We start from the raw sequence: 57,671 nt of genomic DNA, 5'->3' as shown, positions 1-57,671 counted from the left end.
GCAAGGGAATCGGATCGCTCCATCTCAGCCAGATACGTTTTCCACGGCACTTCCTGATAATCGCGCTCTACAAAGGACCAGCGTGTCTCATACAGAATTCCTGTTTCGTCCGGCACTACATACTTTTCCATCTCTTCGAGCTGATCGCGGCTCTTTGGAATCTCATCCAGTACCACCGATTTTCCCATATACATACAGAATCTTGCCGGAAATGCGCCCGCCAGACAGGTCCGCAGTCCTGCCAGTTCCTCCTGCGTTCCCATCGCACTTCCGTGATTTCGCAACACAACTGCCCATTCCAGATCACTGACATGTACCACGGTTTCCAGTTGCATTTCTGTTGTTTCCACATATTCCGTCAGAACATTTGTAATCACAAAATTATATAAGCTGATCTCTTTTTTATAATGCTCCTTATCCGGAATCTCCAGTACACGCAGCAGAATCAGACGGAAGGTCTCATCCGGAGTACAATACCCTCTCTTTTTTGCCCTTTCAATCCAATACTCCTCCTGCAGACACTGAACCAGAAGATCCTCCCAGAATTGCTTTTCATTCTCTCCTTTTTTCTCCTGTTTCTTCTGTTTTTGATGTTTTTCCTGCACAATCCCGACAATTCTGCGCAGCGCTGTTTCCAGATCCACATTGGAAATCGGTTTTAACAGATATTCCCTTGATGACAGCTTCAGCGCCATCTGCGCATACGCGAAATTTGCATAGCTGCTCAGGAAGGTACATTCAATATCCAGCTTTTTGTACCGGATCCATTCCAGAAGCTCCAGCCCGTTGCCCTGCGGCATATCAATATCACACAGCAACATTTCAATCGGATACTCTTCCAGCAGCTTCTGCGCCTGGCGGATGTTGTTTGCCGTAAATACCATATCAATTCCAATTCCGCTCCAGTTGACGGTTTCTTCCAGCTTTTCCACCAGAAGCTTATCATCATCTACAATCAGAATACTAATCCCCATAGGTAAGCCTCCAATATATTTTTCTTCTTTTTCCTACAGAAAAAAGCCAGCCGACAGACTCTTATTTTTCTGTCAGCTGGCCTGTTTAAAAACCATTATAACCTGTTTATTCTTTTCCGTCAAAGCAATAGGTACACATTTTGCATTTCGGCAGTCCGATCGACTCTACCAGATCGTCCAGACGGTGATATCTGAGGCTGGTGAAATTCTGACGGCGGCAGATTTCCTGGCACATGGACTCGTAGCGGTCGCTGGTCGGATCTGCATACTCTTCCAGTACTTTCTCTGCGTTTTCTCCCTCTTTTTCCAGAATAATCCGTCTGGTGATCAGATCCAGCTCGGATTTGGAGCGGGAGAAATTCAGGAATTTGCAGCCATACAACAGCGGCGGGCACGCCGGGCGGACATGAACTTCTTTTGCACCACTCTGATATAAAAATTCCGTTGTCTCACGGAGCTGCGTACCGCGCACGATGGAGTCGTCGATCAGCAGCAGTTTTTTCTGATCGATCAGTGCCTGCACCGGGATCAGCTTCATTCGGGCAATCAGATTTCTCTGTTCCTGATTTGTCGGCATAAAGGAGCGTGGCCAGGTCGGGGTATATTTGATGAATGGTCTTGCAAACGGAACTTTGGACTCATTCGCATAGCCGATTGCATGGGCAATTCCGGAATCCGGCACGCCTGCAATGAGATCCGGGTGGACATTGCTTCCCGCATCACGTTTGGCAAGCATGGCACCGCAGTGATACCGCATCTCCTCTACATTGATCCCCTCATAGGACGCAGTCGGGTAACCATAGTAAACCCACAGGAAGGAACAGATCTTCATCTCCTCCTGCGGCGGCACGAGCATCTCGACGCTCTCCGGCGTAATAAAGTCAATCTCACCCGGTCCGAGTTCATGGTAATCCGTGTAACCCAGGTTCAGATATGCAAAATTTTCAAAGGATGCACAGTACGCTCCCTCTTTCTTGCCAATAACAAGCGGGGTGCGGCCTTTTTTATCGCGCGCAGCGTAGATGCCGTCTTTTGTCAAAAGCAGCAGGGTCATGGAACCGTCAACAACATCCTGCAGATGGCGGATGCCCTCCGGAATTGTCTTTTCACTGCAGATCAGAGATGCCGCAAGTTCGGTCGCATTGATCTGACCGGTGCTCATCTCCTGGAAATGGGTGCGGCCGTTGCCGTAAACCTCTTTTAAAAGCTGATCCATGTTGTTGATTTTTCCAACCGTGGTAATCGCAAAGCTTCCAAGGTGTGACTGGATCAAAAGCGGCTGCGGTTCATAGTCGGAAATGCAGCCAATGCCGAGGTTTCCCTCCATTTCTTCCACATCACGCTCAAATTTTGTACGGAACGGTGAATTTTCAATGTTGTGGATAGCACGTGAAAAGCCATTTGCTCCGTATGTCGCCATACCGCCTCTTCTTGTTCCGAGATGTGAGTGATAGTCTACTCCATAAAACAGTTCCAGTGTACAGTCTTTTCTTGATGCAACTCCAAAAAAGCCTCCCATTTCTTGTCTACCTCTCTTTGTGTATTTTTTCTCCCTTGTGTTCTCTTAAATATGAATGCCCCGGCAAACCGGGATGCCCGGTTACTGTTCACCGATGCGGGAACCGCAACCAGTCTTCTTTTAGTGTACCACGATCTTCTCCGTACTGTAAAGTACAACTAATAAATTTGATATAAAAAATAATCTACATTAATAAATAAATTTACAGCTTTTTCCACAAAGATTTTACTGTAAAATCAAAAAAAGAAAGTATTGATTCTTTTTATCGGTTATGATACTTTAAAACTGCTTATGAATCTTGGTTTTGCGTTAAACGCAAGAAAACGATTCATTCTTATTTTATCTTTTCTTAAGAGGAGGTTTTTACCATGGTTTCACTTTTGTTACCAGTCATTTATCTGGCATTCATCAGTCTCGGACTGCCGGATTCTCTGCTCGGCTCAGCGTGGCCGGTCATGTATCAGGAGCTTGGAACTTCTGTTTCTTCTGCCGGCATCATTTCTATGATTATTGCCGCCGGAACAATCGTATCCAGTTTGAACAGCGACCGTCTGAATACCCGCTTCGGCACCGGAAAAATCACGGCAGTAAGCGTTCTCACAACAGCAGTGGCGCTGTTTGGATTCTCCGTCAGCCACTCTTTTCTCGCCCTCTGCCTCTGGGGTATCCCCTATGGCCTCGGCGCCGGAAGCGTGGACGCAGCCCTGAACAACTACGTTGCCCTGCACTATAAAGCCCGCCATATGAGCTGGCTGCACTGTATGTGGGGCGTCGGATGCAGCACCGGTCCGGTCGTCATGGGATATGCCATCAATCATTCCACCTGGAACAACGGCTACCGTACCATCGCATTGTTTCAGATTGTGCTGACTCTGATTTTATTTTTCAGTCTTCCGCTCTGGCAGAAGCCATCTGCTGATGCTTCTGCAGATGAGACCTCCGTTCCGGAACAGAGAAGTTTTTCCCGCCTGATCCGCGTTCCCGGTGTCAAAGAGGTTCTGACCTGCTTCTTCTGCTACTGCGCGGTAGAATCTACTGCCGGCATGTGGGCTGCAAGCTACTGTACTTTGTTCCGCGGCATCGATGCAAAGCGTGCGGCAAGCTGGGCAAGCCTGTTCTACATTGGCATCACGATCGGACGGTTCTTCTGCGGTTTCATCACAATGAAATTAAATGACCAGAAAATGATCCGGCTCGGACAGGCTGTGATCGCAGTCGGCACGATTCTGATGCTGCTGCCGCTTGGCGATTCCCTTCTGTTTATCGGCCTGATCCTGATCGGACTTGGCTGTGCGCCGATTTATCCTTCCATCATTCACGAGACACCGGCAAACTTCGGTGCCGACTTAAGCCAGGGAATCATCGGCATCCAGATGGCCTTTGCTTACGTCGGAACCTGCCTGATGCCGCCGGTTTTCGGTGTTCTCGGCCAGCATATTTCCTTCGGACTGTATCCGGTATTCCTGATGGCCATTTTGATTCTGATGGTTGTAATGGCAGAGCGGATGCACCGCGTAACGGCGGAAAAGAGAAATTCTTATAAAGCCAACTATTAATCCAATTATTCTGCAGCAGAATGGTCCCCTTGGATCAAACTCTGATATACTGCGTACAAAAAAGTACATCTGATCAGGTTACTCCCTGATCAGATGTACTTTTTGTAAATTTCGGAAATTTTTTCAAGCACGCTCCGCTTCAAACTCTTTCACCACATCCTCCAGCAGGTTTCTGATCTGCAGGTGCTGCAGACATACTTTCTCACATTTTCCGCATTTCACGCAGTCTGATGCCTTTCTGCCCGGTGCAGTATATACAAGATTGTGATAAGAAATACTGATACATCACGCCAATTTTCCTGTTTCATTCCTCAATCATGCCAAAGACATCTTCAATCTCTCCCATATACAGATAATGGAGATCGCCATCTTTATATAAAGTATCGCGCGTAAATTCCGGCAGATCTTCTTTCTCCATTCTGACCGCATAGATTTTTTTGCAGACAAAGGTCAGCTCTGCCTCTTCAAATCCAACCGCATTTCCCAGCATCTTCGGTGTCAGACTGGTCAGACTGATCTTATCCGGCACATCATTTCCCGATTTTGATCCCAGGATTCCAAGATCCTTCCGATATTTCTCTGGAAAAAAGCAGACCGTAAACTCGTCTTCCTTCTGCAGAATCTGATGCGTCCGGCGGCTTTCACGGATAAATACGGTAATGATCTGCTTTCCTTTCTTTGGCGGTCCCCAGATCGTCCCCATCGTACCCCACCCGATCGTCATCGTATTATACTCCCTTGGCGTACCCGCAGTACACAAACCCCAGCGGTCATCAAAAATAGAAAACACATCATACTTTGCGGTTTTAAAATTCTCCATCGTAATGTTCATACTACATTCCCCTTTCGCTGATTTGCTTTGTTATCCTTAGCATACCGTACGGTAGTAACTACCGGGCAAGAACTTTTTTTTCGAAGCCTTGAATTTTTATAAAAACAGGGAATTTTTTTATTTTAGAAATAAGAATTGTATGTTATACTAATGAACGTTGCCACTCCCAGACAGGCAGAGAAGGGAGGGTTGACAGTGCAAGAACTATTCATTTCATTTTTTCTTTCCGTTATGGCAAGTATAGTAGCCTACTATATCTGCAAATGGCTGGACGGTAAGAAATAACTGGCAGCCAGCCTAAGGTTTAAGCCGCCTTGCCCAAAAGGCACAGAAAGCCCCACGAGTTGCAGCTCGTGGGGCTTTTGTTGACTTTGCAAGCCATTCATTTCATTGCCTATCGGCATTATAGCATATGAAAATTTAAAATGCAATATTCTTAAGTTTTAAAAATAAGATTTCTTTTTCATCTATTTTTCCACAACGCAAAAACCGGAATGCTTACACATTCCGGTTTCCAGTAGAGCGCGAGACGGGATTCGAACCCGCGACCCCAACCTTGGCAAGGTTGTACTCCACCCCTGAGCCACTCGCGCATTTATTAATTTTTATCTTGCTAAGTGCTCGCTGCACCTTACAAATGATACTATACAGGAACTCCCCTCATTTGTCAATACCTATTTTCAATTTTTTTCAAAAAAAATCAAAAGTATCTACGATTCCCTCAATTTTCGCTCTCCATCAGACACCCGCACAGCTGTCTTCCCCCCACAAATTCACACCGAACCACCCTCCTGACGAATCCAGACTCCTTTCCATCCGTCCTCCCAACCTCACATACTCACGCCGATCCGCCTCCTAGCGGATCCAGACCTCTATCCACCCCACATGCTCACGCCGATCCGCCTCCTGGCGGATCCAGACCTCTATCCACCCCACATGCTCACGCCGATCCGCCTCCTGGCGGATCCAGACGCTTTACCCCCGTCCCCACCGTCAGACCTCGCGTGGCTTCGTGCCTGCGGTGCAGCGGGCATAGAAAAAGAGGGCAAGAACTGTGAGCGCAGAAGGGGCCCGGAAAAATGGGATGACCTCTGGTGCACAACACCAGAGGTCAAAACGCACTGAGTCGGGAAACCATCAGGTTTCCTGACGAATTGCGTTGATTCCCATTTTTCCGGGCCCCTTCCGCGCCACAAGTTCCGCCCTCTTTTTCTCGCCCGCTGCACCGCAGGTACGAAGCCGCACGAGGTCGTCCGCGGTCGTCCGTATTCACCTCTACGCCTTCAGAATCGCGCTCAGCACATACTGATTATTTGAGAAGTTTTTCTGCGAAATATCCCCGAGTCTGATCAGGTCGACATCCAGCCACAGCTCCTCCGCTGCCACCATCATATTTGCAAACATAATCCCAAAATTCACCTCATCCCACTTCCGAAGCTTCTCCACACTGTGCTTCTTCGAGAAAATATGAATCCTGTTATCATAAACCACAAATCTCCACGGCTGGCTGTTCATACTGGATGGCGACAGTCTCGCCGCCTCCAGCATCTGCGTCATCCACTGCCGCGGCACCTCTTTGAACACGCAAAGATCCTCCAGTGGCAGTCTCTTTGCCTCACTTTGCCGTCTCGTATGCGAACCATGACTCTTACCAAAAGCGACGATCCCCACCAGCCGCTTTCCGTTCTTCTCAAGCTCCGCCTTTTTCACACGATTACTTCCGATAAAACAGGTTCCCAGTCCGATACTGCACAGATACAGCACCATCTGCTCCATAATATAGCCCACATTCATCAGGTATCGCTCTGACTCCTCCGAATAAAAAGCCATATAATACGGCGCCTTCACACTGAACATACTGAGCATTCTCTCCTGCCCTTTCCGGTTGTCCAGAATCGCCATATCCACACCGATGCCGGAAAACAACGCCGGCATTTCCTTGTAATGCTCCCAAATCTTATCTAATGTCTGCGGCGGAAGCGTGTCGAAACAATAATTTCTTACTGATTTTCTAACAAAAATAGCCTCATATAAATTCATACTCTCACCCTTTATTCATCTGCTATCCGTCTGTTTTTTCAAAAAACCGGCTGCGGCTGCCCTGTTTTTAAGGTCAAAACCGCCTTCCGAAAATATTTTGCTTAATTTCCTTTCTTCGACAGAAATATGGAAATTCTCCCTCTTAATCGCAATTTTTTTTCATATCCCAGTTTTCTATTTTTATTCCGTAATAATATTGTAACATATTCAAAAACTTTTTCAAGGGAAAAGCGCGCCAAACTTTGTATATTTTTCACACATATTTCCATTGTTTTTTATGCACTTTTAACTTTTACTCTTCTTGTGCCGTAAGCTTCTCCAGTTCCTCCACATAAGAAGCAAAGACATCCAGTGCCTCTTCCACCGGCTCCGGCTTTGTCATATCGACGCCGCAGATTTTTAAAAGGTCGATCGGATCCATCGAGCAGCCACCGCTTAAGAACTGTTTGTACTTTTCCACAATGCCCGGTTCCCCAGCCAGGATTTTGCTGCTGATCGCAATCGCAGCGGAAAAACCCGTTGCATACTGATACACGTAGAACGGCGTGTAAAAATGCGGAATTCTCGCCCACTCCAGCGCAATCTGCGGATCTGAAATCATATCCGGTCCGAAATATTCCTTATTGATCGACAGGTACAGCTCGGAAATGCCATCTGCGGTCAGTGTGCCGTCCTCTGCCATTTTCTCATGAATCCGTTTTTCGAATTCTGCAAACATAGTCTGACGGAATACCGTTCCCTTAAACTGGTCCAGGAAATAATTCAGCAGGAAAATTTTCTCCTCTTTTTCCTTCGCATGCTCAAGCAGATAGCGGATCAGCAGAGCCTCATTGCAGGTTGATGCCACTTCGGCAACAAAAAGACGGTACTCTGCATACGTATACGGTTGTGTATGGTTGGAATACCAGGTATGCAGCGAATGACCCATTTCGTGCGCCAGGGTAAAGACAGAGTCAATGTTTCCGTCAAAGCTCATCAGCACATACGGATGAGAATCGTAAGATCCCCAGGAATAAGCGCCGCTGCGTTTTCCTTCATTTTCGTAGACATCAACCCAATGCTCTGAAAATCCTTTTTCCAGCAGTGCCACATAGTCCTCACCAAGCACAGCAAGTGCTTTCTTTACAATCTCGGTCGCCTGCTCATACGTATACTTCTGTTCGTACTTTTTCGTCAGAGAAACGTATACATCATACATATGAAGCTCTTCTACCCCAAGAAGCTTCTTGCGCAATGCCACGTAACGATACATGGCCGGCATTTTTGCATGAATTGCCTCAAGCAGCTTGTCATAAACCGAGACCGGTATATTTCCGCCATCCAGCGACGCTGCCAGAGCAGACGGATACTTCCGCACATCTGCGAAAAACGCTGCCTGCTTCAGATTTGCGCCAAATGTTGCGGCAAGCATGTTTTTGTGTTTTTCATATTCGGCATAATATTTTTCAAACGCCTCTTTTCTCACACGGCGGTCCTTCGACTGTAAAAATCCGATAAACGTACCATGGCTTAACGGAACCTGATTTCCTTTGGCATCCGTGACCGGTGAAAATCTGAGGTCTGCATTTGAAAAAGCTGAGAAAATCTGATCCGGGCTGGCTGCCATCTCTCCGGCTTTTGCAAGAACAGCCTCCATTTCCGGTGAAAGAATATGCTCCTTTTTTCGGAAATTTTCTTTTAATACGCGGTCATACAGACGGAGTGGTTCATACGTCTCTTCAAATTTCGCAACCGTTTCCTCATCGAGCTCCAGAATTTCCGGTTCCACAAAGGAAGCTGCGTCTGCGAGAACCGCCATCATGCTGTCCATCTTTCCTGCATATCCCTGATATTTCTGATTTCCCATGTCCTGATGGTATTTCTGACTTGCATATACATACAGGCTGGAAAATACACGACTGATTTCGTCCAGATCCGAAAGGACACGGTACAGTGCTTCTGCACTTTCTTTCATGGTTCCCTGTCTGGAACGGAATGTCTCAATTTTTTTCTCGATTTTCCGCTCTGTTTCTTCAAATGCCGCATCGCTGGCAAACAGGCTGGAAAGATCCCAGCAGTACGCCGGATCCATCTCTTCTCTTTTTTTCAGTTTAATTTCTGCCATAATTCTCCCTTTCATCCGTCCTTTCAGGCGGAACGATTCTGCGGTCTTTCTTCTAATTTTATTGTGCCGCACTTATGGTTAGTTTACCACAGTTTTCCCTCGAAATCTAAAATTTTTTCTTAAAATTCTTGACAAATCCCTAAAGCGATTGTATGATTGTATTATCAAATTAATACAGTAGTACAAAAGGAGTGAACGCCATTATGCCATGGAACCTCGATTCCGCGCGGCCGATCTATCTGCAGATCATCGAGCGGGTCCAGATGGACATTGTTACCGGACAATATCAGCCGGGTGACAAGCTTCCGTCCGTCCGCGATCTCGCGCAGGAGGCCGCCGTCAACCCCAACACAATGCAGAAAGCCCTCTCCGAACTGGAACGCAGCGGACTCATTTATTCCCAGCGAACCAGCGGACGCTTTATCACAGAAGATAAGGAGTTAATTCATCAGATGAAACAAGAACTTGCCGCCGCAGAAGTATCTGCTTTTGTTGCCCATATGAAACAGCTCGGCATTACACCGGAGGAAATCCTGCAGTTACTCGCAAAAACCATGGAGGAGGAAGAAAATCATGCCTGAACTTGTAACGTGTAAAGATCTTACGAAGCGCTTTGGAAATCATACCGCACTCGATCACATCAATATTTCCCTGGACTCTGGAAAAATCATCGGACTGCTCGGTCCGAACGGAAGCGGAAAAACAACCCTGCTAAAACTGCTGAATGGTCTGCTTACGCCAAGTGAAGGGGAAATCTGTATCGACAACAACCATCCCGGTATTGAGACAAAAAAAATTGTTTCATATCTGCCGGATAAAATGTATCTCGGCAGCTGGATGCGCGTCTCGGATCTTTTGACCTATTACAGCGATTTCTTCGACGATTTTGATACTTCCCGCGCCAACGCCATGCTGGAATCTTTAAAAATCAGTCCGAAGGATCGCTTAAAAACCATGTCAAAGGGAACAAAGGAAAAGGTACAGCTTATTCTTACCATGAGCCGCCGCGCAAAGCTGTACTGTCTCGATGAACCGATTGCAGGCGTTGACCCGGCTGCGCGCGATTATATTTTATCGACGATTTTAAACAATTACGACCCGGACGCATCCATCCTCATTTCAACCCATCTCATCTCAGATGTCGAAAATATTCTGGATGAAGTCATTTTCATTCAGGAGGGCCAGTTAAAACTGCACGCCTCGGTTGAGGATATCCGGATGCAGGAGGGTGAATCGATTGATTCTTATTTCAGGGAGGTATTCAAATGTTAAAAAAATGTCTGAAACATGAGTGGAAAGCATGCTGGAAAAACATGGCGCTGCTGAACGGTGCTGCCATTTTCATGGGCGCTCTCGGAGGCTTCGGATTCCTCTTTTCCCAGATTTCTGAGCTGCCGGATCTGCTGATCGTCCTCTATCTGTTTGCGTACGTTTTGATTGTGATCGCCGCATCCGTCATGACACAGGTGCTGATGATCCAGCGCTACTATAAAAATCTTTTTACCGACGAAGGGTATCTGACCAACGTCCTTCCGGTATCGGCAACGGATCATATTCTCTCCAAAATGCTGGTTTTCGGCGCATGGAGCATCTTAAACGCACTTTCCGTTCTCGCTTCCTTCGCTTTTTTGCTTCTGCCGTACGCAATCCGGTATTTTACCGCAAACACCCTGCTTTTTTACAACAAGGCCATGACCTTTTCCGATTTTCTGTCCTATCTCTGGGCACAGATTACCGGTGTTGCCGATGCTGCTTTTTCCCTGATCGGCATCACGAACCACATCGGTATGGCACTGTTTTCCATCGTTGGCTTCTTCGCTTCGCTGTTCTTTGGCATTCTTCTGTTCTATGCCGCCATCAGCATCGGAAGCCTGGTATCCAGCCACAAAATTCTGACGGCTGTCCTCTCTTACATCGGCATGACTACCGTGATCCAGATCTTCGGCGGAATCAGCATCGTCCGTGTTTTCCAGGACTCCACACCGACTGCTGTGGTTACCACATCCTCGGTTTCCACACTTATCATCACCGTGGTGCTCTGCGTTGTTCTGTTCCTGATCTGCCGCTATATCTTAAGCAGACGGCTGAATCTTTCATAAAAATTGCATTAAAAAACGCCGCCGCGGACGAACCGAATCGTCTGCGGCGGCGTTTTGTATGCATGTTCTGCACTTATGCCAGATGCCAGATATCCTCGTTGTACTGTGCAATGGTACGGTCGGAGGAGAAGAAGCCTGCTTTTGCGATGTTGATCAGGCACTTCTTGTTCCATGCATCTTTGTTCTCGTAGTCTTTGTATACTCTTTCTTTTGTCTTGATATACTCTTTCAGGTCGAGCAGCGTCATGAACCAGTCTTTGTTCAAGATCTCTTTGTAGAGTCTCTCCAGGCAAACCTTGTCGCCGATAGCAAGAAGCTCATCGCTGACGATGAAATCAACCAGCTTTGCAATCTCCGGATCTTCGTCATAGATGTCTTTTGAGCAGTAAGCAGCATCTGCGTACAGGTCGATGACATCCTGCGGTTTCTTTCCGAAGATGTAGATGTTCTCTTTTCCGACAAGATCGCCAATCTCAACGTTTGCACCGTCTTCTGTTCCAAGCGTCAGGGCACCGTTCAGCATGAATTTCATGTTTCCGGTTCCGGAAGCCTCTTTGGATGCCAGGGAGATCTGCTCGGAGATATCTGCTGCCGGGATCACCTTTGCAGCTTTTGATACGTTGTAGTTCTCAAGCATAATCACTTTGAAGTACGGGCTTACCTCAGGATCGTTATCAATCAGCTCCTGCAGGCACAGGATCAGATGGATGATATCTTTTGCGATGATATAAGCCGGTGCAGCCTTTGCACCGAATACCATGGTGATCGGGGTTTTCGGCTTGTTGCCGCTCTTGATATCCATGTATTTGTAAATAGCGTACAGGGCGTTCATCTGCTGGCGTTTGTACTCATGAAGACGTTTTACCTGTACATCGATGATGGAATTTTCATCCAGCGCGATATTCTGTGTCTCATACAGGAACTGTTTGAGATCCAGTTTGCGGTTGTGTTTGATCTCCTCAAGTTTTGCAAGAACCTTCTTGTTGTCTTTGTATTTGAGCAGTTTTTCCAGCTCGTCGGCATCTTTTTTGAATCCCGGTCCGATCAGGCTCTCGATATACTGTGCCAGTTCACGGTTGCAGTGCAGCAGCCAGCGGCGGAAAGTGATTCCGTTTGTCTTGTTGTTGAATTTCTCCGGATAAATATCGTAGAACGGTTTCAGCTCGGAGTTTTTCAGGATCTCGGTGTGCAGTGCTGCAACGCCGTTAACAGAAAATCCGTAGTGGATATCCATGTGTGCCATGTGGACGCGCTGATCCTTGTCGATGATCGCTACTTTCTCATCTTTGTATTTCTTCTTTGCCTGTGCGTCCAGCTCGTGGATAATCGGCATCAGGTGCGGAACAACCTCCTCGAGGTAATCGATCGGCCATTTTTCCAGTGCCTCTGCCAGGATGGTGTGGTTGGTGTAAGCACAGGTCTTGCTTACAACATCGATGGCTTCCTGCATGGTAAAGCCTCTCTCCTGCAGCAGACGGATCAGCTCCGGAATGACCATGGACGGATGAGTATCGTTGATCTGGATCACAACGTGATCATACAGCTTATGCAGATCGTAGCCCTTCTGCTCGCACTCCATCAGGATGAACTGTGCGCCGTTGCTGACCATGAAATACTGCTGGTAGATACGAAGCAGCTGTCCGGCACGGTCGCTGTCATCCGGGTAGAGGAACAGTGTCAGGTTTTTCTGGATCTGATGCTTGTCAAAGTTGATGCTGTCTGATGGAACGATACTCTCGTCTACCGTATCTACATCGAACAGATGCAGACGGTTACAGCCATTGTTGTAACCCGGTACGTCGATATCATACAGGGTAGAATGCATTGTGAAGTTTTTATACGGAACTGCAAAGGATACCGGCTGTCTGACGAGCCAGCTCTCATTTGTGATCCATGGATTTTTCACTTCTTTCTGTTTGTGGTCGACCAGAAGCTGGCGGAACAGACCGAAGTGATAATTAAGGCCGATACCGTCTCCCGGCAGGCCAAGCGTTGCGATAGAATCAAGGAAGCATGCTGCCAGACGGCCGAGACCTCCGTTTCCAAGGGACGGCTCCATTTCCATCTCCTCGATCTCGGTCAGCTCTCTTCCGTGAGCTGCAAGTGCTTTTTCAACTTCCTCGTACATGCCAAGGTTAATCAGGTTATTGGACAGCAGTTTTCCGATCAGAAACTCTGCTGAAATATAATACAGCTTCTTACTTCCGGTGTTTCTTTTGCGACCTGCCATCTCCTGTTTGGTGATAACCATCAGGGCTTCAAAGATTTCGCTCTTTGTGCAGTTGTCCAGATCTCTTCCAAAACGCTCTTTTAAGATTGCCTGAATTCTTTCTTCCATTTTTTTCTCCTCGTATTGCTGTGGATAAATTCCCACAGTGTCATTTAGTTGCGCTGCCATTCCAGATTTCCTGCAATTGGCAGCTTTCGCAGTTCCATTCAAAGCTTTTCCCTGAATGGGACGGTTCACTTCTGAATCACTTTTGGGGGCAGCGAAACAGCAAATATTTTACTGCTGCGCGATCCGCGACTTTGTGGATTCCCTTACGACGAGTTCCCCATCGTATACTTTGCTGCAGGGTTCTTCTTTTCCTGAAATTAAGGAAAACAGCATCTTCGCCGTCTCTGCGGCAAGCTGCTCCACCGGCTGGCGGATCGTTGTGATACTGGGTATATAATACTCTCCCGCATCAATTCCGTCAAATCCGGCGACGGAAATGTCATCCGGCACGGTAAGCCCTGCCTCTTTTAAGGCACGGCACGCACCGATTGCCAGCGTATCCGCGGTGGCATACAGTGCGGAAAACTCCGTCTTTTTTTCCAGAATTTCTTTTGTTATCTTGTACCCTGTGGCGAAAGAGTACGTATCGTCCTTCGTCATATGAAATACCAGATCAGGGTCATAAGGTATCCCATGATCCAGTAAAGCCTGGCGGTACGCATTCAGACGGAGGCGTCCGATACTGATGTCGTCCTCGCAGGCGGTAATGATGGCAATGCGCCGGTGCCCAATGCTGCAGAGATAATCTACCATCTTGTAGCTTTCCCTGTAGTCATCGACCGATACGCTCGCGCACGGTTTTCCTCCGTCTGAAACCGCCCCGATTGTACTGATTACATACGGAACCGGGATCTGCGCCATTTTCTCATGCGGATGCGTAAAGTTTCCGCCCAGGAAAATGATGCCGCGCAGCCGTTTTTCTTTGACGATCTCGATCGCGGAGTCTACCTCATTTGCCTTTTCCTCTACTCGCTCAATAATGCAGGCGTATTTCTTTTTTCGCACAACCTCTTCAATCACACTGATCATGTTGTTGAAGAACATGTTGTCCATGCCTTTTACCAGAATGGCAATCGCTTTGGCATTCGACCGCTTCAGGTTTCTGGCACTGTTGTTCGGTACGTAATTCGATTCAGCAATCACCTTTAAAATCATCTCTTTTGTTTCCGGATTGATGTCCGGATGATTGTTCATCGCTCTCGATACGGTACTCACGCCTACCTTACATTTGCGGGCAATGTCCCTGATTGTTACCTGTTCCATATTCTGCAGGCCTCTCCTTTAAACTCTGTACCTGTTCTGCCGGAATCTCTTCCGGCTTGTTTTCCCGGCCTGTTTTGCTTTCTCTCCGGCGCGTATTTTTATTTTGCAATACGTGCTGTAATCTGTGTCAGCCGATGAATTCTCTTTGCCATTTCCGGTGTAAACTGTCCCGGAAGCAGGCGCCATTTCCAGTTATTTCCAAGTGTGGACGGATAGTTGATTCTTGCCTCCGTTCCAAGACCTAAAAATTCCTGCATCGGAGTGACAGCCAGATTTGCCACGCTCTCCATTGACATGCGAATGAAATCCCACGGGAGTTCCTCGTCGGTACTCTTTGCATTTCCCATATACTCTTTGGAGAATTCGCGGTCTTCCTCACTCATGACATAATACCATCCAAGAATGGTATCATTGTCGTGCGTTCCGGTGTAGACAACACAGTTTTTCTCGTAATTGTGTGGCAGATAATCGCTCTCCTCACGGGAGTCAAAAGCAAACTGCAGCACCTTCATACCCGGATAGCCGGATTCTTTCACCATTTCGATCACGCTCTCGGTAAGATATCCCAGGTCTTCTGCGATGACATCCACATCGCCGAGCTTTTCTTTGACGGTGTTGAATAGATCCATGCCCGGTCCTTTTTCCCAGTGGCCGCGCTCTGCCGTCTGATCACCGAATGGGATGGAATAATATTCATCAAATCCGCGGAAATGGTCGATGCGGACAGTATCGTACAGTTTAAACACGTGAGCCAGACGTAACAGCCACCATGCATAACCTGTGCTCTTATGGTAATCCCATCTGTATAACGGGTTGCCCCAGAGCTGTCCGGTTGCGGAGAACGCATCCGGCGGGCATCCGGCAACTGCTTTTGGCTGGTTGTCCTCATCAAACTGGAACAGAACCGGATTTGCCCAGGTGTCGGCGCTGTCAAATGCAACATAAATCGGAATATCACCGATAATACGGATACCCTTTTCATTTGCGTAAGCTTTCAGTGCTTTCCACTGTTTCAGGAACATAAACTGCTGGAATTTGTAAAATGCAATCTCCTCGGCAAGTTCTTCCCGTTTCTGATTCAGTGCTGCTTCTTCTCTGTCCTTTAATTCTGCCGGCCACTCACTCCAGCTGATTCCGCCGAGTGCATCCTTAATCGCCATATACAGCGCATAATCTTCCAGCCAGTAACCATTTTCCGATACAAATGCATCATATACGTCATCTGCCGCAAATCTTTCAAATGCTTTTCTGAGTACTTTGAAACGGGACAGATAAATCTTTTCGTAATCAATATACTCTGCATTGTCACCGAAATCGCACGCATCACACTCTTCTTCTGTCAGAAGTCCCTCTTTTACCAGGGTCTCCAGATCAATAAAATATGGATTTCCTGCAAAAGTAGAGAACGACTGGTACGGCGAATCTCCATATCCCGTCGGTCCAAGTGGAAGAATCTGCCAGTAGCTCTGGCCGGCCTCCTCCAGGCGATCCACAAATTCATATGCTTCTTTCGAAAAACATCCGATTCCATATCGGGACGGCAGCGAAGCTACCGGAAGTAAAATACCACTTGCTCTCATTTTTTAACCCTTTCTCCTTGTCGTTTTTTCTATCCATCCGACCCCACAAATACATAATTCCTGTTCACGGATACGCAGCAAATTTTAACTTATGCAACCCCTATAGCCAGCTCATTTTGTTTCGTAAAAACAGGGCTGTCGGTATCTCGTCTGTATTTCCGGAAACGGTGTCGGTAACGTTTCCGGAACTCGTTATATTTACAATACCATACTCTGCATCAAAAAACAACCCCCAACCCCCTTATCATATTTACCAAATATTGAATACTCTGTTTATTCAAAACAACGAATTTGCATTTTTGTAACGATGCAAAGCCATACATAAAAAGACAGCATGCGGGGACGGAACCGCTTTGGTCACTTAAAAATCATGAATTTTTCAAGCCTCCCATATAGGTTCTGTCCCCGCATGCTGTCTTTTGCGGTATCTGTTTTTCACTTAAAACTCCAGAATAATCTTTGTTCCGGTTCCAAGTGTACTCTCAATTTTAATCTTCGCATCATGAAGAATCGCTCCATGCTTCACAATGGAAAGTCCAAGTCCCGTACCTCCCGTTTCACGGGAATGACTCTTATCTACACGATAGAACCGTTCAAAGATCCGCTCCTGATCTTCCTTTGCAATTCCGATTCCGGTATCTGCCACAGATACCACTGCCCGTCCGTTTCTTCCGCGGGAAACCGTCACTTCGACCTCACCGTCCCTGCGGTTGTACTTGATCGCATTGTCGCAGAGATTGTAGATCATCTCATAAAGAACCTGCCGTGCACCTTTGATCCGGCAGCTCTCTCCTCTCAGTGTCATCTTCACCTGCTGCTCCTTTGCCCGTATGGAAAGATGTCCCTCGACATCACGGCAGATCTGCATCAGATCCACTTCCTCCATCGGGATTGACTGGTCGTTTTCGTCCAGTCTGGACAGCTTGATAATATCCTCGACAAGAGAGCTTAACCGGCTCGCCTCACTGTGGATTCTGCCCGCAAATTTGGGAATATCCTCCGGTTTTACCATGTTATTTTCGATGATCTCCGCATATCCGGAAATCGACATCAGCGGTGTTTTCAGCTCATGTGACACATTGGCAGAAAACTCACGGCGCATCACCTCGGCTTTCTGTTTTTCCGTCACATCCAGCACCAGGATGACCGCACCGGATACAACACGGTCCACACGCACCGGATTTGCAAGAAGCTGATAGACTCTTCCATTTATCTCCAGCATCCGTTCCTCGGAACTGCCCTCCAGCGCATGATCCAGTGCCTCCTTCAGCTGCTCGTTGCGGCTGACTGTCACGATATTGTGGTTAATGCACTCCTCCGCTGTCACATCAAACAGATTCTGTGCCGAACGGTTGATGGAAAGTACGACCGACTGGTTTGTCACGATCAGACCATCCTTCATATATTCCGTGATGGCAAGATACTCCTCCTGATTATGGCGGAGCTCCTCCATCTGCTGCTGAATCTGCTTCTGCTGCTGATGAATTCTTCCAAGCAGCGGACTCAATTCCTCATACGCTTTGTTGTCCAGCGGATGATTCAGATCAATCTCATTGATCGGCTTTACAAGCGCCTTTGTCATATGGCTGACCATCAGCAGCTCCACGACAAGGACTGCCGCAATCAGTACAACCACCAGCCATATATTCCGCAGCATCACACCGAACACACTGTCTGTTGTCAGGGAAACACGGATGATTTTTCCATTGTCCAGGCGCAATGCCGTATAATATGTTTTGCTCCGCAGGGTCTCGGAATAACGGGAAATATTGCTTTCCCCGGTCTTTTCCGCCTCAATCACCTCCGGCCGCCCGGAATGGTTTCCCATCATGTTCTCATCCTCGACCGAATCAAACAGAACGGTTCCGTCCGTGTCAATCAGGGTAACCCGGCTTGCCGTAATCTTGCCGGCCGGTTTATCCAGACTGTCATCACCCATCTTGTCCAGAAAATACCTGTAATACTCACATTCATTTCTCACCGAAACACGAAGCTGCTCCGCCGTATTGTTGTACATTGCCCAGCTCATGGTGAAAAAAGTCAGGATAATCGCAGCGATAATCAACGCTCCCGCATGTTGAAAGACTTTTTTACGCATCTTACTTTCTCAGCCTCCTATCCGGTATCCCACGCCGCGGACCGTCTCGATCAGCTCGCCGCATTCGCCCAGCTTCTGGCGGAGTGTACGCACATGAACGTCTACCGTACGGGTTTCTCCGTCAAAATCATAGCCCCAGACATGGCCGAGCAGACGGTCTCTCGTAAGGACAATTCCTTTATTTTCCATTAAAAATTTCAGCAGTTCAAACTCTTTTAAGGTCAGGGTAACCTTCTCCCCCTTGGCCAGAACCTGGTGCTGCTTTACCTGAATCTGCAGATCCCCGGTCTCCAGCACATCGTTTTCCTTCTCTTCTTTTCCGGCGCGACGCAGCACGGCACGTACCCTTGCGATAAATTCCATCATACCAAACGGCTTGGTAATATAGTCATCTGCTCCGCAGTCCAGACCCATGACCTTATCATATTCAGCGCCCTTTGCCGTTACCATAATGACCGGAATTTCTTTTGTTACTTCCGATGCTTTGAGGCGTGAAAGAATTTCAAGCCCATCCTCTCCCGGAAGCATGATATCCAGAAGGATCAGGTCCGGAAGCTGTTCTGCAATAGCTGCATTCAGCTCTTTTCCGCTTTCCAGGCCTCTTGCGGTAAAACCACTCGATTCCAGTGTGTATACGATCAGTTCCCGTATATTTCTTTCATCTTCCACGCAGTAGATCATCTGTTATTCCCCTTTATGGTGACCGTTAATGGAGTACACAACCCATTCCGCAATGTTTGTTGCATGGTCACCGATTCTTTCATAATATTTTGCAATCATCAGATAGTCCAGAGACTGGACATCTGTGGTAATTCCCTTTCGCATACCCTGCAGAATTTCATCCTTTACCTCGTCAAAAAGATCATCCACGATATCATCGGAATCGATAACCTCCCGTGCAAGCTTCAGATCCTGCTTAACGTATGCATCGATGCATTTTGTTACCATAGAAGCTGTTGCTTTCGCCATATCCTTCAGACGGATGCTTGCATCCGGCACATCAAGACTCGTTACTTTTACGATATCCGCAATATCTGCTGCCTGGTCTCCGATCCGCTCCATATCGGTAATCATTTTTAATGCCGCAGATACCTGACGCAGATCACGTGCTACCGGCTGCTGCTGTAAAATGATGCGGAAGCAGAGATCCTCGATCTCCCGTTCTTTCGCATCGACAACCTGGTCTTTTTTGATAATCTCTTCTGCCGCTCTCTGGTTTCCCTCCAGCAGAACCTCATACGTCCGTCCGATTGCCTGCTCGCAGAGTGCGCCAAGCTCAATCAGCTCCGTGTGCAGAATTTCCATCTGCTGCTCAAATCTTTCCCTCATATCAGCCAAACCTCCCTGTAATGTAATCCTCTGTCCGTTTATCCTTCGGCATGGAGAAGATCTGTTCGGTCTCTCCGTATTCTACTACCTCGCCTAACAGGAAAAATGCGGTTTTGTCGGAAATTCTGGCTGCCTGCTGCATATTGTGGGTTACCATGACAATAGTATAATCTTTTTTCAATTCTACCGCAAGATCTTCGATTTTGGAAGTAGAAATCGGATCCAGTGCTGAGGTTGGTTCGTCCATCAGAAGAACCTCCGGCTGTACGGCAAGAGCACGCGCAATGCAAAGACGCTGCTGTTGTCCGCCGGACATGCCAAGTGCGCTTTTCTTCAAACGGTCCTTCACCTCATCCCAGATTGCCGCCTGTCGAAGAGACTGCTCCACAATATCATCCAGCTTCGCTTTGGAACGGACACCATGGGTTCTGGGGCCATAGGCAATATTGTCGTAAATGCTCATCGGGAACGGATTTGGTTTCTGGAATACCATGCCGACCCGTTTTCGGAGTCCGTTGACATCCATTTTTCCGCCGTAGATGTTTTCTCCGTCCAACAGCATTTCACCGGTGATCCGGCAGCCCGGAACGAGATCATTCATTCTGTTGATGGATTTTAACAGGGTCGATTTACCACAGCCGGAAGGTCCGATAAAAGCCGTCACTTCATTGGCATCAATGCTCAAGTTGATATTTTTTAATGCATGAAAGTCTCCGTAATAAAGATCCATATTGGATACATCTATTTTGCTCATGTTTTTTCCTCGTCTCTCTTTTATTTCTTTGCAATTTTCTTCGCAATCATTCCGGAACAGCCGTTGATCAGAAGGACAATCAGCATCAGGATGACGCCGGTTGCATACATCTGATTCATATAAAGGCCTTCACTGGAAAGTGCATACATATGAACGGCAAGGGTACGGCCGGAATCCATAAGGCCTGCCACCTTTGCAATCGTTCCTGCTGTGAAAAGAAGCGCTGCCGTCTCTCCTACGACACGGCCTGTCGCAAGAATGACACCGGAAAGAATGCCGGGTACGGCAGATGGAAGAACAATTTTAAAAATCGTACGAAGCTTTCCGGCTCCCAGTCCAAAGCTTGCTTCCCGATAGGAATCCGGAACCGATTTTAAGGCTTCTTCTGCTGTTCGCATAATCAGCGGAAGAATCATGATGGCAAGGGTACAGGCACCGGACATCATCGAGTATCCCATTTTCAGGGTTTTCGTAAAAAACAGCATACCGAACAAACCGTAAACAATCGACGGAATACCGGAAAGGGTCTCTGCCGTAATCCGGATCAGCCCAACCAGTTTTCCGCGTTTGTTGGCATATTCAACCAGATAAATCGCCGAGAAAATGCCGAGGGGCGCAGCAAGCAGAAGGGAAAGTACCGTCATCGTAACAGTGTTGATGATCGCCGGAAGCATCGTAACATTCTCTGTATTATAGGTCCAGGCAAACTGCTCCAGTGTCAGGTTTTTCACGCCACGAATCAGAATGAATCCAACCAGGAAAACCAGAACGGCAAGTGCAAGAATGGCTGCTCCCCAGGTAATTCCGGTCAGCACGGAGGAAAAAACACTTTTGTGATACGTAACCTTTGTTCTTTCTTTTTCTTTTGTATTTATTTTTACAGCTTCCATTGTATTTACAGCTCCATTTCCTTTAATCACCATAATGTACCCTCCGGTTCAGCATAGACACCGATAAATTGATCAGCAGGATAAAGACAAACAGCACAACACCCGTTGCAATCAGCGCTTCCCGGTGAAGTCCGGATGCATATCCCATCTCCAGTACAATATTGGCTGTCATGGTACGAAGGCCTTCTGTGATTCCTTTTGGCATACGAGGCTGGTTTCCGGCAATCATAATCACTGCCATCGTCTCTCCGATGGCACGTCCGATGCCAAGCACGATACCTGCCAGGATTCCGGATTTTGCCGCCGGAACAACTGCAAAGAAAACGCTCTGGGAATGCGTTGCACCAAGGCCAAGGCTTGCTTCATAGTAGGATTCCGGAACACTTGTAATGGCGGATTCTGTTACACCGACCACGGTCGGAAGAATCATAACGGCCAGAAGAATAGATGCCGTCAGCATTGTGTTTCCGTTTTTGCCGGTCAGCTGTGCCATCAACGGGACGATCACAACCAGTCCGAAAAATCCATATACGATAGACGGAATACCGGCCATCAGGTTAATACCTGATTTGCAGATGCCGTAAAACTTTTTCGGACAGTAACGAGAAAGAAACACCGAAGTAAGAATGGCAACCGGCACACCCATCAGGATTGCAAGACCGGTCACGCAGATACTGCCGACAATCATCGGCAGGATGCCGAAAATGTTGTTTCCCGGTTTCCACATGGTACCGGTCAAAAATTTCAGCGGTCCGATTTTAAAAATGGCAGGAACGCCATTCATAAACAGGAAAATGCAGATCAGTGCAACAGCCAGCACGGAGCAGCATGCTGCAATCAGAAATACAATTTTCATGATTGTTTCTCTTAGTTTCATAAGATAAATCCTTTCCTTTCATTGTTTCGCGGAGCGTGTTTGAAAAAGACTTTCGTTTTTTTCTTACGAACTGCTTTTTCAAGCACGTTCCGAAAGACAGCTTCTTTTTCTGAACATTTTCGGATACGGAAGTAAGAGCGATTTTCCATTGTTCGCCCTTACTTCTTTTTCCATTGCTTTATACATTCTTTATTTTACATCTGCCCAGTCGGTTGTGTCGCCAACATAGATGCTCTTTACCTGATCGCTGGTCAGCCCATCGGTCGGGTTCTCTTTGTTTACGATGACAGCAATACCGTCGGTTGCGATTACGGTTGCGGTAAGCCCTGAGGATTTCTCCTCATCCTTTAAGTCACGGGATGCCATACCGATGTCGCAGAGACCGTCGCTTGCGGAAGTGATACCTGTTGTGGAGTCGCTCTGCTGTACTTCGATGTTAGCGTTTGAATTTACTTTTGTATAAGCCTCTTTTAATTTTTCCATCAGTGGTGTTACAGAGGAAGATCCTGCTACCACAACCTTTTCACCGCTGCAGCTTCCTTCGTAGGCTTTGGTATCTTTGATTGCAATATATCCGTCATCTGAAACAACCTGCTGTCCGTCGGTGCTTAAGATGTAGTCCATGAAATCCTGCGCATCTGCGGAAAGACCGTCTTTTGTTACAATGTTGAACGGACGGCTTACTTTATAGGAACCGTTTTCTACGTTCTCTGCGCTTGCCTCTGCTCCGTCGATTTTCAGTGCTTTGACTTCATCATTTAAGGATCCAAGGGAGATATAACCGATTGCGTACTGGTTACCTGCCACTGTGCTCATCATAACGGAAGTATTGTTGGTGATCTGTGCATCAACGGTGGTATTATCCACTTTCTCACCTGCATCGTTTTTCTCTTCTACACCGAACAGCTCGATGAATGCACCTCTGGTACCGGAACCATCCTCACGGGAGATCACGCTGATCTGTCCGGAAAAATCTCCGCCTGCTGCGGTGCTGTCACCGTCTGTGCTGCCATCTGCCTCTGTTGCAGAAGCCTCTTTTGTAGTGTCTGCTGTGGAAGAACTGCTGCTATCGCTGCTTCCACATCCTGCAAGCATTCCTGCAGCCATCATTGCGGTTAAGGTGATTGCAATTACTTTTCTCTTCATAATATTCTTTTCTCCTCTTTTCACACGGGATTTTTGTGATTTCTATTTTGTAAAATCGCAATCCCGACGTTTTTTACATTTCGTTTTTACAGGTTTCATCATAACAACGGCGTGTAAAATGCAAAATCTCAGAGATGTTAAGTTTATGTAAAACATGAGTTTTTTCTTTTTTACATTCCATTTTTCCGGTCGTAAACCGCTCCGTCACATCTCTCGCAAGTGGCACATTTTTTCCGCGCAGTGCAATCCTGCCCAAAGGATCTTTTTCTCCGCAGGAAATTCCAACAAGATTTCCCATAGAAAAAAAGGCTCCCCGGAATACTCTTTTTTCAGAGTATTCCGGGGAGCCTTTTTCTAAAGCATATGCAAAAGCGGATATTCGCAATCCTCTTATTCCGTCACCGGCACGTCAAGCTTTTCGGACGCTTCTTTTAACAGGTCAATGATCGGCAGATGCTGCGGGCATACACTCTCACACTGACCGCACTGCACGCAGTCTTCTGCTTTTCCCGATGTTTCCAGCAGCTTTTTATAATAATTTTTCGCGCGGTCTTCTTCTCCATACAGGCGGATGGTATTCAATGCCTTGAACACATCCGGAATCGCGATTCCCATCGGACATCCGTCGCAGCAGTAACGACAGGCGGTACATGGAACCGCCGGACTCTTTTTCAGCGCTTCCTGTGCTTTGGCGATCACTGCTTTTTCTTCCTCGTTTAACAGTACAAAATTTCGGAAGGTTTTGATATTATCCTCCATCTGTTCCTCGTTTGACATACCGGAGAGCACGGTTGCAACACCCGGGAGGGAAGCCGCAAAGCGGAGTGCCCAGGACGCAATCGATGCATCCGGATGAACGCGTTTCATCTCTGCTTCAATCTCTTTGCCTGCTGATGCAAGGGAACCGCCCTTTACCGGCTCCATAACAAGGAACGGCATATCGTATTTCCGAAGCACCTCATACAGACGTCCGGACTGGATCAGCGGATTGTCCCAGTCAGCATAGTTCATCTGGATCTGGACAATTTCAACCTCCGGATGCTCGGAGAGAATCTTGTCAAGCAGCTCCGGCGTTCCGTGGAAGGAGAAACCAAAGTGTTTGATCAGTCCCTCTTCTTTTTTCTTCTTGGCCCAGTTGAAACAGTCGTATTTCACATAGCCTTCATAGTTTGCGCCGTCTTCTACGCTATGCAGCAGGTAATAATCAAAGTAGCCTGCTCCGGTGCGCGCGAGCTGATCGTTGAAAATGCGGTCACGGCCTTCGATGCCCTCGTCCATCATCCACTGCGGAAGTTTGGTTGTCAGAGTAAAGCTTTCTCTCGGATGACGCTCTACCAGCGCTTTTTTCACGATGCTCTCCGATTTTCCGCCGCAGTACATATAGGCGGTGTCAAAATAGTTCATTCCGGAGGCAAGGTACGCATCGACCATTTTACAGATCTGCTCCAAATCCAGTTCTCCGTCCTTCTCCGGAAGGCGCATCATGCCAAATCCTAATTTCGGCATTTTTGTTACATCTACACTCATGTTAAAATATCCCCTTTCTTTTCCGCAGAAAACCTTCGTTTCCTCAGTATTGTTGAAAAAATTGTAGCATTAAAGTATACTTGAAAGTCAATAGTTTTTTTTATTTTTGTCAAAATTTTTCTTTGACTTTTTCCGTTTCCGGTGGTATTCTGATAAAAAATTATGATTACAAAAGGAGTAGCACTATGATCTGGAAAAACCAGTTTCTTCACCTCACAAATGGCGATGTTTCAGCTGTTTATGGGGATAGTGCGCTCTTTTTTAAGTAAACTTCACATCTTGTATTCTTAAAATCACACAGAAAATGCACGTATCTCCCCATCAGAATTTTACTATATTTTGACAAGGAGATTTTTTTATGTCTGAGAAAAATACCAGAAAACAAATACGAACTTTATATCTTATGACCACGGTCGGCTATTTTCAGATTGCGGCGGCTTCGTGGGTTGCACTGCTCGCACTCCGTGGATTTTCGCTGCTGCAGATCGGGATGCTCGAAAGTATTTTCCATATCGTGAGCCTCTGCTTTGAACTCCCCTCCGGCGTTGTCGCCGATGTTTTCGGGCGACGGAAAACGCTGATTGCAAGTCAGGTGGCCGCCCTGATTTCCGGTACGCTGATGATTTTTTCCACCGGCTTTGCCACAACGGCGCTTGCGCTTGGATGCAGTGCGCTCAGCTATAACCTTGCATCCGGCACACGGGAGGCACTTGCGTATGACAGTCTGAAGCAGAACGGGGACGAAGGATTTTATGCCCGTTTTTCTTCTACCGAAATGATGCTGTACCGTATCACCAATTCCACCGCAACGCTCTGCGCAGGCCTTGCCCTGTGGCTGGGATACCGGCGCGCGTATGCGATTGATCTCTTCTTCGGGCTGATTGCGCTTGGCATTTCATTCCGCCTTACGGAAGTAAAAACGGACGCAACACCAGTTCATTATCCTGTTGGACAGGAAATCTTTTCGGTTGTGCAGGAAAGCTGGCAGTTTCTTGTCCGTGAGAAAAAAGCAAGAAATATTATGCTGGTGAACGCACTCATCGGTGCCGTTTCTACGCTGGTTCTCTTCTTTTTACAGGCGAAGCTGCCACTCACCGGCATGAACAGCGCGCTGCTTGGACCTGCCCTCTTCGTGATGGGACTCGGCGCGGCACTGGGATCGCGGATGACGGCATACTTTCACAAATACCGCTACCGCGCGATTCTGCTGTTTGGCACGATCGGTGTACTTTTCGCCTTTCTTATGAGCTTTACCGGACTGCCGGCCCTTATGGTCTTCGGCGGATTTATCGGATCCTTTTCCGATGATTTTCTTGAAGTCCGGACCGATATTCTGCTCAATGACATGATCCCGTCCAGGCAGCGGGCGACGCTGATGTCGGTGAACTCGTTTGTCTTTTCTATGATTATGATCGTCCTTTCCACCGTATTTGGATGGATCATGTGATCGTCAAAAATTTACTTTCATTGAAAAACGCTCATCAGTTTTTTTGCTGATGAGCGTTTTTTTCAAAAAATGATCAAACACCGCCGCTCCCTGCCGGAACGCCGTCCGGGGTCTGCGGAGGTGTGCTTCCCCCCTCCACATTCTCCACCACTTTTTCTTTCTTCAACCACTTCCAGACATCGCCATATACGTGGTACTTCTCTTTCTCGTTCAGTATTTCATGCCGCATTCCCGGATACAGCTTTCCTCTGACATTGCGGTACCCGATCAGCCGCATATGGTCGATGGATTTTTTAAAGCGCCGCACATTCACATAACACGGATCATCCCCGCCGGACAAAAACAGCACCGGCAGCTTCCGGTTTGTGCAATGCCATCCATGAAATCCATACGTCTCCTTCAGCAGATCATTCAGCGCAAAAAAAGCATCATCCGAAAACGTAAAGCCACAGAGCGGATTTTCTTCATACTCCCGCACCACCTCCGGGTCCGAACAGCACCAGGCGAACCGGCTCTTCTCATCCGCAAACCGCGCCGCAAACGATCCAAACGACATCGCCTCCAGAAGATTGCTCCGATGCCCATCCCCGAGCACCGCCGCTTCCGCGTGTCCTACAGCCGCCCCCAGCGGCCGCAGATAATTTTTGCTCGGCGAACCGCACACAATCAGCGCATCCAGCTCCTGGTCGTGTTCCTTCGCGTATGCGCGCACAACCAGGGATCCCATACTGTGTCCCATCAGAACAAACGGAAGATCCGGGTACTTCTTCTTTGCCCACTTCGTGACAAGAAACAGATCCTCCACAAGTCCTGCGCCGCCTGCGCCGTACATAAATCCGAGGTCCTGCTCCGACTTCACACTCTTTCCGTGCCCGCGGTGATCATGAATCACACACACTACACCGTGTTCCGCCATAAACTCCATAAACGGCAGATACCGCTCCTTGTATTCGCTCATTCCATGGCTGAGCTGCAGAAGCGCCGTCCGCTGTACGCCCTCCTCCGGCTCCACCACAAGCCCGTCAAGCATCAGTCCATCCACCTTCGACTGAATCGTAAAACCTCTTTGCATTGCACCTTCCCCTTTCTTCCAGAACGATGCCGAACTGCCCGAAATTCTAAACCTCCGTGTCCTCCGAAATTTCCGGCGGAACCGCAAACGACAATGTAATCCGATCGTAGCACTCCTCGCACAGATCAAACTCATGCTTTTCCAGGTCCTTCCCGGAAAAGTACCCCCACGTCGTGTCGACCGAGCAGATCCCCTCCAGCAGCATTCCATTCTGTATTTTCATGCTTTTTCCGCAGCAGTTACACACCGCCGCTTCCAGCTCATTTGTGTTTTTGTTGTATTTCCGCATTTTTCTTCCTCCCGTGTATCAAAAAACGTTTCTTTCTTCGTTCCTGACACAAAACAGAAATCAGATTCTCCTGTGTCCTGTCGATTGTAACACATCTTTCCCGCCATTCCTACTGGGAATGAAAGGAAAGTCCTGTGCGTTAAATGCGTATACAATAACAATTTCTCTCTACCTCTTCGGAACCGATTCATCCGTCCGGCTCATCAGCACCGCATCCTCCTTTGGAAGATCGTAGTACCCCTTCCTGAGGCCGTCCTGCACAAAGCCAAGACTCTCATACAGATTCCGCGCCGGCGTATTGCCGATGCGCACATCCAGATGAATCACGCGCACCTTTCTCTCCTGCATCCGACGGAACAGCTCTTCCATCAGTGCACGGCCGATGCCGCGTCTTCTCGCTTTTTCTGCCACGCAGACATTTGTGATCTCACTCTCATCAAAGGAAATCAGGATTCCGAGATATCCTAAAATTTCACCGTCCTCCTCTGCTACAAGAAACAGTGCGTCGTCACGGATCAGAAATGTAAAAAATCCGGTTTCTGTCCACGGAATCGAAAAGTTGGCCTCCTCAATCGGCATCACCTGCTCCAGATCATCGATCTGCATTTCACGGATTGTGATCATTCGCTTTTTTCTCCGTTCTCCTGTTTTTTCACCACATCGGCATGCTTCACAGATTCCCGCTCCGCTCTTTCACGCTCCGCCTGCGATTTTCTCAGGTATTCCGGCTCGTGCTCTTCTGCCGTCTGAATCTTACCTTCTTTGTAATAAACCTCAGCCAGTGCTCCGACGGCTGCCGCTCTCTGGCGGTTGACGTGTGCCGGTGCAAAGGAAAACGGAATCGTCAGCAGTGCCTCTAATTTTTCCCGGTAAACCGCAACGCCGTCCCCGAGGAAAATCACTTCGTGGTCGAGGCAGTTCAGGCCCTCCGCCAGTGCCTCAATGCTCATCGTATCCTGTTCCCAGACCGTATCGAGACGATGATCCGTGTAGCAGTAAACTCCGGTATAGACCTGGTTTCTTCTCGCATCCATGATCGGGCAGACAAATTTGTTAGTATCCCAGATATTGTACGCGATTGCCGCCGTCGTTGGAATGGAAATCAGTGGTTTTTCAAGTGCCAGACCAAGTCCCTTGGCTGTTGCAGAACCGATGCGAAGACCGGTAAACGAGCCCGGACCTCCGGCAACTGCAATCGCATCGATCGTCGAAAGATCCAGCTCTGTCATGTTCGAGATTTCATCCAGCATCGGAAGCAGAGTCTGGGAATGTGTTTTTTTATAATTTACGGTGTATTCCGCAAGCAGTGTGTCATTTTCAACAACAGCCACCGAAGCCACCAGGCCGGAGCTGTCCAGTGCAAGTATTTTCATAATTTTTTGTTTCCTTTCCGATATTTCCTTCCTGTGCAACTCATTTTGGCAGTCTGCCGGAAACAGGAATCTTTACGATTTCCTTTTGTTTTTCCACCACATTCAGGATTTTTTCTTTTATTCCACCGTAATTTTCCGGTAATCAAACCCTTTTTCGAGGTCTTTTTCTATCGTAATCGAAATCGCACCCTCCGGGATCAGCTCTTCAATCAGTTCTGCCCATTCGATCAGGCAGACACCCTCACCGAAAAAGTAATCATCGTATCCGATTTCTTCCATTTCTTCTATATCACCGATCCGGTAAACATCGAAATGATAAAATGGCAGGCGCCCTTCGGTATATTCCTGAATAATGGTAAATGTAGGACTGTTGACTGCCTCTGTGATGCCAAGTCCTTTTGCAAAGCCCTGCGTCAGAACGGTTTTTCCAACACCAAGGTCTCCGTTTAATGTATAAATCTGGCCCGGCTTCGCCGCTTTTCCCAGCTTTTCGCCAAGGGCAAGCGTCTCCGACGCAGAATTTGTTTCTATGATCATATGCTTTCTTCTCCTCTTTTTCTGCCTATCATTTTAACACAAACAAAAAGGTAATACAACCGCAGAACGAAACCGCTTTTCCTTGTGCTTTTCCTTGCTTTTTCTATCTGTTTTCGCTATACTATGTATCAGAGTTTCGCGGCCCAAAAACGTCCCACTCCTGTTTTTTCGGCCCGGAAAACGCGGTAAAACACGCTCTGCGCTTTTGTCCGCGTAAATCAAAAAGGAAAGAGATCAAAACTGTTATGCTGACTGTAATGAAATTTGGCGGAAGCTCCGTCGCAGATCTTGCGCACATCCGCAATGTAGCACAGCGCTGCATCGAAAAACAGCAGGCCGGAAGCCAGGTCGTTGTCGTTCTCTCCGCGATGGGAAAAACGACGGACGGACTGATTGCAACCGCAAAACAGATTACGGAAAAACCGTCCCGCCGCGAGATGGATATGCTTCTTGCCACCGGTGAACAGGTTTCCGTTTCCCTGATGGCCATAACCATGATTCAGATGGGCGTCAGTGCTGTTTCTTTAAATGCCTGGCAGGTACCGATGCACACGACCTCCGATTATCAGAACGCGCGCTTCAAACGGATCGACACCGAGCGCATCCGTAAAGAGCTGGATGACAACAAAATTGTCATTGTCACCGGCTTCCAGGGGATCAACAAATACGATGATATCACAACGCTCGGACGCGGCGGCTCCGATACGACTGCGGTTGCCCTCGCTGCAGAGCTGCACGCGGATGTCTGTGAAATCTACACGGATGTAGACGGCGTCTACACCGCAGATCCGCGGATTGTACCGAATGCGCGCAAAATGGAAGAGGTAACTTACGATGAAATGCTGGAGATGGCTTCGCTCGGCGCAAAAGTCCTTCACAGCAGATGCGTGGAAATCGCAAAAAAATACGGCGTGGAACTTCTGGTCTGCTCCAGTCTGAACCGGAATTCCGGAACGATGGTAAGGGAGAAAACCAAAATGGAAAAAATGTTAATCAGCGGCGTGGCTGCCGACAAAAATGTGGCAAAAATCCGTGTTGCAGGCCTTGGCAACGATCCGGAGAGCACGTTCCGCCTCTTAAATTTACTGGATCGGAACAATCTGAACATCGATGTCATGATCCAGTCACTCGGAAAGGACGGCACAAAGTCCGTTTCCTTTACCGTTGCAAAGCCGGATATGCTGCGCACGATCGATGTGCTGAACGACAATAAGGATTCGCTCGGCATCAAAAAGCTGGATTATGATGAGAACGTGGCAAAGATTTCCGTCATCGGAGCCGGTGTCCGCTCCCATTCGGGCGTGGCTGCCAAAATGTTCGGCGCGCTCGCCAATGCAGGAATCAATACCGAGATGATTACCACCTCAGAAATCCGCATCACTGCCCTGATCGACGAAGCATACGCAGATCAGGCAATGCGTGCGATCCATGAGACATTCCTGGAGCATGTCTGAAAAAGGGGGGACCCCTTTGATACCAGATTGCTACGTGCTTTGCACTCCGGCAATCATCAAAAACATTCGTAATCCGCTCATTTTTCTTCGAAAAATGGCTGCTTACGTCTTATCAAAAAATCGTTTAAAAATCAGGAGGAAAACAATGATGTCTAACCCAATCGTTACAATTACTATGGAAAACGGCGATGTGATGAAAGCAGAGCTTTACCCGGAAATCGCGCCGAACACCGTAAACAACTTCATCAGTCTGGTAAAAAAAGGCTTCTATGACGGCCTGATCTTCCACCGTGTCATCCCGGGATTCATGATCCAGGGCGGAGATCCGGCAGGCACAGGCGCCGGCGGCCCGGATTACTGCATCAAGGGTGAGTTCTCCCAGAACGGATTTGAGAACAACCTCGCACACACCCCAGGCGTTCTCTCCATGGCACGTACCATGTTCCCGGACAGCGCAGGAAGCCAGTTCTTCATCATGCACAAAGCTGCTCCGCATCTGGACGGCGCATACGCTGCTTTCGGAAAAGTAACAGAAGGCCTGGAAGTCGTAGATAAAATCGCATCTGTCAACACCGACTACAGCGACAAACCGCTGCAGCCGCAGAGAATGGCTACCGTTACCGTTGAGACCTTCGGCGTCGAGTATCCGGAACCGGAGAAATGCTAAGGATGAACGATGAACTGATGTTAGTTGAACCGTCGGAGGAATACTTCGCCGAGCTCGCCGCCTACCGGAACGATTTTCTGGAAAACAGCGATTCCATGGACGGCTGCGGACCGCTTCGCCGGTTTGATGATATGAAGGCGTATCTTGAAGATACCATGCGGTATACCAGAGAGGAGACTCTGCCGGAGGGCATGGTTCTCGCAACACAGTTTCTGTGCATCCGCAAATCAGACAACCGCCTTGTCGGCATGATTCAGGTGCGCCACTACCTGAACGATTTTCTGCGCACCTTTGGCGGCCATATCGGCTACTCCGTCCGCCCGTCGGAACGCAGAAAAGGCTATGCCTCCTGGATGCTGAAAAATGTGCAGCCGTACTGCAAAAGCCTCGGCCTTTCCGAAATTCTGGTCTGCTGCCTGGATACCAACGAGGGAAGCCGCAGAACGATCCTGAAAAATGGCGGCCGGTTCGACGGCACCGCTTATCGTGCCGATGAAAACAAAACACTGGAGCGTTACTGGATCACCCTGTGATTTTTAATCTTCCATTTCGCATAGCTCTGAATAGTTTCACAAATTTTTCTTGACATCCATGTCATTTCACTTTATAATTTGGAACTGCAAGCGAACAATTCTGTTCTTATGCAAAATATATGCCCCTGGTAAAAAACCGACGGACAGGCAGGGGTAGTTGCCGAGCGTGGTTAAGAGCCACATTATTGATTGCGTTAAAAGCGCAAATTTTATGAGTTGATTACTTTATAATCGATGCTCTACGACGAGCACATCATCTTATGAAACGGTCAATAAGAGTACGTGACTATATATTTCTGCATAGGAAAACAGGGAGAAGCCTGGATTTTTGTCCATCCCCTGAAGTTTGCACAATACGATCATGTATAAATTTCGATTTTTAGACAGATGATGCACGTCATCTGTCTTTTTTTCGTGCTTATAGCCAAAGATGAACCCAACACCATTTTCTGAAAAAGGAGAACCAAACAATGTCAAAAGTTATGATCATCGGATGCGGCGGTGTTGCATCCGTAGCCATTCACAAATGCTGCCAGAACAGCGAAGTATTTTCTGAAATTATGATTGCAAGCCGCACCCTTTCCAAGTGCGATGCTTTAAAAGAAAAGCTGGCTCCGACCACAAAAACCATTATCACAACAGCAAAGGTGGATGCCGACTGTACAGAAGAATTAATCGCCTTAATCAAACAGTATCAGCCGGATGCCGTATTAAATCTGGCTCTTCCTTATCAGGATCTTACCATTATGGATGCCTGCCTTGCATGTAAGGTTCCTTACATTGATACTGCAAACTACGAAGCAGAAAACACGGATGATCCGGCATGGCGTGCGATCTACGAAAAGAGATGCGAAGAGCTTGGCTTTTCTGCTTACTTTGATTACTCCTGGCAGTGGGCCTATATGGACCGTTTCAAGGAAGCCGGCATCACCGGTCTTCTCGGAACCGGCTTTGACCCTGGTGTCACCAGCGTTTTTGCAGCCTATGCACAGAAACACTATTTCGATGAAATTCACACGATTGATATTCTGGACTGCAACGGCGGCGATCATGGATATCCGTTTGCAACCAACTTCAATCCAGAAATCAACCTCCGCGAGGTATCCGCTCCCGGTTCTTACTGGGAAAACGGCCACTGGGTGGAAATTCCGCCAATGTCGATCAAACGGGAATATAACTTCGATGAGGTAGGCGAGAAGGATATGTACCTTCTTCACCATGAAGAAATTGAGGCTCTTGCAAAAAATATCCCGGGCGTAAAAAGAATCCGCTTCTTCATGACCTTCGGCCAGAGCTATCTGACCCATATGAAATGTCTGGAAAATGTAGGACTTCTCTCCACCACTCCGATTACCTTCAACGGACAGCAGATTGTACCGATCCAGTTTTTAAAAGAGCTTCTTCCGGATCCTTCCACTCTTGGTCCGCGCACCGTGGGTAAAACCAACATCGGCTGTATTTTTACCGGTATCAAGGACGGAAAAGAAAGAAGCATTTACATTTACAATGTCTGTGACCACCAGGAATGCTACCGGGAAGTAGAGTCTCAGGCAATCTCCTACACCACCGGCGTTCCGGCTATGATCGGAACCATGATGGTCGTGAACGGCCTCTGGAACAAGCCGGGTGTCTACACCACAGATGAATTCGATCCAGATCCGTACATGGAGGCACTCAACAAGTGGGGTCTTCCGTGGAAGGTCGTAGAAAATCCTGTTTTAGTAGATTAAGCCTATGTGTAAGATAAACGAACTGCCAACTCCCTGTTTTGTCATTGATGAAGGCAAACTGGAAGAAAACTTAAAGCTCCTGCACCAGGTAGAAGAACGCACCGGTGCAAAAATTCTGCTGGCTCAGAAATGCTTTTCCTGTTTTTCGGAATATCCGCTGATTGGAAGATACATCAGCGGAACGACTGCCAGCGGACTCTATGAGGCGCGGCTTGGCAAGGAAGAAATGGGGCTGGAGAATCATGTGTATTCTCCGGCCTACCGCCCGCAGGATATGAAAGAGCTCGCACAAATCTGCGATCACATTATTTTCAATTCAGAAAAACAGCTCCGAACATACCTCCCCGTACTTGAGGCTTCCGGAACCGCAAAAGCCGGACTTCGCATCAACCCGGAATGCTCCACGCAGGAAGGCCATGCGATTTACGATCCCTGTGCGCCCGGCTCCCGCATGGGCATCCGCGCCTGCGATTTTACAGACGAACTGGCCGATCTTGTGGATGGTCTTCATTTTCATACCCTCTGTGAACAGAATTCGGATGATCTGGAAAACACGCTGCGCGCCGTGGAAGAAAAATTCGGCAAGTGGCTTTTTAAAATGAACTGGCTTAACATGGGAGGCGGACATCATATCACCCGTGAGGATTACGATATCGAACGCCTGATTTCCTGTATCAACCATATGAAAGAAACGTATGGTCTTCAGATTTACCTGGAGCCCGGGGAAGCAGTTGCCTTAAACGCGGGCTACAATGTCACAGAAGTTCTCGATATTGTCGAAAATAACGGAAAAATTTTAATTCTTGACACTTCCGCCGCCTGCCATATGCCGGATGTGCTTGAGATGCCGTACCGCCCTCCGCTCAAAGACAGCGGACTGCCGGGGGAAAAGCCTTATACCTACCGCCTTTCCTGCAATACCTGCCTGGCGGGCGACGTAATCGGCGAATATTCCTTCGATTCCCAAATCCGGATCGGTGACAGACTGTATTTTGAAGATATGGCGATTTATTCGATGGTAAAAACCAATACCTTTAACGGAATCCCACTCCCTTCCATCGCGGTGATGGACAAAGCTGGAAACTGTCGAATCATAAAGGAGTTTGGATATGAAGATTTCAAAAACCGATTGTCTTAGCATCCCAAAAGCCGATGGCTTTTACATGCCGGGCGAATTTGAGCCCCATGAAGGCACGCTGATGATCTGGCCGTGGCGCCCCGGTTCCTGGAATTACGGGGCAAAAGCGGCCAGAGCGGCATTTGCAGAAATTGCAGAAACAATTGCCGCTTATGAGCAGGTCTATCTCTTCGTCCGGCCACAGGATAAAGCATCGGCACAGGAACTGCTTTCCTCCGACCGGATTCATCTGATCGAAGCCCCGACAGAGGATGCCTGGGCAAGAGATACCGGCGCTACGTTTGTGGTCAACGATCAGGGCGGGCGAAGAGGCATTCAATGGGAATTCAACGCCTGGGGCGGCCAGTATGACGGTCTGTACTCCCACTTTGAACATGACCGTGAGGTTCCTGAACGAATCTGCAGTTTTCTCGGAGATTCCTTCTATAATGCCCGCCCCTTTGTTCTGGAAGGCGGCTCCATCCATGTTGACGGGGAAGGAACCCTGCTTACGACCGAAGAATGTCTGCTGAGTCCGGGGCGCAATCCTTCTCTTACAAGAGCGGAAATTGAAGAAAAGCTGCGTCAGTATCTTTCGGTCGAGAAAATCATCTGGCTTCCTTTTGGTATTTACAACGATGAAACCAACGGCCATATCGATAATATGTGCTGCTTTGTAAAGCCAGGAGAAGTACTTCTTGCCTGGACAGATGACGAAAACGATCCTCAGTATGCCAGAAGCAGGGCCGCTTTTGATCTTCTCTCCCATACCGTTGACGCGAAGGGACGAAGCTTTGTAATTCACAAGCTGCCCATTCCAAAGCATCCCATCTGTATTACAGAAGAAGATCTTCTCGGCTATGATTTTGAAGCTGGCGAAGATCAGCGGGAAGCCGGGGAACGCCTTGCCGCCAGCTATATCAATTTTTATCTTGCCAATCACTGTGTCCTTCTTCCCCGTTTCGGTGATGAAAACGATACCGTGGCTGCAGAAATTCTCGGAGAATGCTTCCCCGATCGACGAATCTTTCCGATCGATGCACGCGTCATTCTGACCGGCGGAGGCAACATTCACTGTATTACCCAGCAGATTCCGGCAAAGAAAAGAGGAAACAGATTATGAGAAATATAAAAATTGCCGCACTGCAGTTTTCATGCTGCAGCCAGGTACAGGAAAATATAGACAAAGCAGAGACCATGGTCCGTGAAGCCGCTTCCAACGGCGCCAATCTCATCCTTCTTCCTGAATTATTTGAAAGACCGTATTTTTGTCAGGAAAAGCGATACGATTATTATGATTATGCCCTGCCTTTGACAGAAAATCCCGCCATCCGGCGTTTTCAGGCCGTTGCCGGAGAACTTGGGGTCGTGATTCCGGTCAGCTTTTATGAAAGGGATGTTCAGCGCCTGTTTAATTCCATTGCCATGATCGATGCAGACGGATCCATTCTTGGTGTTTACCGCAAGACCCATATCCCGGACGATCATTTTTATCAGGAAAAATTCTATTTCACTCCGGGAGATACGGGATTCAAGGTCTTTGAAACACGTTTCGGAGCCGTCGGCGTCGGCATCTGCTGGGATCAGTGGTTTCCGGAAACAGCACGATGCATGGCCGTTCAGGGTGCTGAAATCCTGCTCTATCCTACCGCGATCGGAAGTGAGCCGATCCTGAATGTAGACAGCAGCGGGCACTGGCGACGCGTCATGCAGGGACATGCTGCCGCAAATCTTGTTCCGGTTGCTGCTGCAAACCGGATTGGTACCGAAACCGTAACGCCCTGTGAAGAAAATGGCGGCCAGTCCTCTTCTCTTACTTTCTACGGCTCTTCCTTTATTGCCGATGCAACCGGTGAACTTGTGGCATCGGCCGGAAGAGATACCGAGGAAATCCTGTATGCCTCCTTCGATCTGGATGGCCTGCGCGAAGAACGTTTTTCCTGGGGGCTTTTCCGTGACCGGCGGCCGGAAACCTACCGTATCATGACGAAACAGTAAAGCCCTGTCTCTTCCTGTTGTAACTCTTCCTACAGCGGTGCGCTGCATCACATATTCTAACTACAAAGGAGAACCGCTATGCAATATGGAGTTTTATGTCTGCTGCCGCCTGCAGCGATGCTGATTTTTGCATTAAAAACAAAAAAATCTTTCGAAGCTCTGATTTTCGGAACCCTGGTTGCCTATCTCATCATGTATAAAGCGGCTTTTATCGAACCCTGGTGTGATCTGCTGCTTTCGGAGATCAGCAACGCAGATAACCAGTATATTCTTCTTCTCTGCGGACTGTTCGGAGGCTTCATCTTCCTGCTCCGCGAGGCAAAAGGAACACTTGGTTTTTCCAACCTGTTAAGCCGTTTCTGTAAAAATGAACGGATCACCATGATGATGTCGGTATTTCTCGGAATCATTATTTTTGTCGATGATTATCTTAACATCATGACCGTTGGAACCTGTATGAAGGATGTCTGTGATAAACGAAAAGTCCCACGCCAGGCCCTTGCCTATATCATTGACTCAACCGGTGCACCTGTCTGTGCACTGATTCCCTTTTCCACCTGGGTAGTTTTTTATTCCGGTGTTTTTATTCAGGAACCGGACATTCTCAATATGGGCTTTTCCACCGGTATGAGTGTTTACTTAAAAGTGCTTCCTTATATGTTTTATCCGATGACTGCCCTTCTGGTTGTGATTCTGTTTGCCTGCAAACTGATGCCAAAGCTCGGAAAAATGAAAGCTGCCTATACCGATCTGGAAAAGAAAGAGCAGACACCGGAGCATCCCAAAATGCACAATGCCCCTTCCGTTGACATTGCCATGGCCGGAATGAGCGTTGATTACCCGCTCGAAAATACCAATCCCGGAAATATACTGGATTTTCTGATCCCCATCGGAATTCTGATCGGTGTGACAGTAGCCACACAGGATATGATGCAGGCGATTATTCTTGCTCTTGCTTCCTGTATGATTCTTTATCTTCCGCGGAAAAAAATGACCTTTACGCGGTACGTGGAACTGTTCTTTGCCGGCTTTGCAGATATTCTTCCGGTTCTCGCCATTCTTCTTGCATCCTTTATGATCAAGACTGCCTGCGGCGAAATGGGACTCTCGGAATACGTCATCAACCTGTGTGTTCCGTATATGAATGCCAAAACACTGGCAGCTATTATTTTTGTTGTCATTGCAGTTCTGACCTTTGTCACCAGCTCTTTCTGGGGAATTGAGGCCGTAGCCGTTTCCATCGTTGTTCCGCTTGCCATCGCCCTTGATGCTAATGTACTCCTGGCGCTTGGCGCTGTCGTATCCGGCGGTGTTTTCGGAAGCCATGCATGCTTCTATTCCGACGCAACGGTTCTTTCCTCCGCGACCTGCGAGATTGACAATATGTCACATGCCGTGTCGCAGTTTCCTTACGTCCTGATCAGTGCTGCTCTCGCCGTAGCAGGATTCTTAATCTGCGGAATTTTTGCTCTTTAAAAAGCACCCTTAAAATAAAAAAAGTCTTCGACGATCGGATTTTCCCAGATTCGTCGAAGGCTTTTTTTGTTTTTTTATTCTTTTACACTCAACCGCACCAGCGCACGCTGCAGCTTGGCTTCGGCAATACGGTATTCTTTGTCCGTCAGACCGCCGTTTGCCAGCGCCTGCTCGGCCCTGTGTTTGGCAGCCTCGGCGCGCTCTGCATCAATATCCTCTTCCCACTCCCAGGTCGTTGCCAGGACACGGCAGACCCCGTTCATCATGGAAAGCATTCCGCCGATGCAGGCGGCATTTCTTCTCGTTCCGTCCTCCAGCACAATATGCGCCTCGCCCATACCGAGTGCAGTGCAGTAATTGCAGTGCCCAGGCAGAATTGCCAGGTCGCCGCTGATGGTTCTGCAGACAACGCGCGCTACGTCACCCTCATAGAGAAGTCCGTCCGGCGTGCCGACACGTAAAGGAAATGTACTCATACGTCATTCCTCCTTTACTGATTCAGTGCTTTTGCTTTTTCAAATACCTCGTCGATGGTACCTGCAAACAGGAAGCAGCTCTCCGGAAGATCGTCGCACTCGCCGTCAAGGATCATGCGGAATCCGCGCAGAGTTTCTTTTAACGGCACATATTTTCCTTCCATACCGGTAAACTGCTCCGCTACCGAGAAGCTCTGGGACAGGAAACGCTGTACCTTACGGGCACGGCTGACCGTCAGCTTATCCTCCTCGGACAGTTCATCCATACCCATGATGGCGATGATATCCTGCAGCTCTTTGTATCTCTGCAGCACCTGCTGTACGGCACGTGCTACCTCATAGTGCTCATGGCCTACGATTTCCGGTGTCAGGATACGGCTGGTAGAATCGAGCGGATCAACAGCCGGGTAAATACCCTGGCTGGAGATTTCACGGGAAAGTACCGTCGTGGCATCCAGATGGGTAAACGTTGTTGCCGGAGCCGGGTCGGTCAGGTCATCGGCCGGCACGTAAACAGCCTGTACCGATGTGATGGATCCCTTTCTTGTGGAAGTAATACGCTCCTGCAGTGCGCCCATCTCGGTTGCCAGCGTCGGCTGGTATCCTACTGCGGACGGCATACGGCCAAGCAGAGCCGAAACCTCGGAACCTGCCTGCGTAAATCGGAAAATATTATCGATGAACAGCAGCACATCCTGATTTTTCACATCACGGAAGTATTCTGCCATGGTAAGGCCGGAAAGTCCGACACGCATACGCGCTCCCGGCGGCTCGTTCATCTGTCCATAGACCAGTGCTGTTTTATCGATAACACCGCTCTCTTTCATCTCGTTGTAAAGGTCATTTCCTTCACGGGTACGCTCTCCGACACCGGTGAAAACGGAAAGTCCGCCGTGCGCCGTTGCCACGTTGTGGATCAGCTCCATGATAAGGACTGTTTTTCCAACGCCGGCACCGCCGAACAGACCGATTTTTCCGCCCTTGGCATACGGGCAGATCAGGTCAACGACCTTGATTCCGGTTTCGAGGATCTCCGTTGCCGGAACCTGTTCCTCATAGGACGGCGGATCGCGGTGGATCGGCCATTTTTCTGCTGTTTCCGGTGCCGGCTTATTGTCTACGGTCTCACCGAGCAGGTTGAACACGCGGCCTAAGCACTCCTCTCCGACCGGAACGGCGATCGGGCCGCCCGTGTCAACTGCTTTTGTTCCGCGGACAAGTCCGTCTGTGGACTTCATGGCAATGCAGCGGACCATGTTGTCGCCCGTCTGCTGCGCCACTTCCACAACCAGCTTCTCGCCGTGGTTGTCTATCTCGATGGCATTCAGAAGTGCCGGCAGCTCTCCTTCCGGAAAACGGATGTCCAGAACAGGACCCGTTACCTGCACAACCTCGCCAATGTGTTTTTCACTCATTTAACGACTTCTCCTCACTTTTCTTGTTTCCACTCTTACACGCCTTCCGCACCGCCGACAATCTCCGTGATCTCCTGCGTAATGCTTGCCTGACGGGCACGGTTGTAATACAGATTGAGCTGTTCAATCATCTCCTCTGCATTTCCCGTTGCCGCCTCCATTGCGGTACGGCGTGCCGCAAGCTCACTTGCCACACTCTCACAGATACCGCCGTAGATCAGGCCGCCTAAGTATTCCGGCACAATCGCTTCGAATACCTCGACACCGTTTGGCTCATACAGGATCAGATTCCGGATTTTTTTCGCTTCCGGATCCTCTCCGTCCTCTTTTGCAATGTCAATCAGAGGCAGGATCGGCACGGAAACCGGCATCTGCGACAGCATCGACACGAATTTTGTGTAACAAAGCTCCACATGTCCGAAGGTCCCTTTCCGGAACTCACGGCACAGTGCGCGCGCGATCTCAAAGCTGTCTGCCACAGAAAGATTTGCGATCTCGGCAAAGCTGTCCGTCAGAATGTCCAGCTTCCGGGATTTTGCATACTCCACTGCCTTTTTGCCGACCGGAACCACACAGATCTCTTTTCCTTTGGCATCTGCCTCAAAGCATCGGAACAGATTCGCGTTGTATCCGCCCGCAAGGCCGCGGTCTCCGGCAACCAGCACGTAGCAGCATTTCTCGTTTTTTGCCTCTTTTGCATAAATGGAATAAAATTCCGTGTTTCCTTTTGCAATATCCTGCAAAGTGCGGTACAGCTCCTGAAAATACGGACGGCAGGTATCAGCCCGCTCCTTCGCTTTTCGCAGCTTGGAGGACGCTACAAGTTCCATCGCCTTGGTAATCTGCATCGTGCTTTCGACACTTTTGATCCGCAGCTTTACGGCTTTCATGTTTGCAGCCATAGGCTCCTCCTTCTTTCCTTATTTTGCAGGTCTTGTATTGATAAAGTTTTCGGTGTACGATTCGAGCGCACTTTTCAGCTTCTCTTCGGTATCTGCCTCGAGTTTTCCGGTTGCGGAAATCTCCTGCATCACGGCAGCACCCTCTGCATCGGTATCAAGCCAGGTATACAGTCCGTCCTCATAGGCGCGGACATCCTCAGCTGCAACCTTTGACAGAATTCCTTTCGTTACCGCATAAAGAATGGCCACCTGTTTTTCTACCGGAACCGGTGCATTCTGGTTCTGTTTTAATACTTCCACGATACGCACACCCTGCTCCAGACGCGCCTTTGTATCGGCATCCAGATCGGATCCGAACTGTGCAAAACTTGCCAGCTCGCGGTACTGGGAATAGATCAGTTTCAGAGTTCCGGCTACCTTCTTCATCGCCTTAATCTGCGCATTTCCACCGACACGGGATACGGATACGCCAGGGTTTACCGCCGGCATAACGCCCGAGTGGAACAGCTCTGTCTCAAGGAAAATCTGTCCGTCTGTGATGGAGATGACATTCGTCGGAATATAGGCGGAAATATCGCCTGCCTGGGTCTCAATGATCGGCAGGGCCGTCATGGATCCGCCGCCGTGTTCATCGTCCAGCTTTGCGGCACGCTCCAGAAGTCTGGAATGGAGATAGAAAACATCTCCCGGATAAGCCTCACGTCCCGGCGGACGGCGGATCAGCAGGGAGAGTGCACGGTATGCAACCGCGTGCTTACTTAAGTCATCATAAATGATCAGCACATCTTTTCCCTGATACATAAAGTACTCGCCCATGGCACAGCCGGAATACGGTACGATATACTGCAGCGGGCTCGCTTCGGATGCCGTCGCTGCCACGACGATGGTGTACGCCATTGCGCCGTTCTTCTCAAGATTTTCTACTAAGGACGCTACTGTCGAACGTTTCTGTCCGATGGCAACGTAGATACAGATCACATCCTTGCCTTTCTGGTTCAGAATGGTATCGGTTGCAATCGTTGTCTTTCCGGTCTGACGGTCTCCGATGATCAGCTCTCGCTGACCTCTTCCGATCGGAACCATGGAATCGATCGCTTTAATACCGGTCTGCAGCGGCTGATTAACACCTTTTCTCTCACAGATGCCCGGTGCCGGGCTTTCAATCGGACGGTACTCTGCTGCCGTAATCGGGCCTGCGCCGTCGATTGGCTGGCCGAGCGCGTTGACAACGCGTCCGATCATGCCTTCTCCGACCGGAACCGAAACGACCTTTCCCGTTCTTTTTACAAGCTGTCCCTCGCTGATGTTCTCGCCGGAACCGAATAAAACGACAGATACGCTGTTTTCCTCGAGGTTCTGTGCCATTCCATAGCTTCCATCCTCAAATTCCAGCAGCTCGCCTGCCATGCAGTTCGAAAGACCGCTGGCTCTTGCGATTCCGTCTCCGACCATCAGAACGGTGCCTGTCTCATCCTGCCGGATCGCATTTTCATAATATTTGATCTGGCTGCGGATGACCTTGGATATTTCTTCTGGTTTCAGTTGCATGTTTTCCTCCTACACCACTGTATTGCTGATTCTTCTGGAAAGCTCGGCCAAACGTCCCTTTACGGTTCCGTCAAACAGCTTTCCGTCGAGTTCTACGCGGACACCCGCCAGAACGGACGGATCGGTTTTCAGTTCTATCACGACCGTTTTTCCACTCATCGTTTCCAGTTTTTTCTTCAGAAGCTCTTCCTGTTCCTTCGACAGGGATGCTGCGCTCGTCACAACTGCCTCGGCAATGTTGTGGGCTGCGTAGTATCTGCGCTGAAATGCTTCCTGGCATCCGCCGAATTCACGGAGAAGATTTTTTTCACACAGCAGTTTGATAAAATTGACCAAATACGGTTCCGCCTGGCTGCCAAATGCCGCGTCGATCAGCCCGATCCGCTCTTTTCGCGGAATCGAAGGCTCCGATAAAAGGCGCGGATACTCCGGGTTTTCCCGGAACAGAGCTCGGATCTCCTTCATCTCGGAAAGGATTTCCTCTTCGAGATGCTCCTCCTGGGCCAGCTCATACAGGCTCCCACCGTATACTCTGGCAGTTTCTGTCATGATGCTTCACCTACATTCGATATAAATTCATCTATCAGCTTCTCATGGTCTTTTTCATTAATCTCACGTTCAATGACCTTTCCGGCAATATCCATGGCAATGCCGCCGATCTCGCCTTTGACTTCATTGACCGCTTTCTTTTTCTCCTGGGCAATCTCTTTTTCTGCCTTGTTTTTCAGGGCAGCCGCCTGTTCGGAAGCCTCTTTTACGATTTTCTCGCTCTGCAGCGTTGCTGTCTTTCTGGCGCTTTCGAGAATCTCGTTGGCCTTTGCCTTGGCCTCCTGCATATTCTGCTCATATTCCTCTTTGATGGCGTTGGCTTCTTTTTTTGCCGCCTCTGCGTCTGTGATCTCCGCATCGGCTGCCGCACGCCGTTTTTCCAGCATCTCATTGATCGGTTTGAAAAGGAACCGTTTGATCAGATACATCTGGATGAAGAGGTTGCAGATCTGTGCGATAAAAGTCCAGGGGACAATTCCTACCAGTTCCTGAACCTGCATAGTTTCTTTCCTCCTAGCAATCATTTACTCCTTGCAACTATTTCAGGAAGTTCATGAACATTCCCGGTGCTACGAAGATCAGAAGCAGGCCGGTTACGAAACCGTAAATACCTGTGGTCTCTGCGATCGCACAGCCAAGAAGCATCGTACTTGTTACATCACCTTTGCATTCCGGCTGACGTCCGATTGCCTCAAGTGCCTTTGCTACGGCGTTACCTTCACCGATACCAGGTCCGATACCTGCGATCAGGGAGCATCCTGCGCCGATTGCGCATCCTGCGAGAGCGATACCTTTTGCTAAAATCTGAAAATCCATCTTGTTTTCCTCCTGTATTTTCTTTTTGTAAACCTCATTTTTTAATCTCTTTAGCCTTCTTCTGCTGCATTCGCAATGTACATGACAGTCAGCATACAGAAAATAAAGGCCTGCATCACGCCGGAGAACCAGTCAAAATAGACCGACAGAACAGCCGGGACACCGACGTCCAGAATCGGGATCTGTGAAAGGGTTCTTCCGAGCACGCCGGGAAGCAGTCCCAGCAGCTTTCCGCTTGCCAGTGCCAGCGATCCGTAGATCAGGGCATTGATGACAACGCCGGAAAGAATGTTTCCAAAGTGACGGCACGCCATACTGATCGGCGTTGCGAGCTCCGACAAAACGTTAAACGGTGTCATAACCGCAATCGGAGTCGTGAAGCCCTTCAGATATCCGCCAAAACCGTTGGTTTTGATCTTCTGTGTGGTGATCATGATGAAAACCACAACAGCCCAGGCCGCCTCGGTAGAAAGATCTGCTGTCGGACTTCGAAGTCCGATCAGGCTGATCAGGTTCGAGACAACGCTGGTCGCGAAAAGCGCCGACACAAAAGGAATCAGATACCGGAATTTTTCTCCCATGTTGCCGATGACGAATTTATTTGCGGTTTCCACAATCATTTCTGCCACCGCCTGGCGTTTGGAGATGTTCCGTATCTTCAAATCTCTTGTGAGCCAGATGCAAAGTCCGGTAATGAGTGCCATTACAATCCAGCTTACCACCAGCGTTTCGCTGATCTGAATTTTCCCGAACAGCGGGAAATCGATAGGGATCGTAAAAAAGACTTTTGCACCGGAGATATCAACCTCCATTCTCTTTTCTCACCTCCTCTGTATGAGATAAAATAAAAAATTTGAACCTTTTGTCAAAGCGGATCTTCACAATCCGCTTCGCTGCTTGCTCATAACCGAATCGCTGCTTCGCTGTTTCGGTTTCAAAACGCCGTCCCGTCTTTGCGGCTTTCGCCAAAGATCAGGTTCAGCGCTTTATGCTGTTTTTTATGCCCTTCAGCTTGATGGCCGTTCCCGGAATTAAAAGCGGCAGGATTCCTGCGGCAAACTGAAAGCATGGAAGCACAATCGCCAGAATTGCCCAGAGCATCTGCATCAGGTTTCTCTGCGAATAGCTTGCCTGCATCCGCCGTTTTGCTCCCGCCTCGTCTGTCTCGGACACTGCTTTTTGTACTGCCATGCCCATCAGGAAAAAGTTCAGCACCGCAACGGCACCGCCTCCGATTCCCCCGAGGATCACCCGATAGTCAAATGGGATTTTTTCCGGCCAGATCAGGTGCAGGATCAGAAACCCGACCCACATCACAACCACGCCGACAACAGTATAGATGGCAACATTTTTCGTCTCCTTTTTTACGGCCGGCTGGACCTTGTCTCCGAAATTGCTCATATCGCCTTGTTTCCTTTCTAATGGATTTTCCCCTTAAAATCAGTCTGAAATCTTTTCTCTGCCACTTGATCTTCGTCAACTGTGAAAACTTTTTCAGACACGTTCTAAATATGTCGGTTGAAAGACACCCGCTTTTTCTTCTTTTTTCCGTCCGGCTCCGTCTCGATGCGTTTCTGATGCCGCAGAACGCTCTGCCCGAATTTCCAGGCTGTCACGGCACCGCCTCCGATCCCAAAGAAAAAGCCGATCAGATAAATCCATGTTCCAACCGAAAAGCGGTCGCAAAGCCACCAGCAAAGTGCCAGACAAAGAAAAAGAGGCGTCACAAGGGACAGTCCGAATTGTGTCAACATTGTGAGATTGGTAATCATCCCCGTCCACTTCTTCATATCCTGTCCCTTTCTGCCGTCTCTTTTTTGTCAGACTTTCGGGTCTGCGTTCTGTCTTCCATTTTTGTAACCGCTTAGTCAGATTGTACCATAAACGTTTTCATAAGACAAATGAATTTGTATATTTTCCAAATTATTTGTTTTTATTTACATTCTTTTCATAATAATTGGAACAATTTTCTCATTTTGTCCCATTGCAAAATTGCAGCGTTCACCTCGCTTCTTATTTTTTGAAAAAAACTGCGGTTTTATTCCACACATACTGCCGTTTTTTCTTTCCAACCGGAAAGCTGATAGCTTACCTCATAGTGTCCCGGCTCCAGCAGGTATCTGCCGTTTTCTTCTGATCCGAGCACTTCTGCAACCGCTTCTTTTTCACTTTTGGCAACCATTGGAAGTATGGCCTCTGCGGTACAGTCGAACGGAACATCCATGGTGATGGTCACGTGCTCTTTGTCGGAAAGCTCCCAGCGAATGCTGTACATTCCCGATGCAGAATCATATTTTGCCTCTGCATACCTCAAATCCCAGTTCAGCGTCGGTGCAAACTGTACGGTCCTGGCACCCGGATGGGATTCCATCGTGTTGATGCCGGCAACGTGACGGAACATCCATTCCTGGATGGAGCCGTAAGCATAATGGTTCATACTGTTCATGCTGATGCCGGAAATCGTACCGTCCGCAAGAAGAGAATTCCAGCGTTCCCAGACGGTAGTTGCACCAAGCTTAACCTCATAAAGCCAACCCGGAAATTCCTCGTTCAGCAACAGTTCGTAGGCAAGATCATTCATGCCGTTGTCGGTGAGCACATTGTTCAGCAATGGTGTTCCGACAAATCCCGTCTTCAGTTTGTGGTTACTCTGCTCAAACAGCTTCAGAAGCTGCCGTTTTGTCAGCTCTTCGTTCTTTGACAGATGGTATTTCAGCGTCAGCAGCAGCGCCGTCTGTGTTTTGATGCAGCAGCGGCCTGTTGCGCTGTAATATTCTTCCTGTACCACAGCAAACTGCTCCTCGGACAGCTTCTGATACTTCTCCTGCTCCTCGTGGTATCTCAGCACACCGGCCGCTTTTGCCACGATTCCTGCGCTGATCGCATAATACAGGTTTGCAATAAACTCCTCGTCCGTTGCACCCATGACCTGCTCCGCGCCCTGTACCGGATTGTCCAGTGCCAGCCAGTCGCCGAAGTGGAAAACAGATCGCCAGCCATGGTTGTCCCCATCCACTTTCGTGATGTACTCCACCCACGATTTCATGCTCACAAACTGATCTTCCAGAATGCTCTTGTCCCCGTAAAACAGATACAGATTCCACGGAATGATGCACGCCGCATCGCCCCAGACACACGCTGCATCCTCGACGCCGCACGACGGCACCACGTGCGGCACCTTTCCGCCGAGCACGCTCTGCTCTTTTGCCATGTCGTACAGGTATTTTGCATAGAATGCATACGTATCTTCGAGATACATCGCCGTCGGCGAGAATACCTGCGCATCTCCCGTCCATCCCATACGCTCGTCACGCTGCGGGCAGTCGGTTGGAACATCTACAAAATTGCACTTTAAGCCCCAGCGCACATTGCTGATGAGCTGATTGACCAAATCACTTCCTGTTTTCATCCAGCCTGTCGCTGTGATGTTGCTGTAATAAGAAAGACCCGTGAAATCCTCTTTTTTCAGATCCGGAATGCCTTCGATCTTCACGTAACGGTAGCCGTAGAACGTAAAATGCGGCACAAGATCCATTTCGGTTCCATCGGAAATATAGATGTATTCGGATTTTGCACTCCGCAGATTGTCATTGTAGAAATTGCCGCGTTGCAAAATCTCACCTGTCTGAACATGAATTTTGGTTCCTGCCGGCACGTTGACATGCAGCTTGAAAATTCCCGTAAACTCCTGCCCCATATCGAAGACCAGCTCGCCGGCCGGAGTATGAAGCAGTTCTTTAGGTTCAAACGTCTCATGAATCGTCACCGGAAGGCTCATGCGTTCCGTCAGTTCTCCTTTTGGTGCCTCACAAAAAACCGCCTTCTCCAATGGCAGTTCCGACAGCGTGTCGTCCCGGTGCTCACCGTCGTAAAGATTCGAGAATGCAATTTTACTGCGCCGCACCTGCCACGATTCATCCGTGCCAATCACCTCTTCCGAACCGTCCGCATACGTCAGATGCAGCTCCGCAATCAGCTTCCACTCATTGCCGTAAAATCCCTTGTCCTCAAACGCACTGAATCCAAACCGCGCCTTGTACCAGCCGTTTCCAAGCAGCACACGGAGCATTCCCTGTTTTGAAACCTCCTCTGTCACATCATACGTCTGATACTGTACCCATTCATTGTAATCATTGCTGTACGGCGTCAGGTACTCATCCCCGACACGCTTCTCATCCACATACACCTCATACAGTCCAAGTCCGCAGACATACAGCCTGGCCTTCGCTACCTCTTTTGCCGGAACAATTTCTTTTTCAAAATATGGATGACGGTTCTCCTTACTGTCACAGGAAATCCATTTTCCTGTCCATGCTTCATTCCGTTTTCCGGTCTCAAAAAACTGTACTTCACTCACCGCCGTCTCCCCGGCATCACTGCCCGCTTCCACGTTCCAGTAATACCGCGTTCTCGGCTCCAGATCCAGCTTCACCGGATAGAAAAGACTGCTCGCCTTATCATCCTCTCCGGAATCAAACAGCAGATGCTCCATCGCTGCATCCGATGCTACACGGATTCTCGCATAGCTCTGTTTTTTTCCTTCCGCGTCTTTCACTTTCCAGGAAAAGACCGTTCTCTCCATTCGGAACCCCATTGGATTTTCCAGATGATTCACCTGTGCGTGATAAATTTTCATTTCAATATCCTCCTCCACCTTATTTTTGAAAATTCCCCCATTTTTTCTCATTTTATCATGATCCCTTTCGAGAAAAAAGGTTCTGTTTTGCAGGAAAAAACATCTTTATTTGCACCATTTCCTGCCCACCAGACATCTCCCGGATTGCCAGAAAGTATGGGACATTTTCCCTTTTTCGGGCTACACCGAAACTAATAAGAGCCTGTGCTTTCCTTTCCCCTCCGCCGCAGTGCGATCCTGCCCGGAGGGCTTTTTACTTTACAGGAAAATTCAACGAAGTTTCCTGTAAAGTAAAAAAATGCCGGATTCTTTGAACCGCCCCAAGAAATCAGATTTTTTAGATCTAACTTTTTAGGACGGTTCATCCGACATTTTTCCGGAATTTTCCGGCTCTATCTTCAGTTTCTATCTTCAGTTCAGCAATTCATCCGCCAGCGTTCTCTTCGGCACATAGTGCACATCATTTTCATCCCGGTAATAATTCGTATTCCCATCCTCCGGCACATCTACCAGATGAATCTCCTCCGCCGGTTTTCCAAACGCCACAATCAAAAGCGGCCGGATCTCCTCTGGCAGTCCAAGCACTTCCATCACCTCGTCCGCCTGAAAATTCCCGATCATGCAGCCGCCAAGCCCCTGCTCCACAGCCGCAAGCAGCATCGTCTGCGCCACAATCCCGACATCCTTCTGATACCGGTTCAGATTCTCATCAATCCCCTTATTCTGACAGATCACAACAAAGCCCGTCGGCCGTTTTCCCGGATGCGGCAAAACCATCTCCGGCAGCGCCCGCGCCCACTTTGTCAGTCCCTGCACCTTCTCCACTTCTTCCGGCTCCCACGCCAGAAAATACTTCAACGGCTGCTTATTCACACTCGAAGGACAAAGCCGCGCACAATCCACAAACCCTTCCAACGTCTCCCGCGAAATCCGCACCGACTCATCAAAACCACGATAACTCCTGTTCTTCAACACCAGATCCCTTAACATGTCCCATATCCTCCTGTCTCAAATTTACTTTCTACCACCCACTCTACCACACCTCCCCACCCCCCGCAATCACCTTTTTCATTTTCCCTCTTGACATACTTTGATATTCAAAGTATTATATATCTAGTTTTAAAAACCACATGCTAAAGTATTTTACATCACATATTTATTCTATTTATTCGTCACCAATAACCAGATCCACGGCGCGGCGGCAGCCACTGGATCGTCCGTTTATCAAAAAAGGAGAATTTATATGCTTCCAGAATTAAAAATAGGAAATTTAGTTGCCAGATACCCCATCATCCAAGGCGGAATGGGCGTCGGCATCAGCCTCTCATCCCTCGCCGGTGCCGTTGCCAAAGCCGGCGGAATCGGCGTCATCTCCGCTGCCCAGCCCGGCTGGCGCGATCCGGAATTCGCGCGTGATCCCTTAAGCGCCAATCTTCGCGCCCTCGCCTTCCACATCCGCCGCGCCAAAGAAATCTCAAACGGCGGCATCATCGGCGTCAATATCATGTGCGCTCTGACCCACTACGAGGAATACGTCCGCTGCTGCATCGAAAACGGAGCCGATCTCATCATCTCCGGGGCCGGTCTCCCGACCGATCTGCCAAAATACACAAAGGGAAGCTCCATCAAGCTCGCCCCTATCGTTTCCCCTCCCCGGACTGCCAAGGTTCTTCTGAAGCTTTGGGACAATCACTATCACCGCGTTCCTGATCTCGTTGTCATCGAAGGTCCTGCAGCCGGAGGCCATCTCGGCTACTCCGCCGAAACCGTGGAAGAAACAGCACGGCGCGGCTACGATGACGAAATCCGGGAAATTCTGCAGATTGTACATGGCTACGAAGAAAAATATGCCTGTACCATCCCCGTCGTCTTTGCCGGAGGCGTCTACACCCATGAGGATATCCTTCACTATCTGTCGCTTGGCTGCGCAGGCGTCCAGATGGCTACCCGTTTCGTTGTCACGGAAGAATGCGATGCCGCTCCCCGCTACAAACAGGCATACCTGAATGCAAAAAAAGAAGATATCACGATCATGCACAGTCCGGTCGGCATGCCGGGCCGCGCAATCCGCAATCCGTTTCTGACGGAACGCGAACAGGAACGGGAAAAAATCTCACACTGCTACCAGTGCCTCAAAAAATGCGACAAAGCCTCCATTCCCTACTGTATTACCACAGCCCTGGCCCGCGCTGCCGATGGCGATACCGACAACGCTCTTCTTTTCTGCGGGGAAAACGCATGGCGTCTCGATCACATGACCACTGTGCCGGAGCTGATGGCGGAACTGGCCGGGGAATCCCTGCCGGACAGCAAAAAATAAAAAATTTAGTAGTGACTTTCCTTCCCAATAATGTTACAATCTTCTTTATGGTGTCAGCATAAAAAATCTTCAAGAACTGACCATAAACCCAAAATTTTTGTAACACACAAAAGGAAGGAACTCTATGAACAAACACAACAAATCCCGCAGCTCGTTTTCCGGCAAAATCGGTTACGTGCTGGCTGCAGCAGGCGCTTCCGTCGGACTTGGAAATATCTGGCGTTTTCCCTACCTCGCAGCAAAATACGGCGGAGGAATTTTCCTCCTCATTTATATCCTGCTGGCGCTCACCTTCGGCTACTCCATGATCGTTGCCGAGTCCGCCATCGGACGCATGACACGAAAAAGCCCGGTCGGCGCTTTCCAGTCGTTCGGCAAATCGAAATGGCTTTCCGCCGGGGGCTGGATCAACGCCATTATCCCGATTCTGATCGTTCCATACTACTCTGTCATCGGAGGATGGGTCATCAAATATCTGATCGAATACGTGAAGGGCAACAGTACCCTGCTCGCAGAGGACGGCTATTTTTCCGGCTTCATCTCAAACGGAGTTTCCACAGAGCTCTGTTTTGCCGTTTTCTGCCTTATTACGGTCGCCATCATCTACGCCGGTGTGCGAAACGGCATTGAACGCGTTTCCAAGGTGATGATGCCGATTCTGATCGTCCTTTCCGTTATCATTACCGTTTATTCCGTAACAAGACCGGGCGCACTGGCAGGCGTGAAGTATTTCCTTGTTCCGAACCTCAAAAACTTTTCATGGATGTCCGTTGTTGCCGCCATGGGACAGATGTTCTACTCCCTCTCGATTGCGATGGGTATTCTGATCACCTTTGGCTCCTACATGAAAAAAGACACCTCGATTGAGGATTCCACACGCAACGTCGAAATCTTTGACACTGCCATTGCGATCATGGCAGGCCTGATGATCATTCCTGCCGTCTTTGCCTTCTCCGGCGGAAATCCGGATACCCTGCAGGCAGGACCTTCCCTGATGTTTATCACCATCCCGAAGGTATTCGCCAATATGGGCTTTGGCACTGTGATCGGTATTCTGTTTTTCCTTCTGGTGCTGTTTGCCGCACTGACCAGCTCCATTGCATTGACAGAAAGCGCCGTTTCCACCTTTGAGGATGAGCTCGGCTGGGGCCGTAAAAAATCGACCGTTCTGATCGGCGTTATCATGATTACGCTCGGAACGCTCTCCTGCCTTGGCTACGGACCGTTTTCCTCCGTCACCATTCTTGGCATGCAGTTCCTGGATTTCTTCGACTTCCTGACAAACTCCGTAATGATGCCAATTGCTGCCATTGCCACCTGTCTTCTCGTTTCGAGAGTCATCGGTGTGGCAAAAATCGAGGAAGAAATCATCCATGGCGAGAGCCGCTTCCGCAGAAAGAAAATCTTTCTTGTCATGATCCAGTATCTCTGCCCGGTGTTTGCACTGATCATTCTGTTCAGTTCCGTGGCAAATGCATTCGGCTGGATCACCATGTAATGAATCTGTAAACGATGAAAAAAGATTGTTTTCGAAACACGATCACGATTTCGAAAACAATCTTTTTTTATCCAAATCTGTCACACCAGCATCAGGAATCCGTCAGCAGCAGAATATCTTCCTCCTTCAGATACAGCTCCTTTGGAATCCCCATTTCCGGGCTCCAGTCTGTTTTTGCGATCTTCCACTGCAGCCAGCTGCATTCGGCATTCTTCCGGAACGAAATGTTCCATTCAAACGGATCTTCCCAGATTTCGGATTCGTTGACCGGAAATACATTTTCCTCACCCGGCCTTTCTACTGTGGCCAGAAAATGTGCCCGGATGCCGACTGCGCGGATATCGTCTGCAATTTCCCGCTCCTTTACGTGCAGCGTTACGCCCCAGTCCACGGCCCGCAGCGTGTGCGCATCCACCCGCTCGGCCGCCGAAATGTTCTTGCAGCCCGACAAAATTGCCGCTGTGCGCGTCTTCGGATTCTGGAAAAATTCCTTCAGCGGTTCCATGACTTCCATCTTTCCCCGGTTCATACAGCTGACCGTATCGCAGAGGCAGTACACCTCATCGCGGTTGTGTGATACGAAGATGACCGGTTTTCCGGCCTCCTTCAGATGTTTGTACATCTCCTGCTCCAACTGCCATTTCAGATAGGTATCGAGCGCTGAAAACGGCTCGTCGAGCAGAATCAGCTCCGGCTCTGCTGCGAGCATCCGTGCCATCGCGACGCGCTGTTTCTGTCCGCCGGAAAGCTGTCCCGGGATCTTTTTCTCCAGCCCTTCCAGCTGAAACTGGCGGATCAACGATTCCGTCCGGCTCCGGTCCGGCCGTTTTCCCATGCCTGCCTCAATATTCTGCACAACATTCATATGCGGAAACAGGGCGTAATCCTGGAACATATAACCGACTTTCCGCTTCTGCGGCGGCAGATTGATTTTTTTCTCCGAATCAAACAGCACCTTGCCGTCAAGGACAATCCGCCCTTCATCCGGCTTTTCGATTCCGGCGATGCACTTTAAGGTCATGCTTTTTCCACAGCCCGACGCGCCGAGAATCGCAAAAATCTCCCGCTCCGCCCGGAACTGCATATGCATAAAAAATCCGTCCAGCTTTTTCGTAATATCTACTTCAAGCGCCATTCTTTATCCTCTACCACTGTTTCTGATTTTTCTTTCTCCGGTTACCCAGAAGGTTCATTGCCGTCATCGCAAGGAATCCGACGAGCAGTACGACAACAGACCAAAAACCCGCCGTTTTATAATCCCCGTCCTGAATCACCATTGCGATTTTCTGGGAAACGGTACCCGTCTTTCCCGGAATATTTCCGGCCAGCATCGACGTCGCACCGTACTCACCGAGCGCCCTTGCAAATGCCAGTACCGTACCGGAGAGCACGCCGGGACCTGCCGATGGGATGACCACTTTCCAGAAAATCTTCCACTCCGACATACCAAGCGTCCGCGCCGCATAGATCAGGTTCGTATCCACCTGCTCAAATGCCGCTCTCGTATTGCGGTACATCAGCGGAAACGCGATAATCGTTGCCGCCAGAATACAGCCAAGCCATGTCTGTACTGCCTTGATACCGAAATTCTCATACAGTGCAGCACCAAACGGACGGCGGAGGCTGAAAATCAGAAGCAGGAAAAAGCCTGCAACGGTCGGCGGCAGAATCATCGGAAGTGTCAGAAAGCCGTCAATTACGGCACGCGCGCCGGGACGCAGCTTCATCACCGCACGCGCGGCAAAAATACCAAAGAAAAAGGACAGAATCGTCGCCACAATACCGGTCTTGATCGAAATGACAAGCGGGCTCCAGTCCAGTGACTGTAAAAAATCCAGTATTTCCTGCATAACATTTCCTTTCTATCCATGGCAGCCCTGCATACCTGCATCACGCATCCTGCCCGGATTTTCTCTGATGCAAAACCACCGTCCGTAGAAACGAAATCTTTCTTTTTCGGACGGTGATTCCAAATCCCTGCTGTTTTTTGTGGGATCTTCTTTTTATTCTACCTCTGTATCAAAGTAATAATTCCGGAAGATGGCGGCTGCCTCATCAGAAGTCAGAAACTCTACAAAGTCTTTCGCTGCTGCCTGCTCGGTCTCATCTGCCTCTTTGTTGACAACCTGTGCTGTCGGGTAGATGACATTTCCGGTCAGATCGTACGGAACGACCTGCAGAACCTTCAGACGGTCCTCCAGACCGTAGGTATCGGAATAATAAACCGTACCAACCTCGTTGGATCCCTCTGCAACTGCGGAAGTAACGGCTCCTACGTTTGCACACTCATTGATTTCCACGCCGCCGAGCGCTTCGGAAACCTGCTGGGTTGTGATAGCCGATACGTCGTCTGCTTTCTCCAGAATGCCTGCATTGACCAGTGCTTCTCTTGTGTATTTTCCAACCGGAACGGAACCGTCTGCCAGTGCGATGCTGGATGCCTTGTTCAGATCCTCCAGGCCCGTAACTTCTGTATTGTTTCCCTCATAGGTTACAACGCAGACCTGATTGTTTACGATGTTGTGACGGGTTCCCTCAACCAGGAGATTCTCACCCTCAAGCTGATCCATCTGTTTTGCTGCTGCGGAGAAGAATACGTCGCAGGATGCACCCTCTTCGATTTGTGTCATCAGGGTTCCTGAGCTGTCATAGCTTCCAACCAGTTTGACATTCGGCTGGGTCTTATTGTACTCGATGATCAGCATCTCCATTACGGAGTTCAGGCTCTTTGCGGCAAATACGGTGACGGTGGTATCGTCAAATACTTCGCCGTCTGCTGTGCTCTTGGCGCTGGATGCGCTCTCTGCTTCCGAAGAAGCGCTGGATGCAGATGTGCTCTCTGCCTTGGAGCTGCTCTTACTGGAAGAATCTGTGGAATTGGAAAATCCGCATGCGGCAAGAGAAAGTGCCATAGCTGCCATCAGAAGAATGGATACGGTTTTCGTTTTCATGATAATTGACTCCTCATTTTGTATATTTACGTATGAAGCGCCGGATGTGCACCTTTTCGTTTTCCGGTTTTTGCTGACCGGATCTGAATGAGCTGTGCGGCAATGCTGATTGCAATCTCCGCCGGCGTCTCGCTTCCGATCTCGATTCCGATCGGGGCATAGACACTGTCGAGCTGTTCTCCGGTAAAACCCTGCGCTTCCAGTTTTTCGCGCACATACTTTGTCTTTCTGCGGCTTCCCACCACACCGATGTACGACGCGCCGGTGCGAAGTGCAAACGCCTCGGCATCCGCATCGCACCGGTGGCCGCGTGTCACAATCACGAGATAATCATTTTTCCGGATCGAAAGAATCTCGTCCAGTTTCGTAAAATCCACCAGCATGGTCTGCCCGGCATCCGGGAACAATGCTTTGTCCACATATTCCTCCCGGTCATCGAGTACGATACAGCAGAAATCCAGATGATGCAGCACCGGAACGAGTTCCTGGGCCAGATGGCCGCCGCCGAACAGATAAACCTTTCCGTCGTAGCAGAATTCCTCGGCGTAATACGTTTTCCCGTCCAGTTCCAGAATCCGGCAGTGGCCCGCTTTTTCCTGTGCCGCCGGAAGCATTTCCCACGCTTCTTTTTCCAGCACGCGGATGCCGGTTCCGTCCAGCGCAAAAAAAATCCAGTAACTGCGGTACTGCTCCTGCGCCGCAAGTGCCTGCGCCAGACTTTCTGCTTCGCCGTGCGCTCCATTCATAAAATAGAAGCACACCTTCACTCTGCCGCCGCAGACCATGCCAAGCCCCTTCCCCTCTCCGGTTCCGAGATCGTATTCTCTGTATTCACTTTTCTTCTCCTGCACCAGCTCCTGCGCATGCAGAACCGCCTGATATTCCAGGTTTCCGCCGCCGATAGTTCCGAAAATCCGTCCTTCCCGGCCGACCAGCATATAGGCGCCCGTCGTGCGCGGAATGGAGCCGTCCCCTTCGGTGATAAAGGCAAGAACCGTGTCCTGTCCCTCTTCCAGCTGTGCAAGCAGTTTCCGGTAAAGTTCGTCCATGTTTCCTCTCCTTGTGTCTGATCGCTGGTCTACTTTTCCGTCACCAGTTCGATGGTGTCACCCTTTTGAATCGTGCCGCCGCGCAGCACCACCGCGAAAACGCCCTCCCGCGGCATGATGCATTCACCCATGCGTTTGAAAATCTCGCAGTGGCTGTGGCACTCCTTTCCGATCTGCGTCATCTCAAGCAGCGCATCCCCGCAGGAAAACCGCGTGCCGACCGGCAGATTCCGGAAATCATATCCTTCCACGATCAGGTTTTCCCCGAAGGCGCCGAGCGGAATATCCGCCCCTTTTGCACGGAAGGCTTCTATTTTTTCATACGACAAAAGGCTCACCTGGCGGTGCCAGTGCCCGGCGTGTGCATCGCCCTCGATGCCCCAGTCTTCCACCAGCTTCGCCGTTTCCACCTCGTGCTTTGCCGTTCCCCGTTTTTCACTGATACAGATTCCTATGATTTTTCCCATTTCTTTTGTTTCCTCTTCTTTTCGAACCGCCGTCATTTCATCCGCCGATACCGGACATCAGGTGGTGCTCTGTCATATCCTTCGGCCGCTCAAAGCAGTGTTCCATCGGCTTTTTTAAGATTGCCTGTGCCATCACATCCCGCAGATCCGCCGCCGTTCCGTTCTGCAGAACCTCCCGCAGATCCACGCCGTTCTCATAGCAGAGACAGAGCTTTAAAAAGCCGCGGCTTGTCAGCCGTACGCGGTTGCAGCTTCCGCAGAACTTTCCGTGGATCGCGCTGATAAAGCCGACGGGCATCGACAGCTTTTTGTACCGCACATAAGCCGCAGGACCGTTTCCTTCTTTTTCCTGGTCCGGCGTACATGCCCCATACCACTGTTCCAGCTCTGTTTTCAGCGCCTCATTCGACGGACCCACGTACGATTTTCCGGCGCCCACCGGCATCACCTCGATGAACCGCACCGGGACTTTTTCCTGCTCTGCA

54 protein-coding genes and 1 tRNA gene (2 of these 55 only partly in view) are annotated in these 57,671 nt (G+C 49.0%); 15 read left to right on the top strand and 40 right to left on the bottom strand.

What is annotated here, in order from left to right:
- Together PGS38_RS05345 and PGS38_RS05340 are read right to left on the bottom strand one after the other, a co-directional pair.
- Positions 1-974, bottom strand: partial view of a response regulator transcription factor gene (locus tag PGS38_RS05345; protein ID WP_117804703.1) — the 5' portion only. 589 nt of this gene lie to the left of the window's left edge; the window shows 974 of its 1,563 coding nt (coding positions 1-974); the start codon lies at positions 972-974; its stop codon lies off the left edge, out of view.
- A gap of 106 nt (positions 975-1,080) precedes the next feature.
- Positions 1,081-2,493, bottom strand: coding sequence for an amidophosphoribosyltransferase (locus tag PGS38_RS05340; protein ID WP_055227987.1), 1,413 nt, complete (start codon positions 2,491-2,493; stop codon positions 1,081-1,083).
- A gap of 368 nt (positions 2,494-2,861) precedes the next feature.
- Between PGS38_RS05340 and PGS38_RS05335 the strand changes: the two genes are divergently transcribed.
- Positions 2,862-4,049, top strand: a complete 1,188-nt coding sequence (locus tag PGS38_RS05335) for an MFS transporter (protein WP_119188502.1) — start codon at positions 2,862-2,864, stop codon at positions 4,047-4,049.
- A 304-nt stretch (positions 4,050-4,353) separates the two neighbouring features.
- On the opposite strand, the gene PGS38_RS05325 is transcribed toward PGS38_RS05335, so the two are convergent.
- From PGS38_RS05325 to pepF, 4 genes are all read right to left on the bottom strand, one after another.
- Positions 4,354-4,881 carry a flavin reductase gene (locus PGS38_RS05325; protein WP_117509337.1) on the bottom strand — a complete coding sequence of 176 codons (528 nt, stop codon included), beginning with the start codon at positions 4,879-4,881 and terminating at the stop codon, positions 4,354-4,356.
- A 521-nt stretch (positions 4,882-5,402) separates the two neighbouring features.
- Positions 5,403-5,474 (bottom strand) — tRNA-Gly (locus PGS38_RS05320).
- Positions 5,475-6,156: 682 nt separating this feature from the next.
- A complete protein-coding gene (locus PGS38_RS05315; protein ID WP_022462268.1) occupies positions 6,157-6,921 on the bottom strand; it encodes a nitroreductase family protein in 765 nt (254 codons plus the stop codon).
- Between the two features lie 292 nt (positions 6,922-7,213).
- A complete protein-coding gene (pepF, locus tag PGS38_RS05310; RefSeq protein WP_118594989.1) occupies positions 7,214-9,025 on the bottom strand; it encodes an oligoendopeptidase F in 1,812 nt (603 codons plus the stop codon).
- Between the two features lie 203 nt (positions 9,026-9,228).
- Between pepF and PGS38_RS05305 the strand changes: the two genes are divergently transcribed.
- The 3 genes from PGS38_RS05305 to PGS38_RS05295 are packed head-to-tail and all read left to right on the top strand — an operon-like array spanning position 9,229 to position 11,124.
- A complete protein-coding gene (locus PGS38_RS05305) occupies positions 9,229-9,606 on the top strand; it encodes a GntR family transcriptional regulator (protein WP_118594990.1) in 378 nt (125 codons plus the stop codon).
- Positions 9,599-10,297, top strand: coding sequence for an ATP-binding cassette domain-containing protein (locus tag PGS38_RS05300; RefSeq protein WP_118594992.1), 699 nt, complete (start codon positions 9,599-9,601; stop codon positions 10,295-10,297). Before PGS38_RS05305 ends, PGS38_RS05300 begins: the two co-directional genes overlap by 8 nt.
- Positions 10,291-11,124, top strand: a complete 834-nt coding sequence (locus tag PGS38_RS05295) for a hypothetical protein (protein ID WP_118594993.1) — start codon at positions 10,291-10,293, stop codon at positions 11,122-11,124. The genes PGS38_RS05300 and PGS38_RS05295 overlap by 7 nt, the downstream gene beginning before the upstream one ends.
- A gap of 73 nt (positions 11,125-11,197) precedes the next feature.
- On the opposite strand, the gene PGS38_RS05290 is transcribed toward PGS38_RS05295, so the two are convergent.
- The 11 genes from PGS38_RS05290 to PGS38_RS05240 all read right to left on the bottom strand — a co-directional run bounded on the left by PGS38_RS05290 (position 11,198) and on the right by PGS38_RS05240 (position 24,866).
- Positions 11,198-13,462, bottom strand: coding sequence for a glycogen/starch/alpha-glucan phosphorylase (locus PGS38_RS05290; RefSeq protein WP_055227980.1), 2,265 nt, complete (start codon positions 13,460-13,462; stop codon positions 11,198-11,200).
- 168 nt (positions 13,463-13,630) lie between these two features.
- Positions 13,631-14,665, bottom strand: a complete 1,035-nt coding sequence (locus PGS38_RS05285) for a LacI family DNA-binding transcriptional regulator (RefSeq protein WP_055227979.1) — start codon at positions 14,663-14,665, stop codon at positions 13,631-13,633.
- A gap of 98 nt (positions 14,666-14,763) precedes the next feature.
- Entirely contained in the window at positions 14,764-16,245 is a 1,482-nt protein-coding gene (gene malQ, locus PGS38_RS05280) for a 4-alpha-glucanotransferase (protein ID WP_118594995.1), read from the bottom strand.
- A 439-nt stretch (positions 16,246-16,684) separates the two neighbouring features.
- Positions 16,685-18,343 carry a sensor histidine kinase gene (locus PGS38_RS05275; protein ID WP_118594997.1) on the bottom strand — a complete coding sequence of 553 codons (1,659 nt, stop codon included), beginning with the start codon at positions 18,341-18,343 and terminating at the stop codon, positions 16,685-16,687.
- A 9-nt stretch (positions 18,344-18,352) separates the two neighbouring features.
- Positions 18,353-19,024: a winged helix-turn-helix domain-containing protein gene (locus PGS38_RS05270; protein ID WP_022462258.1), complete on the bottom strand. Its 672-nt coding sequence runs from the start codon at positions 19,022-19,024 to the stop codon at positions 18,353-18,355.
- Positions 19,025-19,027: 3 nt separating this feature from the next.
- The gene (gene phoU / locus PGS38_RS05265) at positions 19,028-19,672 is read right to left on the bottom strand and encodes a phosphate signaling complex protein PhoU (protein WP_117804708.1); all 645 of its coding nucleotides are present in this window, start codon (positions 19,670-19,672) and stop codon (positions 19,028-19,030) included.
- Position 19,673: 1 nt separating this feature from the next.
- Positions 19,674-20,426, bottom strand: coding sequence for a phosphate ABC transporter ATP-binding protein PstB (gene pstB / locus PGS38_RS05260; protein WP_022462256.1), 753 nt, complete (start codon positions 20,424-20,426; stop codon positions 19,674-19,676).
- A 20-nt stretch (positions 20,427-20,446) separates the two neighbouring features.
- Positions 20,447-21,349 carry a phosphate ABC transporter permease PstA gene (gene pstA, locus PGS38_RS05255; RefSeq protein WP_242857201.1) on the bottom strand — a complete coding sequence of 301 codons (903 nt, stop codon included), beginning with the start codon at positions 21,347-21,349 and terminating at the stop codon, positions 20,447-20,449.
- The gene (pstC, locus tag PGS38_RS05250) at positions 21,339-22,193 is read right to left on the bottom strand and encodes a phosphate ABC transporter permease subunit PstC (protein WP_442859837.1); all 855 of its coding nucleotides are present in this window, start codon (positions 22,191-22,193) and stop codon (positions 21,339-21,341) included. Before pstC ends, pstA begins: the two co-directional genes overlap by 11 nt.
- Positions 22,194-22,382: 189 nt before the next feature.
- On the bottom strand, positions 22,383-23,339 hold the full coding sequence (locus PGS38_RS05245) for a substrate-binding domain-containing protein (protein ID WP_118697652.1): 957 nt from the start codon (positions 23,337-23,339) through the stop codon (positions 22,383-22,385).
- 390 nt (positions 23,340-23,729) lie between these two features.
- On the bottom strand, positions 23,730-24,866 hold the full coding sequence (locus PGS38_RS05240) for an aldo/keto reductase (RefSeq protein WP_243108917.1): 1,137 nt from the start codon (positions 24,864-24,866) through the stop codon (positions 23,730-23,732).
- Between the two features lie 358 nt (positions 24,867-25,224).
- Between PGS38_RS05240 and PGS38_RS05235 the strand changes: the two genes are divergently transcribed.
- Positions 25,225-26,313 carry an MFS transporter gene (locus PGS38_RS05235; protein WP_118697651.1) on the top strand — a complete coding sequence of 363 codons (1,089 nt, stop codon included), beginning with the start codon at positions 25,225-25,227 and terminating at the stop codon, positions 26,311-26,313.
- Between the two features lie 73 nt (positions 26,314-26,386).
- On the opposite strand, the gene PGS38_RS05230 is transcribed toward PGS38_RS05235, so the two are convergent.
- The 5 genes from PGS38_RS05230 to tsaE all read right to left on the bottom strand — a co-directional run bounded on the left by PGS38_RS05230 (position 26,387) and on the right by tsaE (position 29,584).
- Positions 26,387-27,385, bottom strand: a complete 999-nt coding sequence (locus tag PGS38_RS05230) for an alpha/beta fold hydrolase (protein ID WP_119188500.1) — start codon at positions 27,383-27,385, stop codon at positions 26,387-26,389.
- Positions 27,386-27,431: 46 nt separating this feature from the next.
- Entirely contained in the window at positions 27,432-27,674 is a 243-nt protein-coding gene (locus PGS38_RS05225; protein WP_022462249.1) for a hypothetical protein, read from the bottom strand.
- A 168-nt stretch (positions 27,675-27,842) separates the two neighbouring features.
- A complete protein-coding gene (gene rimI, locus PGS38_RS05220; RefSeq protein WP_179965869.1) occupies positions 27,843-28,298 on the bottom strand; it encodes a ribosomal protein S18-alanine N-acetyltransferase in 456 nt (151 codons plus the stop codon).
- On the bottom strand, positions 28,295-29,047 hold the full coding sequence (gene tsaB, locus PGS38_RS05215; protein WP_117804712.1) for a tRNA (adenosine(37)-N6)-threonylcarbamoyltransferase complex dimerization subunit type 1 TsaB: 753 nt from the start codon (positions 29,045-29,047) through the stop codon (positions 28,295-28,297). The genes rimI and tsaB overlap by 4 nt, the downstream gene beginning before the upstream one ends.
- A gap of 117 nt (positions 29,048-29,164) precedes the next feature.
- A complete protein-coding gene (gene tsaE, locus PGS38_RS05210; protein ID WP_022462246.1) occupies positions 29,165-29,584 on the bottom strand; it encodes a tRNA (adenosine(37)-N6)-threonylcarbamoyltransferase complex ATPase subunit type 1 TsaE in 420 nt (139 codons plus the stop codon).
- A 245-nt stretch (positions 29,585-29,829) separates the two neighbouring features.
- Between tsaE and PGS38_RS05205 the strand changes: the two genes are divergently transcribed.
- The 8 genes from PGS38_RS05205 (at position 29,830) to PGS38_RS05170 (ending at position 38,559) form a co-directional block, all read left to right on the top strand.
- A complete protein-coding gene (locus PGS38_RS05205) occupies positions 29,830-31,038 on the top strand; it encodes an aspartate kinase (protein ID WP_117509349.1) in 1,209 nt (402 codons plus the stop codon).
- A gap of 148 nt (positions 31,039-31,186) precedes the next feature.
- On the top strand, positions 31,187-31,705 hold the full coding sequence (locus PGS38_RS05200) for a peptidylprolyl isomerase (protein WP_055227969.1): 519 nt from the start codon (positions 31,187-31,189) through the stop codon (positions 31,703-31,705).
- Between the two features lie 2 nt (positions 31,706-31,707).
- Positions 31,708-32,238: a GNAT family N-acetyltransferase gene (locus PGS38_RS05195; RefSeq protein WP_022462243.1), complete on the top strand. Its 531-nt coding sequence runs from the start codon at positions 31,708-31,710 to the stop codon at positions 32,236-32,238.
- A gap of 470 nt (positions 32,239-32,708) precedes the next feature.
- Positions 32,709-33,968 carry a saccharopine dehydrogenase family protein gene (locus PGS38_RS05190; RefSeq protein ID WP_022462242.1) on the top strand — a complete coding sequence of 420 codons (1,260 nt, stop codon included), beginning with the start codon at positions 32,709-32,711 and terminating at the stop codon, positions 33,966-33,968.
- A 4-nt stretch (positions 33,969-33,972) separates the two neighbouring features.
- Complete coding sequence (gene nspC, locus PGS38_RS05185) at positions 33,973-35,106, top strand: carboxynorspermidine decarboxylase (protein WP_270476003.1); 1,134 nt, start codon at positions 33,973-33,975, stop codon at positions 35,104-35,106.
- The gene (gene aguA / locus PGS38_RS05180; protein ID WP_119188497.1) at positions 35,078-36,208 is read left to right on the top strand and encodes an agmatine deiminase; all 1,131 of its coding nucleotides are present in this window, start codon (positions 35,078-35,080) and stop codon (positions 36,206-36,208) included. The genes nspC and aguA overlap by 29 nt, the downstream gene beginning before the upstream one ends.
- On the top strand, positions 36,205-37,083 hold the full coding sequence (gene aguB / locus PGS38_RS05175; RefSeq protein WP_119188496.1) for an N-carbamoylputrescine amidase: 879 nt from the start codon (positions 36,205-36,207) through the stop codon (positions 37,081-37,083). Before aguA ends, aguB begins: the two co-directional genes overlap by 4 nt.
- A gap of 78 nt (positions 37,084-37,161) precedes the next feature.
- Positions 37,162-38,559, top strand: a complete 1,398-nt coding sequence (locus tag PGS38_RS05170; protein WP_119188495.1) for a Na+/H+ antiporter NhaC family protein — start codon at positions 37,162-37,164, stop codon at positions 38,557-38,559.
- Positions 38,560-38,633: 74 nt separating this feature from the next.
- Here the strand turns inward: PGS38_RS05170 and atpC are convergent, their stop codons facing one another.
- The 12 genes from atpC to PGS38_RS05110 all read right to left on the bottom strand — a co-directional run bounded on the left by atpC (position 38,634) and on the right by PGS38_RS05110 (position 49,891).
- On the bottom strand, positions 38,634-39,035 hold the full coding sequence (gene atpC / locus PGS38_RS05165; protein WP_022462237.1) for an ATP synthase F1 subunit epsilon: 402 nt from the start codon (positions 39,033-39,035) through the stop codon (positions 38,634-38,636).
- Positions 39,036-39,049: 14 nt separating this feature from the next.
- Positions 39,050-40,450 carry a F0F1 ATP synthase subunit beta gene (gene atpD, locus PGS38_RS05160; RefSeq protein WP_022462236.1) on the bottom strand — a complete coding sequence of 467 codons (1,401 nt, stop codon included), beginning with the start codon at positions 40,448-40,450 and terminating at the stop codon, positions 39,050-39,052.
- A 35-nt stretch (positions 40,451-40,485) separates the two neighbouring features.
- On the bottom strand, positions 40,486-41,352 hold the full coding sequence (atpG, locus tag PGS38_RS05155) for an ATP synthase F1 subunit gamma (RefSeq protein WP_055220552.1): 867 nt from the start codon (positions 41,350-41,352) through the stop codon (positions 40,486-40,488).
- 18 nt (positions 41,353-41,370) lie between these two features.
- Positions 41,371-42,900, bottom strand: coding sequence for a F0F1 ATP synthase subunit alpha (atpA, locus tag PGS38_RS05150; RefSeq protein WP_055220549.1), 1,530 nt, complete (start codon positions 42,898-42,900; stop codon positions 41,371-41,373).
- A 9-nt stretch (positions 42,901-42,909) separates the two neighbouring features.
- Positions 42,910-43,449, bottom strand: coding sequence for an ATP synthase F1 subunit delta (atpH, locus tag PGS38_RS05145; protein WP_270476001.1), 540 nt, complete (start codon positions 43,447-43,449; stop codon positions 42,910-42,912).
- Positions 43,446-43,949 (bottom strand): F0F1 ATP synthase subunit B, encoded by a 504-nt coding sequence (gene atpF / locus PGS38_RS05140; protein WP_022462448.1) that lies wholly within the window; start codon positions 43,947-43,949, stop codon positions 43,446-43,448. Before atpF ends, atpH begins: the two co-directional genes overlap by 4 nt.
- A 37-nt stretch (positions 43,950-43,986) precedes the next feature.
- Complete coding sequence (gene atpE, locus PGS38_RS05135) at positions 43,987-44,265, bottom strand: ATP synthase F0 subunit C (protein WP_022462449.1); 279 nt, start codon at positions 44,263-44,265, stop codon at positions 43,987-43,989.
- A gap of 50 nt (positions 44,266-44,315) precedes the next feature.
- On the bottom strand, positions 44,316-45,077 hold the full coding sequence (locus PGS38_RS05130; protein WP_022462450.1) for a F0F1 ATP synthase subunit A: 762 nt from the start codon (positions 45,075-45,077) through the stop codon (positions 44,316-44,318).
- A gap of 166 nt (positions 45,078-45,243) precedes the next feature.
- Positions 45,244-45,666, bottom strand: a complete 423-nt coding sequence (locus tag PGS38_RS05125) for a hypothetical protein (RefSeq protein WP_055227959.1) — start codon at positions 45,664-45,666, stop codon at positions 45,244-45,246.
- 104 nt (positions 45,667-45,770) lie between these two features.
- Entirely contained in the window at positions 45,771-46,055 is a 285-nt protein-coding gene (locus tag PGS38_RS05120) for an AtpZ/AtpI family protein (protein ID WP_055220696.1), read from the bottom strand.
- 248 nt (positions 46,056-46,303) lie between these two features.
- Positions 46,304-48,901 (bottom strand): alpha-L-rhamnosidase, encoded by a 2,598-nt coding sequence (locus tag PGS38_RS05115; protein WP_118640378.1) that lies wholly within the window; start codon positions 48,899-48,901, stop codon positions 46,304-46,306.
- A gap of 411 nt (positions 48,902-49,312) precedes the next feature.
- Complete coding sequence (locus PGS38_RS05110; protein ID WP_118640360.1) at positions 49,313-49,891, bottom strand: nitroreductase family protein; 579 nt, start codon at positions 49,889-49,891, stop codon at positions 49,313-49,315.
- Positions 49,892-50,144: 253 nt separating this feature from the next.
- Here PGS38_RS05110 and PGS38_RS05105 point away from each other — a divergent pair, with 253 nt between their 5' ends.
- Both PGS38_RS05105 and PGS38_RS05100 read left to right on the top strand, forming a co-directional pair.
- Positions 50,145-51,221 (top strand): NAD(P)H-dependent flavin oxidoreductase, encoded by a 1,077-nt coding sequence (locus PGS38_RS05105; protein WP_118640359.1) that lies wholly within the window; start codon positions 50,145-50,147, stop codon positions 51,219-51,221.
- Between the two features lie 124 nt (positions 51,222-51,345).
- Positions 51,346-52,719: a sodium-dependent transporter gene (locus PGS38_RS05100; RefSeq protein ID WP_118595019.1), complete on the top strand. Its 1,374-nt coding sequence runs from the start codon at positions 51,346-51,348 to the stop codon at positions 52,717-52,719.
- A gap of 91 nt (positions 52,720-52,810) precedes the next feature.
- Here the strand turns inward: PGS38_RS05100 and PGS38_RS05095 are convergent, their stop codons facing one another.
- The 6 genes from PGS38_RS05095 to moaA form a co-directional block, all read right to left on the bottom strand.
- Positions 52,811-53,854, bottom strand: coding sequence for a sulfate/molybdate ABC transporter ATP-binding protein (locus tag PGS38_RS05095; protein ID WP_118595021.1), 1,044 nt, complete (start codon positions 53,852-53,854; stop codon positions 52,811-52,813).
- A gap of 10 nt (positions 53,855-53,864) precedes the next feature.
- Complete coding sequence (gene modB, locus PGS38_RS05090; protein ID WP_118595023.1) at positions 53,865-54,569, bottom strand: molybdate ABC transporter permease subunit; 705 nt, start codon at positions 54,567-54,569, stop codon at positions 53,865-53,867.
- A gap of 153 nt (positions 54,570-54,722) precedes the next feature.
- The gene (gene modA / locus PGS38_RS05085) at positions 54,723-55,670 is read right to left on the bottom strand and encodes a molybdate ABC transporter substrate-binding protein (RefSeq protein ID WP_118595025.1); all 948 of its coding nucleotides are present in this window, start codon (positions 55,668-55,670) and stop codon (positions 54,723-54,725) included.
- Between the two features lie 26 nt (positions 55,671-55,696).
- Positions 55,697-56,719, bottom strand: a complete 1,023-nt coding sequence (locus PGS38_RS05080) for an XdhC family protein (RefSeq protein WP_055266414.1) — start codon at positions 56,717-56,719, stop codon at positions 55,697-55,699.
- A 29-nt stretch (positions 56,720-56,748) separates the two neighbouring features.
- Positions 56,749-57,186: an MOSC domain-containing protein gene (locus tag PGS38_RS05075; RefSeq protein WP_022462461.1), complete on the bottom strand. Its 438-nt coding sequence runs from the start codon at positions 57,184-57,186 to the stop codon at positions 56,749-56,751.
- Between the two features lie 37 nt (positions 57,187-57,223).
- On the bottom strand, positions 57,224-57,671 hold the 3' portion of the coding sequence (gene moaA / locus PGS38_RS05070; RefSeq protein WP_119188494.1) for a GTP 3',8-cyclase MoaA. Its footprint extends 524 nt past the window's final position; only the last 448 of its 972 coding nucleotides appear in the window; its start codon lies beyond the right edge, outside the window; its stop codon occupies positions 57,224-57,226.

Source organism: Fusicatenibacter saccharivorans (assembly GCF_027667425.1).
Taxonomy (GTDB): Bacteria; Bacillota; Clostridia; order Lachnospirales; family Lachnospiraceae; genus Fusicatenibacter; species Fusicatenibacter saccharivorans.
The sequence above is the reverse complement of the archived record's forward strand: the minus strand, read 5'-3'. Positions and strand labels throughout refer to the sequence as shown.

What these genes read in the sequence shown, in the direction of transcription:
- PGS38_RS05340 (WP_055227987.1), bottom strand. Translation starts at nt 2,493, where the DNA reads ATGGGAGGCTTTTTTGGAGTTGCATCAAGAAAAGACTGTACACTGGAA.
- PGS38_RS05335 (WP_119188502.1), top strand. Translation starts at nt 2,862, where the DNA reads ATGGTTTCACTTTTGTTACCAGTCATTTATCTGGCATTCATCAGTCTC.
- PGS38_RS05325 (WP_117509337.1), bottom strand. Translation starts at nt 4,881, where the DNA reads ATGAACATTACGATGGAGAATTTTAAAACCGCAAAGTATGATGTGTTT.
- PGS38_RS05315 (WP_022462268.1), bottom strand. Translation starts at nt 6,921, where the DNA reads ATGAATTTATATGAGGCTATTTTTGTTAGAAAATCAGTAAGAAATTAT.
- pepF (WP_118594989.1), bottom strand. Translation starts at nt 9,025, where the DNA reads ATGGCAGAAATTAAACTGAAAAAAAGAGAAGAGATGGATCCGGCGTAC.
- PGS38_RS05305 (WP_118594990.1), top strand. Translation starts at nt 9,229, where the DNA reads ATGCCATGGAACCTCGATTCCGCGCGGCCGATCTATCTGCAGATCATC.
- PGS38_RS05300 (WP_118594992.1), top strand. Translation starts at nt 9,599, where the DNA reads ATGCCTGAACTTGTAACGTGTAAAGATCTTACGAAGCGCTTTGGAAAT.
- PGS38_RS05295 (WP_118594993.1), top strand. Translation starts at nt 10,291, where the DNA reads ATGTTAAAAAAATGTCTGAAACATGAGTGGAAAGCATGCTGGAAAAAC.
- PGS38_RS05290 (WP_055227980.1), bottom strand. Translation starts at nt 13,462, where the DNA reads ATGGAAGAAAGAATTCAGGCAATCTTAAAAGAGCGTTTTGGAAGAGAT.
- PGS38_RS05285 (WP_055227979.1), bottom strand. Translation starts at nt 14,665, where the DNA reads ATGGAACAGGTAACAATCAGGGACATTGCCCGCAAATGTAAGGTAGGC.
- malQ (WP_118594995.1), bottom strand. Translation starts at nt 16,245, where the DNA reads ATGAGAGCAAGTGGTATTTTACTTCCGGTAGCTTCGCTGCCGTCCCGA.
- PGS38_RS05275 (WP_118594997.1), bottom strand. Translation starts at nt 18,343, where the DNA reads ATGCGTAAAAAAGTCTTTCAACATGCGGGAGCGTTGATTATCGCTGCG.
- PGS38_RS05270 (WP_022462258.1), bottom strand. Translation starts at nt 19,024, where the DNA reads ATGATCTACTGCGTGGAAGATGAAAGAAATATACGGGAACTGATCGTA.
- phoU (WP_117804708.1), bottom strand. Translation starts at nt 19,672, where the DNA reads ATGAGGGAAAGATTTGAGCAGCAGATGGAAATTCTGCACACGGAGCTG.
- pstB (WP_022462256.1), bottom strand. Translation starts at nt 20,426, where the DNA reads ATGAGCAAAATAGATGTATCCAATATGGATCTTTATTACGGAGACTTT.
- pstA (WP_242857201.1), bottom strand. Translation starts at nt 21,349, where the DNA reads ATGGTGATTAAAGGAAATGGAGCTGTAAATACAATGGAAGCTGTAAAA.
- pstC (WP_442859837.1), bottom strand. Translation starts at nt 22,193, where the DNA reads ATGAAACTAAGAGAAACAATCATGAAAATTGTATTTCTGATTGCAGCA.
- PGS38_RS05245 (WP_118697652.1), bottom strand. Translation starts at nt 23,339, where the DNA reads ATGAAGAGAAAAGTAATTGCAATCACCTTAACCGCAATGATGGCTGCA.
- PGS38_RS05240 (WP_243108917.1), bottom strand. Translation starts at nt 24,866, where the DNA reads ATGAGTGTAGATGTAACAAAAATGCCGAAATTAGGATTTGGCATGATG.
- PGS38_RS05235 (WP_118697651.1), top strand. Translation starts at nt 25,225, where the DNA reads ATGTCTGAGAAAAATACCAGAAAACAAATACGAACTTTATATCTTATG.
- PGS38_RS05230 (WP_119188500.1), bottom strand. Translation starts at nt 27,385, where the DNA reads ATGCAAAGAGGTTTTACGATTCAGTCGAAGGTGGATGGACTGATGCTT.
- PGS38_RS05225 (WP_022462249.1), bottom strand. Translation starts at nt 27,674, where the DNA reads ATGCGGAAATACAACAAAAACACAAATGAGCTGGAAGCGGCGGTGTGT.
- rimI (WP_179965869.1), bottom strand. Translation starts at nt 28,298, where the DNA reads ATGATCACAATCCGTGAAATGCAGATCGATGATCTGGAGCAGGTGATG.
- tsaB (WP_117804712.1), bottom strand. Translation starts at nt 29,047, where the DNA reads ATGAAAATACTTGCACTGGACAGCTCCGGCCTGGTGGCTTCGGTGGCT.
- tsaE (WP_022462246.1), bottom strand. Translation starts at nt 29,584, where the DNA reads ATGATCATAGAAACAAATTCTGCGTCGGAGACGCTTGCCCTTGGCGAA.
- PGS38_RS05205 (WP_117509349.1), top strand. Translation starts at nt 29,830, where the DNA reads ATGCTGACTGTAATGAAATTTGGCGGAAGCTCCGTCGCAGATCTTGCG.
- PGS38_RS05200 (WP_055227969.1), top strand. Translation starts at nt 31,187, where the DNA reads ATGTCTAACCCAATCGTTACAATTACTATGGAAAACGGCGATGTGATG.
- PGS38_RS05195 (WP_022462243.1), top strand. Translation starts at nt 31,708, where the DNA reads ATGAACGATGAACTGATGTTAGTTGAACCGTCGGAGGAATACTTCGCC.
- PGS38_RS05190 (WP_022462242.1), top strand. Translation starts at nt 32,709, where the DNA reads ATGTCAAAAGTTATGATCATCGGATGCGGCGGTGTTGCATCCGTAGCC.
- nspC (WP_270476003.1), top strand. Translation starts at nt 33,973, where the DNA reads ATGTGTAAGATAAACGAACTGCCAACTCCCTGTTTTGTCATTGATGAA.
- aguA (WP_119188497.1), top strand. Translation starts at nt 35,078, where the DNA reads ATGAAGATTTCAAAAACCGATTGTCTTAGCATCCCAAAAGCCGATGGC.
- aguB (WP_119188496.1), top strand. Translation starts at nt 36,205, where the DNA reads ATGAGAAATATAAAAATTGCCGCACTGCAGTTTTCATGCTGCAGCCAG.
- PGS38_RS05170 (WP_119188495.1), top strand. Translation starts at nt 37,162, where the DNA reads ATGCAATATGGAGTTTTATGTCTGCTGCCGCCTGCAGCGATGCTGATT.
- atpC (WP_022462237.1), bottom strand. Translation starts at nt 39,035, where the DNA reads ATGAGTACATTTCCTTTACGTGTCGGCACGCCGGACGGACTTCTCTAT.
- atpD (WP_022462236.1), bottom strand. Translation starts at nt 40,450, where the DNA reads ATGAGTGAAAAACACATTGGCGAGGTTGTGCAGGTAACGGGTCCTGTT.
- atpG (WP_055220552.1), bottom strand. Translation starts at nt 41,352, where the DNA reads ATGGCTGCAAACATGAAAGCCGTAAAGCTGCGGATCAAAAGTGTCGAA.
- atpA (WP_055220549.1), bottom strand. Translation starts at nt 42,900, where the DNA reads ATGCAACTGAAACCAGAAGAAATATCCAAGGTCATCCGCAGCCAGATC.
- atpH (WP_270476001.1), bottom strand. Translation starts at nt 43,449, where the DNA reads ATGACAGAAACTGCCAGAGTATACGGTGGGAGCCTGTATGAGCTGGCC.
- atpF (WP_022462448.1), bottom strand. Translation starts at nt 43,949, where the DNA reads ATGCAGGTTCAGGAACTGGTAGGAATTGTCCCCTGGACTTTTATCGCA.
- atpE (WP_022462449.1), bottom strand. Translation starts at nt 44,265, where the DNA reads ATGGATTTTCAGATTTTAGCAAAAGGTATCGCTCTCGCAGGATGCGCA.
- PGS38_RS05130 (WP_022462450.1), bottom strand. Translation starts at nt 45,077, where the DNA reads ATGGAGGTTGATATCTCCGGTGCAAAAGTCTTTTTTACGATCCCTATC.
- PGS38_RS05125 (WP_055227959.1), bottom strand. Translation starts at nt 45,666, where the DNA reads ATGAGCAATTTCGGAGACAAGGTCCAGCCGGCCGTAAAAAAGGAGACG.
- PGS38_RS05120 (WP_055220696.1), bottom strand. Translation starts at nt 46,055, where the DNA reads ATGAAGAAGTGGACGGGGATGATTACCAATCTCACAATGTTGACACAA.
- PGS38_RS05115 (WP_118640378.1), bottom strand. Translation starts at nt 48,901, where the DNA reads ATGAAAATTTATCACGCACAGGTGAATCATCTGGAAAATCCAATGGGG.
- PGS38_RS05110 (WP_118640360.1), bottom strand. Translation starts at nt 49,891, where the DNA reads ATGTTAAGGGATCTGGTGTTGAAGAACAGGAGTTATCGTGGTTTTGAT.
- PGS38_RS05105 (WP_118640359.1), top strand. Translation starts at nt 50,145, where the DNA reads ATGCTTCCAGAATTAAAAATAGGAAATTTAGTTGCCAGATACCCCATC.
- PGS38_RS05100 (WP_118595019.1), top strand. Translation starts at nt 51,346, where the DNA reads ATGAACAAACACAACAAATCCCGCAGCTCGTTTTCCGGCAAAATCGGT.
- PGS38_RS05095 (WP_118595021.1), bottom strand. Translation starts at nt 53,854, where the DNA reads ATGGCGCTTGAAGTAGATATTACGAAAAAGCTGGACGGATTTTTTATG.
- modB (WP_118595023.1), bottom strand. Translation starts at nt 54,569, where the DNA reads ATGCAGGAAATACTGGATTTTTTACAGTCACTGGACTGGAGCCCGCTT.
- modA (WP_118595025.1), bottom strand. Translation starts at nt 55,670, where the DNA reads ATGAAAACGAAAACCGTATCCATTCTTCTGATGGCAGCTATGGCACTT.
- PGS38_RS05080 (WP_055266414.1), bottom strand. Translation starts at nt 56,719, where the DNA reads ATGGACGAACTTTACCGGAAACTGCTTGCACAGCTGGAAGAGGGACAG.
- PGS38_RS05075 (WP_022462461.1), bottom strand. Translation starts at nt 57,186, where the DNA reads ATGGGAAAAATCATAGGAATCTGTATCAGTGAAAAACGGGGAACGGCA.